The sequence below is a fragment of the Enterococcus sp. DIV1937 genome (assembly GCF_050535975.1).
GTDB classification, from domain to species: Bacteria; Bacillota; Bacilli; order Lactobacillales; family Enterococcaceae; genus Enterococcus; species Enterococcus faecalis.
Genome location: NZ_CP172909.1, coordinates 2,440,344 through 2,498,014, shown reverse-complemented (window position 1 = coordinate 2,498,014; position 57,671 = coordinate 2,440,344). Strand labels below are relative to the sequence as shown.

At 38.6% G+C, this 57,671-nt stretch carries 51 protein-coding genes (2 of these 51 cut by a window edge); 40 read left to right on the top strand and 11 right to left on the bottom strand.

Going from position 1 to position 57,671, the window contains the following annotated elements; genetic code table 11:
* The 3 genes from IGL13_RS12000 to IGL13_RS11990 form a co-directional block, all read left to right on the top strand.
* On the top strand, positions 1-306 hold the 3' portion of the coding sequence (locus IGL13_RS12000) for an LPXTG cell wall anchor domain-containing protein (protein ID WP_174082762.1). Its footprint begins 36 nt before the window's first position; 306 of the gene's 342 nt are visible here — the last part of the coding sequence; the start codon falls outside the window, past its left edge; its stop codon occupies positions 304-306.
* Positions 293-4,561: a WxL domain-containing protein gene (locus tag IGL13_RS11995; RefSeq protein WP_010710236.1), complete on the top strand. Its 4,269-nt coding sequence runs from the start codon at positions 293-295 to the stop codon at positions 4,559-4,561. Before IGL13_RS12000 ends, IGL13_RS11995 begins: the two co-directional genes overlap by 14 nt.
* Before the next feature lie 490 nt (positions 4,562-5,051).
* On the top strand, positions 5,052-8,936 hold the full coding sequence (locus IGL13_RS11990; protein WP_002378802.1) for a WxL domain-containing protein: 3,885 nt from the start codon (positions 5,052-5,054) through the stop codon (positions 8,934-8,936).
* Between the two features lie 54 nt (positions 8,937-8,990).
* On the opposite strand, the gene lepB is transcribed toward IGL13_RS11990, so the two are convergent.
* The 3 genes from lepB to rpsD all read right to left on the bottom strand — a co-directional run bounded on the left by lepB (position 8,991) and on the right by rpsD (position 10,909).
* Positions 8,991-9,527 (bottom strand): signal peptidase I, encoded by a 537-nt coding sequence (gene lepB / locus IGL13_RS11985; protein ID WP_002385230.1) that lies wholly within the window; start codon positions 9,525-9,527, stop codon positions 8,991-8,993.
* A 61-nt stretch (positions 9,528-9,588) separates the two neighbouring features.
* Positions 9,589-10,137, bottom strand: coding sequence for a biotin transporter BioY (locus tag IGL13_RS11980; RefSeq protein ID WP_002354975.1), 549 nt, complete (start codon positions 10,135-10,137; stop codon positions 9,589-9,591).
* Between the two features lie 160 nt (positions 10,138-10,297).
* Complete coding sequence (gene rpsD / locus IGL13_RS11975; RefSeq protein WP_002365342.1) at positions 10,298-10,909, bottom strand: 30S ribosomal protein S4; 612 nt, start codon at positions 10,907-10,909, stop codon at positions 10,298-10,300.
* Positions 10,910-11,232: 323 nt separating this feature from the next.
* Here rpsD and IGL13_RS11970 point away from each other — a divergent pair, with 323 nt between their 5' ends.
* The 3 genes from IGL13_RS11970 (at position 11,233) to IGL13_RS11960 (ending at position 13,547) form a co-directional block, all read left to right on the top strand.
* Positions 11,233-12,036: a formate/nitrite transporter family protein gene (locus IGL13_RS11970; RefSeq protein WP_002365340.1), complete on the top strand. Its 804-nt coding sequence runs from the start codon at positions 11,233-11,235 to the stop codon at positions 12,034-12,036.
* A 71-nt stretch (positions 12,037-12,107) separates the two neighbouring features.
* The gene (locus tag IGL13_RS11965) at positions 12,108-12,761 is read left to right on the top strand and encodes a DNA alkylation repair protein (RefSeq protein ID WP_002354978.1); all 654 of its coding nucleotides are present in this window, start codon (positions 12,108-12,110) and stop codon (positions 12,759-12,761) included.
* A 9-nt stretch (positions 12,762-12,770) separates the two neighbouring features.
* Positions 12,771-13,547, top strand: coding sequence for an HAD family hydrolase (locus IGL13_RS11960; RefSeq protein WP_002361040.1), 777 nt, complete (start codon positions 12,771-12,773; stop codon positions 13,545-13,547).
* A 170-nt stretch (positions 13,548-13,717) separates the two neighbouring features.
* Here the strand turns inward: IGL13_RS11960 and def are convergent, their stop codons facing one another.
* Entirely contained in the window at positions 13,718-14,281 is a 564-nt protein-coding gene (gene def / locus IGL13_RS11955) for a peptide deformylase (RefSeq protein WP_002354981.1), read from the bottom strand.
* A gap of 279 nt (positions 14,282-14,560) precedes the next feature.
* Between def and rpsO the strand changes: the two genes are divergently transcribed.
* The 8 genes from rpsO (at position 14,561) to IGL13_RS11915 (ending at position 22,006) form a co-directional block, all read left to right on the top strand.
* Positions 14,561-14,830 (top strand): 30S ribosomal protein S15, encoded by a 270-nt coding sequence (gene rpsO / locus IGL13_RS11950; protein ID WP_002354983.1) that lies wholly within the window; start codon positions 14,561-14,563, stop codon positions 14,828-14,830.
* A 186-nt stretch (positions 14,831-15,016) separates the two neighbouring features.
* On the top strand, positions 15,017-17,131 hold the full coding sequence (gene pnp / locus IGL13_RS11945; RefSeq protein WP_002378800.1) for a polyribonucleotide nucleotidyltransferase: 2,115 nt from the start codon (positions 15,017-15,019) through the stop codon (positions 17,129-17,131).
* A gap of 181 nt (positions 17,132-17,312) precedes the next feature.
* A complete protein-coding gene (gene mreC / locus IGL13_RS11940; RefSeq protein WP_002383273.1) occupies positions 17,313-18,173 on the top strand; it encodes a rod shape-determining protein MreC in 861 nt (286 codons plus the stop codon).
* On the top strand, positions 18,170-18,679 hold the full coding sequence (gene mreD / locus IGL13_RS11935) for a rod shape-determining protein MreD (protein ID WP_002359075.1): 510 nt from the start codon (positions 18,170-18,172) through the stop codon (positions 18,677-18,679). Before mreC ends, mreD begins: the two co-directional genes overlap by 4 nt.
* Positions 18,680-19,010: 331 nt before the next feature.
* Positions 19,011-20,429: a CHAP domain-containing protein gene (locus IGL13_RS11930; RefSeq protein WP_002386276.1), complete on the top strand. Its 1,419-nt coding sequence runs from the start codon at positions 19,011-19,013 to the stop codon at positions 20,427-20,429.
* 177 nt (positions 20,430-20,606) lie between these two features.
* Positions 20,607-21,176, top strand: a complete 570-nt coding sequence (locus tag IGL13_RS11925; protein ID WP_002354991.1) for a TetR/AcrR family transcriptional regulator — start codon at positions 20,607-20,609, stop codon at positions 21,174-21,176.
* A 40-nt stretch (positions 21,177-21,216) separates the two neighbouring features.
* Positions 21,217-21,687 (top strand): low molecular weight protein-tyrosine-phosphatase, encoded by a 471-nt coding sequence (locus IGL13_RS11920; protein WP_002378799.1) that lies wholly within the window; start codon positions 21,217-21,219, stop codon positions 21,685-21,687.
* 88 nt (positions 21,688-21,775) lie between these two features.
* Complete coding sequence (locus IGL13_RS11915; protein WP_002383277.1) at positions 21,776-22,006, top strand: hypothetical protein; 231 nt, start codon at positions 21,776-21,778, stop codon at positions 22,004-22,006.
* Positions 22,007-22,053: 47 nt separating this feature from the next.
* On the opposite strand, the gene IGL13_RS11910 is transcribed toward IGL13_RS11915, so the two are convergent.
* Positions 22,054-22,788, bottom strand: a complete 735-nt coding sequence (locus IGL13_RS11910; protein ID WP_002378798.1) for a class A sortase — start codon at positions 22,786-22,788, stop codon at positions 22,054-22,056.
* Positions 22,789-23,021: 233 nt separating this feature from the next.
* Between IGL13_RS11910 and IGL13_RS11905 the strand changes: the two genes are divergently transcribed.
* The 3 genes from IGL13_RS11905 (at position 23,022) to thiT (ending at position 25,276) form a co-directional block, all read left to right on the top strand.
* The gene (locus tag IGL13_RS11905) at positions 23,022-23,807 is read left to right on the top strand and encodes a hypothetical protein (protein ID WP_002354996.1); all 786 of its coding nucleotides are present in this window, start codon (positions 23,022-23,024) and stop codon (positions 23,805-23,807) included.
* Positions 23,808-23,884: 77 nt separating this feature from the next.
* Positions 23,885-24,538, top strand: a complete 654-nt coding sequence (locus IGL13_RS11900; protein WP_002385242.1) for a PepSY domain-containing protein — start codon at positions 23,885-23,887, stop codon at positions 24,536-24,538.
* Between the two features lie 162 nt (positions 24,539-24,700).
* Positions 24,701-25,276 (top strand): energy-coupled thiamine transporter ThiT, encoded by a 576-nt coding sequence (gene thiT, locus IGL13_RS11895; protein ID WP_002354998.1) that lies wholly within the window; start codon positions 24,701-24,703, stop codon positions 25,274-25,276.
* A 119-nt stretch (positions 25,277-25,395) separates the two neighbouring features.
* Here thiT and IGL13_RS11890 read toward each other — a convergent pair whose 3' ends face one another.
* Positions 25,396-25,758, bottom strand: coding sequence for a hypothetical protein (locus IGL13_RS11890; protein ID WP_002354999.1), 363 nt, complete (start codon positions 25,756-25,758; stop codon positions 25,396-25,398).
* Positions 25,759-25,974: 216 nt separating this feature from the next.
* Between IGL13_RS11890 and IGL13_RS11885 the strand changes: the two genes are divergently transcribed.
* Together IGL13_RS11885 and IGL13_RS11880 are read left to right on the top strand one after the other, a co-directional pair.
* The gene (locus IGL13_RS11885; RefSeq protein WP_002355000.1) at positions 25,975-26,751 is read left to right on the top strand and encodes a peptidase C39 family protein; all 777 of its coding nucleotides are present in this window, start codon (positions 25,975-25,977) and stop codon (positions 26,749-26,751) included.
* A gap of 76 nt (positions 26,752-26,827) precedes the next feature.
* Positions 26,828-27,379 (top strand): DNA-3-methyladenine glycosylase I, encoded by a 552-nt coding sequence (locus IGL13_RS11880; RefSeq protein ID WP_002370077.1) that lies wholly within the window; start codon positions 26,828-26,830, stop codon positions 27,377-27,379.
* Between the two features lie 68 nt (positions 27,380-27,447).
* Here the strand turns inward: IGL13_RS11880 and IGL13_RS11875 are convergent, their stop codons facing one another.
* Positions 27,448-28,200, bottom strand: a complete 753-nt coding sequence (locus IGL13_RS11875) for a MurR/RpiR family transcriptional regulator (protein ID WP_002365331.1) — start codon at positions 28,198-28,200, stop codon at positions 27,448-27,450.
* A gap of 144 nt (positions 28,201-28,344) precedes the next feature.
* On the opposite strand from IGL13_RS11875, the gene IGL13_RS11870 reads away from it, so the two are divergent.
* The 7 genes from IGL13_RS11870 to IGL13_RS11840 all read left to right on the top strand — a co-directional run bounded on the left by IGL13_RS11870 (position 28,345) and on the right by IGL13_RS11840 (position 34,231).
* Positions 28,345-29,160, top strand: coding sequence for a carbohydrate deacetylase (locus IGL13_RS11870; protein ID WP_002401436.1), 816 nt, complete (start codon positions 28,345-28,347; stop codon positions 29,158-29,160).
* Between the two features lie 86 nt (positions 29,161-29,246).
* On the top strand, positions 29,247-30,341 hold the full coding sequence (locus tag IGL13_RS11865) for an acyltransferase family protein (protein WP_002378795.1): 1,095 nt from the start codon (positions 29,247-29,249) through the stop codon (positions 30,339-30,341).
* Between the two features lie 146 nt (positions 30,342-30,487).
* Positions 30,488-30,925: a PTS sugar transporter subunit IIA gene (locus IGL13_RS11860; protein ID WP_002365328.1), complete on the top strand. Its 438-nt coding sequence runs from the start codon at positions 30,488-30,490 to the stop codon at positions 30,923-30,925.
* A 26-nt stretch (positions 30,926-30,951) separates the two neighbouring features.
* On the top strand, positions 30,952-31,428 hold the full coding sequence (gene agaV / locus IGL13_RS11855; protein WP_002355007.1) for a PTS N-acetylgalactosamine transporter subunit IIB: 477 nt from the start codon (positions 30,952-30,954) through the stop codon (positions 31,426-31,428).
* A 45-nt stretch (positions 31,429-31,473) separates the two neighbouring features.
* Positions 31,474-32,625, top strand: a complete 1,152-nt coding sequence (nagA, locus tag IGL13_RS11850) for an N-acetylglucosamine-6-phosphate deacetylase (RefSeq protein WP_002401435.1) — start codon at positions 31,474-31,476, stop codon at positions 32,623-32,625.
* A gap of 24 nt (positions 32,626-32,649) precedes the next feature.
* Positions 32,650-33,423, top strand: coding sequence for a PTS N-acetylgalactosamine transporter subunit IIC (gene agaW, locus IGL13_RS11845; protein ID WP_002378793.1), 774 nt, complete (start codon positions 32,650-32,652; stop codon positions 33,421-33,423).
* A complete protein-coding gene (locus IGL13_RS11840; protein WP_002396861.1) occupies positions 33,395-34,231 on the top strand; it encodes a PTS system mannose/fructose/sorbose family transporter subunit IID in 837 nt (278 codons plus the stop codon). The genes agaW and IGL13_RS11840 overlap by 29 nt, the downstream gene beginning before the upstream one ends.
* 66 nt (positions 34,232-34,297) lie before the next feature.
* Here IGL13_RS11840 and IGL13_RS11835 read toward each other — a convergent pair whose 3' ends face one another.
* Together IGL13_RS11835 and IGL13_RS11830 are read right to left on the bottom strand one after the other, a co-directional pair.
* A complete protein-coding gene (locus tag IGL13_RS11835; RefSeq protein WP_002355011.1) occupies positions 34,298-35,953 on the bottom strand; it encodes a peptide ABC transporter substrate-binding protein in 1,656 nt (551 codons plus the stop codon).
* Positions 35,954-36,271: 318 nt separating this feature from the next.
* Positions 36,272-36,613 carry a PepSY domain-containing protein gene (locus tag IGL13_RS11830; RefSeq protein ID WP_002355012.1) on the bottom strand — a complete coding sequence of 114 codons (342 nt, stop codon included), beginning with the start codon at positions 36,611-36,613 and terminating at the stop codon, positions 36,272-36,274.
* A gap of 306 nt (positions 36,614-36,919) precedes the next feature.
* Here IGL13_RS11830 and pepA point away from each other — a divergent pair, with 306 nt between their 5' ends.
* The 4 genes from pepA (at position 36,920) to ytpR (ending at position 39,756) form a co-directional block, all read left to right on the top strand.
* Positions 36,920-37,996, top strand: a complete 1,077-nt coding sequence (pepA, locus tag IGL13_RS11825) for a glutamyl aminopeptidase (protein ID WP_002355013.1) — start codon at positions 36,920-36,922, stop codon at positions 37,994-37,996.
* 11 nt (positions 37,997-38,007) lie between these two features.
* Positions 38,008-38,322 carry a thioredoxin family protein gene (locus IGL13_RS11820; protein WP_002355015.1) on the top strand — a complete coding sequence of 105 codons (315 nt, stop codon included), beginning with the start codon at positions 38,008-38,010 and terminating at the stop codon, positions 38,320-38,322.
* A gap of 147 nt (positions 38,323-38,469) precedes the next feature.
* Positions 38,470-38,925, top strand: a complete 456-nt coding sequence (locus tag IGL13_RS11815; RefSeq protein WP_002385249.1) for a universal stress protein — start codon at positions 38,470-38,472, stop codon at positions 38,923-38,925.
* A 210-nt stretch (positions 38,926-39,135) separates the two neighbouring features.
* Complete coding sequence (ytpR, locus tag IGL13_RS11810; RefSeq protein ID WP_002361057.1) at positions 39,136-39,756, top strand: YtpR family tRNA-binding protein; 621 nt, start codon at positions 39,136-39,138, stop codon at positions 39,754-39,756.
* A 46-nt stretch (positions 39,757-39,802) separates the two neighbouring features.
* Here the strand turns inward: ytpR and IGL13_RS11805 are convergent, their stop codons facing one another.
* Positions 39,803-41,101, bottom strand: coding sequence for a S1C family serine protease (locus tag IGL13_RS11805; RefSeq protein WP_002368406.1), 1,299 nt, complete (start codon positions 41,099-41,101; stop codon positions 39,803-39,805).
* 400 nt (positions 41,102-41,501) lie between these two features.
* Between IGL13_RS11805 and rlmH the strand changes: the two genes are divergently transcribed.
* Together rlmH and IGL13_RS11795 are read left to right on the top strand one after the other, a co-directional pair.
* Positions 41,502-41,981 carry a 23S rRNA (pseudouridine(1915)-N(3))-methyltransferase RlmH gene (gene rlmH / locus IGL13_RS11800; RefSeq protein WP_002355021.1) on the top strand — a complete coding sequence of 160 codons (480 nt, stop codon included), beginning with the start codon at positions 41,502-41,504 and terminating at the stop codon, positions 41,979-41,981.
* A gap of 582 nt (positions 41,982-42,563) precedes the next feature.
* Complete coding sequence (locus IGL13_RS11795) at positions 42,564-46,895, top strand: polysaccharide lyase family 8 super-sandwich domain-containing protein (protein ID WP_224561187.1); 4,332 nt, start codon at positions 42,564-42,566, stop codon at positions 46,893-46,895.
* A gap of 70 nt (positions 46,896-46,965) precedes the next feature.
* On the opposite strand, the gene IGL13_RS11790 is transcribed toward IGL13_RS11795, so the two are convergent.
* On the bottom strand, positions 46,966-48,369 hold the full coding sequence (locus tag IGL13_RS11790) for a dicarboxylate/amino acid:cation symporter (protein ID WP_002401615.1): 1,404 nt from the start codon (positions 48,367-48,369) through the stop codon (positions 46,966-46,968).
* Between the two features lie 332 nt (positions 48,370-48,701).
* On the opposite strand from IGL13_RS11790, the gene gst reads away from it, so the two are divergent.
* The 8 genes from gst to IGL13_RS11750 all read left to right on the top strand — a co-directional run.
* The gene (gene gst / locus IGL13_RS11785) at positions 48,702-49,211 is read left to right on the top strand and encodes a DinB family glutathione transferase (protein WP_002361063.1); all 510 of its coding nucleotides are present in this window, start codon (positions 48,702-48,704) and stop codon (positions 49,209-49,211) included.
* 137 nt (positions 49,212-49,348) lie between these two features.
* Positions 49,349-49,813 (top strand): RNA polymerase sigma factor, encoded by a 465-nt coding sequence (locus IGL13_RS11780; protein ID WP_002401614.1) that lies wholly within the window; start codon positions 49,349-49,351, stop codon positions 49,811-49,813.
* Positions 49,814-49,815: 2 nt separating this feature from the next.
* Complete coding sequence (locus IGL13_RS11775; protein WP_002365315.1) at positions 49,816-50,742, top strand: anti-sigma factor; 927 nt, start codon at positions 49,816-49,818, stop codon at positions 50,740-50,742.
* Positions 50,743-50,892: 150 nt separating this feature from the next.
* Positions 50,893-52,674 carry a hypothetical protein gene (locus tag IGL13_RS11770; protein WP_002401613.1) on the top strand — a complete coding sequence of 594 codons (1,782 nt, stop codon included), beginning with the start codon at positions 50,893-50,895 and terminating at the stop codon, positions 52,672-52,674.
* Between the two features lie 111 nt (positions 52,675-52,785).
* Positions 52,786-53,526 carry a tRNA pseudouridine(38-40) synthase TruA gene (gene truA, locus IGL13_RS11765; protein ID WP_002359105.1) on the top strand — a complete coding sequence of 247 codons (741 nt, stop codon included), beginning with the start codon at positions 52,786-52,788 and terminating at the stop codon, positions 53,524-53,526.
* A gap of 102 nt (positions 53,527-53,628) precedes the next feature.
* Positions 53,629-54,012: a potassium channel family protein gene (locus tag IGL13_RS11760; RefSeq protein WP_002355036.1), complete on the top strand. Its 384-nt coding sequence runs from the start codon at positions 53,629-53,631 to the stop codon at positions 54,010-54,012.
* Positions 54,013-54,140: 128 nt separating this feature from the next.
* Positions 54,141-55,403 (top strand): serine/threonine transporter SstT, encoded by a 1,263-nt coding sequence (gene sstT, locus IGL13_RS11755; RefSeq protein WP_002359106.1) that lies wholly within the window; start codon positions 54,141-54,143, stop codon positions 55,401-55,403.
* A gap of 149 nt (positions 55,404-55,552) precedes the next feature.
* Positions 55,553-57,671: the 5' portion of a cation-transporting P-type ATPase gene (locus IGL13_RS11750; RefSeq protein WP_194180215.1), read on the top strand. 434 nt of this gene lie beyond the right edge of the window; 2,119 of the gene's 2,553 nt are visible here — the first part of the coding sequence; it begins with the start codon at positions 55,553-55,555; its stop codon lies off the right edge, out of view.

The following is a 57,671-nucleotide window of genomic DNA, read 5'->3' as shown; positions in this document are numbered from 1 at the left end:
ATAAATGTTGAAGCATCTGAGGGTGGTTCTAGTTCGGTGGGGATTGAATTTTACCAAAATCCGAGAACAGCCGCTCCTAAAGATGCCCCACCGAAAACAGATGCGCCAGCTGCTGATCCCAAGGAACCAGCTGGTCCTCCGCAAGGAGATCAACGAAGTGGTGGTTCGACACAGACCACCACAACTGGCTCGCAGCTCCCTCGTACAGGGAGCAAGAGTCAGGCAAATCTTAGCATTCTTGGTCTTGTCTTGATTGGTCTTGTCGGAATGGTCCAGAGAAAGAAGGGACGACATGAAGCAAACTAAGTGGCAACGATTAGCAACCATTGGCTTGTGTAGTTCTTTAGTGATTAACGCTTTTTCTGGCGTGACCGCAGTTGCGGAAACCATCACGATTGAAAGTAGTCCGACAGTAGCAAGTAGCGCTAAGGAAGCAACATCAGCAAGTAGCGCAACGCCAGAAAGTACGGAAAGCAGTCAAGAAACGACTGAAACGAGTCGGGAAGAAGTGACACAGGAAACAGTGGAACAAGAAGATACAACGGAAATAGCTCAAGAAGAAAATCTGCTGGAACCATCTGGTATTCAAGCGAAAATTATGCCTAGAGCATTTGTCTGGGCAGCTACAGGAACCACGAATAGAACCACGGTTCGTCTTAACGATGTAGTTGATTATCGAATGAAACTGGAAAATATTACAACAGATGATACAAATTCAGATATTGTTGGTCCGATTCGAATTGAATCAAAATTGGCAGCTGGAATGACTAGACCAACGTCAGTTATTATCAAAGTTGGCCCCGAGGAACAAAATGTAGTTATAGGAGAAGGCTCTCATAATGCCAATAGTGGTGGCGAATATTTTGTTTGGACAGAGTCGACTAGGACGGTCACTGCATTTATCAATCGTCTACACGGGCGAACTTCTGGAAATACTGGGTATATCAAAACATTGTATTTTCAGACAAGAATTACTTCGGGTACACACAACGAAAAAAAATATATCGATTCCACGATTCGATTTAATGGATTTGGCGCAGTGAATAGACGAAATGAAATGACGTATGTGGATAGATTTTCTGGTAACTTAGGTTTGAAAGGGAATTTAAAATTTTACGATGAGGATGGAGTGGCTAGTAAGGAACAAATGAGTCTTTCCATAAACCCAGTATTATTTAAATCAACCAATTCGAGAGTAGAAGGGACGCTGTTAAGATATCCTTTAACTATGACAAATGCTGGTAGTGGGCTTTATAGGTTTGATACAGGACTAAAAAATATAGGTACTAGTAACGGGGGTTCGTGGTTTTTCTTTAGTAACGATATTGTGATTAATTTTGCTACAGCTACCACCAATAGAATTGATAAAATTGTGTTAGCACCACCTAAAGCAACACTTCCAGACAGCCGAACAGGTGTGATGACTTCCAGAGCGTACACATCAACAACTTATACGAGAAGTAACTATGATATTTCAACATATAACTTTACTAAAGCGACTGGTAAGACATGGCGTATAACGAATCGTAGTTCTAATAGCGGAGTAAGCACCAATATTATGTTTAGTGACAATCTTGTAGGAACAACAGGACAGTTCAATAAAGGGAATTCTGGTGCTACTATTAATTATTATATTTATTACAAAAAGCTTTATGAGAATTTTGTTAATAGTAACGGACAAAAAATTACACCACCATCAGGATTCACACAAGGAAAGCGAACGGTTATTAATAGTGAAGCGTACACTTTTAAACAAAGTGGCACCTTGCCAGATACCTATCAAGCAGACGGCAAAACCTATAAGTTCAAAGGCTGGTACAAAGGCAAAACCAAGCCAAACACCTTGACCGCGACTAAAGCACCAAGCTATGCGGTGACTTATGATGATAATGATGATTTGAATGTGGTGTATGAGGAGATTAAGGTTTTGGAATTTCCTAGTCGTACATATCAATTTGGGTTTGTTGATGAATCAGGTAAGCGAGTAGATGCCTCCACGATTGATTTGACATATGATAATTGGTACGGTATTGGTACTGAGCCACCCAACAATATCCCATCAGCATGGGCAACTACTAAAATAGAAACAGGGATTAAGGCAAATACAAAAAATAATCTTAAAGAAATCATATACCCAGTTCAATATCTTGAAACGAATAGTAATGATTCATTTCAATTTAGTGCAGTAAACTTAAGATATCAGCTTCCAAGAATTTATAAATCCATCAGTATACAAAATCAACAAGGTGGTTTTGATGCCGCATATCCTTATCCAAGTATACTAAACCCATCAGGTGCGGAAATAAATAATACTCCTCAATATTTTGAATTAAAGAATAATGGAGGACAGGAGTTTGTGTTCAATAGAACAACAGCCGCCGCTCCCGAAAATGTTCAGCTTCCATTTTATTTAAGATATGTATCGAGTTTTCTTACGGGGAAAGCAATGTACTATACGATTCAAGGTCCAATCTATTACTATCTAACCAACCGCCGTGTCACCGAAAACTTCGTGGACGCCAACGGCACTAAAATCACGCCACCAACAGGCTTCACGCAAGGGAAACAAACAGTAATTAACAGTGACCCATACACCTTTAAACAAAGTGGCACCTTGCCAGACACTTACACAACAGGTGGTAAGACCTACAAGTTCAAAGGCTGGTACAAAGGCAAAACCAAGCCAAATACCTTGACCACCACCAAAGCGCCAAGCTATGCGGTGACTTATGATGATAATGATGATTTGAATGTGGTGTATGAGGAGATTAAGGTTTTTGATTTTCCAGCGCTGACCTATCAATTCGGGTTCGTAGACGAGTCTGGCAAACGAGTAGATGCTTCAACGATTAAACTAACCTATGACAATTGGCATGGAGAAGGATTAGCAACCAATTCAGCTGATTCAAATAAACCTGATTACTGGAAAACAGTCAGTCTTGAAAAAGGTCAAGTTGCACCAACCAAAAACAATTTGAAGGAAATTGCTTATCCTGCGCAATCACTTGAAATACTGAGTGATCGAAGTACACAACATAGTGCGGCTAATTTAACCTTTACACTACCCAATTACTATGAAAAAATAAGTGTTTATAACAAGAGTGGTACTTTTGATATAGCTTACCCGTTTCCTAATATTCAAGGTAATAATTATTCAGAGCCATTTGTCGAAGGTGAGAATAAGCTACTTTCTAGAAACTTTGAGTTAAAGAATAACGGGAGTCAATCGTTTATCTTTAATCGAACAACCACGGCTGCTCCGATAGATATTCAGGTACCCAGTTATTTGCGAAAGGTTGTCCACAATCCTAATTTGGGATCGGGGGTAGCAACCTATCTTACAATTGATAAACCAGTCTATTACTATCTAACCAATCGTAAAGTCACCGAAAATTTCGTAGACACCAACGGCACTAAAATCACGCCACCAACAGGCTTTACGCAAGGGAACCAGATTCCCATGACGAGCAACACCTTCAAGTATACGAGCGCAAAAGTCTTACCAGCTAGTTATACAACAGGCGGTAAAACTTACATTTTCCAAGGCTGGTACAAAGGTAAAACCAAGCCTAATACTTTAACAACCAGCACTACGCCAACATACAATACAACTTTTGATGGCAATGACGACATGACGGCGATGTATAAGGAAGAAGTGCCCAAAGCAAGTGTCGCTTTAACTCGTACTACCGCTGAAACCGTGACTAGCGGCGGCAATGTCACCTGGCGTGCCACAATTACCAATACAAGCCAAGCGCCACTAACCACGGCGACCATCAAGAAATCAACCGCTTGGACAACTGGCTTAGCAGCACCAACCGCCATGATTGTCACGCCAGCTGGCGGAACCGCGAAAACAGTTCCCGTCACAGCGACTACGTGGACCAATGGTGTTAGCTTAGGCACTGACATTCCCGTAGGAAAATCTGCCACGGTTCAGTTCACTACGAAAGCGACAGGGACAGCGGGGCAAGTCTTGCGCGCTGGGATTACCACCAGTGGGAATTACAGTGGTGTCTCTGCTTCGGCCACCGTACGTGTGAAAGACAATGATCAAGCAATTGTGACACCAACGGCTGAAGGCTTCATCAGTGTTCCAACCTTCAATTTTGGTCAGGTTGGGGTAGCGGGAAGCACGCAACAGCACAGCTTGAAAAAAGCCGCTGATTACTATGGCAACGGCACACGCAATCCCTATCTGCGGATCAAGAAAACCCAACCGAATTGGAGCTTAACAGCGCAACTGTCGCAACCAAAATCAGCGACAGACAGCTTGCCGACAACGACCCGCTTATTATTAGGGGCGGCTCCTGTTTCGAGTTTCTCAAATTACAACCAACCTACCGAGTTGAAAAATGCGGTCGGTACTACGAGTACCATTAGTTTGAATGCCAACAACACGGCCACTAGGATTATTGCCAATCAACAATTCACTGGGAGTAATATCTATCAGTTGGACTTCACCTTCAACAATGTCAAACTTGAAGTGCCAGCCAACCAAGGGGTCAAGGGGCAACAATACCAAGCCGCAGTTACGTGGAACCTAGTTACAGGTCCTTAAAATAGTTAAGTTATCATGAGGAAAGCTCAAAATGTTAGTGTTTGATACTAACATTTTGAGCTTTTGTTTATGGAAATTAAGGAATTTGGCTGAAAATCAGTAGCAAAATGGCAGATTCTCTTAATTTTCGAGTGTTTTTCCAGTGAAAAAGTGCTCTTCCGCCTTGGTATAATAGGAATCATCAGAAAAGTAGCTTAGCTGTAGCAAAATTTGAAATTTCAAGTCCGCCTTTTTTTGATAGAATGGAGAAAATTAAAAGCTGTACATATACCAATGAACAATAAATCAATACATAAAAAGGAGAATAGCATGAATCAAAAATGGCAAAAGTTACTTCCAACAAGGAACTCACCTAAGAGGTGGTTCAGCACAAGCTATCACGACTGACCCTTGCGCCCTGTACGAAGGGACAAGGGGCAAGCAAATTTTAGCATTCCCAGCTTAGCCTTAATCGGCTTGGCGGGAATGGTACATAGAAAGAAGGGACGACATGAAGAGAATTAACTGGCAACGCTTAGCAACCATTGGCTTGTGTAGTTCTTTAGTGATTAACGCCTTTTCTGGCGTAACAGCCATTGCGGAAACAGTCACGAGTGAAAGTAGCCCGACAGTGGCAAATAGTATTAAGGAAGCAACACCAGCAAGTAGCGCAAGGCAAGAAAGTACGGAAAGCAGTCAAAAAACGACTGAAACGAGTCAGGAAGAAGTAACACAGGAAACAGCGAAACAAGCAGAGACAAAAGCGCCACTGGAAACACCAGAGATAAAAACAAACACAACAGAACAACCTGCAGAAAATAGTAGTGAAAATGACCGACAAAAGAGTATTTCGCCACGTTGGGTGCCGAATAATCAAGTGATTTATCCGAGAATAACCTTGGCTTTCACTAATGAATCAGGGCAAGCTTTTGCTGATGAAAACTTAACGTTATCAGGGACGTATACTAAATTTGGATATGAAGACGCAACTAGTTTATGGCGACCATATGCGGTTAATTATCCAATTACTTCTTCTAATGCAGGTGGTGGTCAATATCGAGTAGCTGTCAATGCAACGGTTCCTTTACCATACGATTTTTTTACAGATTTACCAGCAAATTATAGGATGAATATATACGCGGTTGAACAATTAAAGATTGATAACACGCTAAAGTATGTCGACAGTATTGTTGCTGTGCCCAATTCTACACTGAGGATGACCAGATATAGTGCACAACAAACAACTGAGTTACCGCAGTTTGGGAATCATATGACTCCTTTTGTATTACGCACAAGAGATAGCATATTTTCTAAAAGCAGTGAAAATGTTTTCTCTCTAAACACGGATGGTAATGAATTTTTAAGAATCCTGAGTGTCGCCCCCATTGGCACTCCAGTAGAACCAGTATTATACGGATTTGATGGCACTGCAACGTACCGAGAAACACTTAATTACGTAGTCACCCGTAAACAAGTCACCGAAAAGTTCGTAGATGCTAACGGCGTAGCCATTACACCGCCAACAGGTTTTACCCAAAACAAGAAAACACCAATGACCAGCAATGACTTCACCTTCAAACAAAGCGGTACTTTGCCAGACACCTATCAAGCAGACGGCAAAACCTACAAATTCAAAGGCTGGTACAAAGGCAAAACCAAGCCAAGTACTTTGACCACCAACAAAGCGCCAAGCTATGCGGTGACCTATGATGGGAATGACGATTTGACGGTGGTGTATGAGGCGATTCAAGAAGGAAAAGGAATGTCATCTGTTCAGGTGATGAATAAGGCGATTCAGAATCCAGTGACTTTGCCTGATCGCATGTATCGTGTCCTATTTATCAATGAAACAGGGGGGCTGACATTTGCTGATCGTTATGGCTTTACTGGAGAATTAGTTGAGGTTGCGGATGGCAAAGTGACGCCAATTGGCCCAGTCCCGACTAACAATAATAGCGCAGTAAAAGAAATCACTATACCAGGTCGGGTTTTCGATACAGAAAGACCTACGCCGTTGCAATATGGAGTTCGCAATGCAACCTTTACGTTGCCCAAAATGTATAAAACCGTAACGTATCAACCTGGCCCAAATTATACAGGTACAGCCTACTCTATTCCAGAAACGTATCGTCTTAGTTTAAGAAGTGGTGTCAAAAGTGACATCGATACAACTGGATGGCGAATTGGTCTTGACCCGACAACAGATCCACAAAAGTTTACGATGAGCGGTATATACTGGTCATCAATGCCTACAAATGTTAGACTTGCAACACTATTAAGTGCGACTATTACTGGTAAAGGAGTAGAACCGAGTGTCTATACACTAGATGAAAATGCACGTATGTATCTTTACCTAGAAAATCGTCGTGTTACGGAAAACTTCGTAGATACCAATGGTACTAAAATCACCGCACCGTCAGGTTTCGCCCAAGGGAAAAAAACAGTAATTACTAGTGATTCGTACACCTTTAAGCAAAGCGGAGATTTGCCAGATACCTATAAAGTCGGCACGAAAACCTATCAGTTCAAAGGCTGGTACAAAGGTAAAAACAAACCAGACACCTTGACGACGACCAAAGCTCCCAGTTATCCAGTCACTTATAATGATGATGATGATTTGACGGTAGTCTATGAAGAAGTCGTGATGAAAACGTATAATTTACCAGCCAAAGATGTTTACTTTGGTTATGTTGATGAGGCAGGTAACCTATTGAATACAGCAGGCTTTTCTGTAGAAGCCGAATTAGGTGAAAGTGACGAAACTGAATCAACAGTATTAGGGAAAATCCAAGGAACTGATGAAGTGATGAGTAAATTAAAAAAATTATCGATTCCTGGCAAGTCATATGATTTCCCGATAGATAAGCTTAAGACATACGGTGCAAGGTCTGTTAATCATACAATTCCTAAACAATATAAGACAATGTCGATTACACCGCTAGCTACTTATACGGGAGATAAAACAAAGTATCCTATGACCAAAGAGATCCGGAAAAATATAGAAGCGCCATATACGGTTGTTTCTCAAGCTGACGGAGTAGAAGCCTTCAAATTAACTAACGCTGGAACTTTTTTTAGAACCAGACGAGCTTTTTGGACATGGGACCCGAATAACACGTTGTATGCTATGGGAATTTATTCAGGGACAGTCGGAAAAAACTATAACTTAGCTTCTCCAGAGGGAACAATCTACTATTATTTAGAAAACCGTCGTGTCACTGAAAACTTTGTGGATCCAAGCGGCGCTAAAATTACACCGCCAACAGGCTTCACGCAAGGAAAACAAACGGTGATTGACAGTGATAATTTCACTTACGCTAGTACGAAAGCCTTACCAGACACTTATACAACAGGAGATAAATCCTATAAGTTCAAAGGCTGGTACAAAGGTAAAACCAAACCAGGCACCTTGACAACGACTAAAACACCAAGTTACGCCGTGACTTACGACGATAAAGATGACATGACAGCGGTCTATGAGGAAGTCCAACCAACAGCAGAAATGACGGTTAGTCGGTTACTAGAAGTGATCCCAAATGAAGCTTCTATGATGTGGATAGTTAAACTAAAAAATACCAGTGAAGTTCCATTGACCAACGTTAAACTAGCTCCAACTACCAAATGGGCGGCAGGTATTTCACCACCAACACAATTAGCTGTTCGCATTGGTAATACACCAAATAAAATTATTCCAGTGACGGCAGAACAATGGCAAGCAGGAGTTAACTTAGATATAGAGATTCCTGTGAACGGCGAAGCCTTAGTGACAGTGAACACAGCGAAAATTACGGGAGAACCAAGACAACTTTTAACCGCAGAAATGACAGCTAGTGGAAACTTTTCTGCAGTGACAGCTAGTAACTTTGTACGTATTCAAGGAGAAGATCAAACGATTACGCCAACACCAGTAGAAGAAGGTTTCATTAGTACACCAACGTTTGATTTTGGGAAAATTAAGATTAACAGTAGCACTAAGCAGTACGGACTGAAAAAAGCAGCTGATTACTATGGCAACGGCACACGTAATCCATATCTACGAATAAAGACAAGCCAACCTAATTGGCAGTTAACAGCACAATTGTCACAGTTAACAGCGTCAGCTGATAGTTTACCAACTAGTACGCGTTTATTATTAGGAAGTGCGGATGTTATAGCAATCGAAAACTATAATCAAGTCACAGAGTTAACAAATAAAGTTGGGGTTACGAAAGCCTTAACTTTGACGAGTGACGGTACATCTACACCAGTAATTCTTAATAACCAATTTACAGGTAATGATGTCTATCAATTAGATTTTGGTTTTGCCAATGTGAAATTAGAAGTCCCTGCCAACCAAGGGAAAATAAATGAGAAATATCAAGGAACGGTGACGTGGAACTTAGTCACTGGACCTTAAAAAAATAGTAAACCGCCCCCAAAAAGTTAGACTTTTTGAGGGCGGTTTACTATTTTATGGAAAGCCAATTTTATCTAATGGATAATAACGAAAAGTCAAAACACCTTCCACGCTCGCTTGTTTAACAAAGCCAAAGTAACGACTGTCATCTGAGCGCGGGCGATTATCCCCCAAGACAAAATACATGCCTTCTGGAACGGTCAGGGATTGGGTGGCTTCTAAGGTCTCTAGCGTAAAATCTTGGGTATAATTTTCATTTTTAGAGACATTTCGTTTAGCACTTGCTAAGTAATCTTCACTGAGTGATACACCATTAATATAAAGGGTATCATCGCGATACTCGACTGTTTCGCCAGGTAAACCAATTAAACGTTTGGCTACTCGTTGGCCGTTGCGAGGACTAGGGAAAGCGATAATATCAAAGCGCTGAGGCTTTTTAATCGAGGTCACCCATAAACGGTCGTTGTTATGAAGTGTTGGTTCCATTGAAGAGCCGTTCACCGCAGCAGGGGAGAAAACATAGTGTCGAATTAGCAAGACAGCGACGACTAACAAAACCAACTGAACCAATCGTTTTAATAATGAGGACATGGACTTCACTCCTTTGTCCTTTTAGTGTACTACAGACAAGGAAAAGAAAAAAGTTTTCCCCTTAAGAAAGGTGTGCTAAAAAACGTTTCATAAAGCGTTGGCGAATTAAAATACCAACATAAGCAGCTGCGACAGCCTTGATGATACCAGGAATAATAAACGGAGCAAACCCGCCAGCGAAAGCGTTTGGCCACGGCAGATTTGCGGAATATTTCAACCAAATCATGCCGAAAACTAAGGTAACTAAGGCACCGGCAATATTTGCGATAATGGCCCAAGTATAGTTAAAGGTTGTTTTTTCTAAAATATAACCAGTTAATAAGCCGTTAAAGATAAAGCCGATTAAATAGCCGCCAGTTGGTCCAAAGAGTACACCGAACCCGCTAGACATCCCAGCGTAAACGGGTAAACCAATTAATCCTAATAAGAAGTAAATTAAAATAGCGTAGGTCCCCGTTCGCTTACCCAAAACGGTAGCGGTTAAGCCGATGGCAAATGTTTGTCCAGTTAAGGGGACAATCCCCAATGGAATTGTAAATTGTGAAAGTACAGCAATAATCACAGCGAATTCTGCTGCTAAAATTAAAGAGCGTAACGATGCTTTATTCATAAGAAGCCTCACTTTCTATTGTTAACCAATTATTTTTATTTGGTTAACAATAGTTTAGCGGAAGTAAACAATTTTGTAAAGAGGGCAAAGAAAAAAACCTTGCCCAAGAAAGGCAAGGTTTTGAAAGAAGGTAAGAACCGTAGTTCGACCTTTTGAAATCTTAAAGTTTTTGGTTGTAGTATTCAACGACAAGTGCTTCGTCGATTTCTGGGTAAAGTTCATCACGTTCTGGTAAACGAGTGAAGCTACCTTCTAATTTTTCAGTGTCAAAGCTTACGAATGCTGGACGTCCAACAGTTGCTTCAACCGCTTCTTTAATTGTTGAGATGTTTTGAGATTTTTCACGAACACCGATCACTTGACCAACTTCAACGTGGTATGATGGAATATCAACACGTTTGCCGTCTACAGTGATGTGACCATGGTTAACTAATTGACGTGCTTGACGACGAGTAGTTGCAAGACCTAAACGGTAAACAACGTTATCTAAGCGTTGTTCTAGTAAAACCATGAAGTTAACACCGTGTTTACCTTCTTTGATTTTGCTTGCTTTAATGAACAACGTACGGAATTGACGTTCGTTCATGCCATACATATGACGTAATTTTTGTTTTTCAGTTAATTGCATTCCGTATTCAGAAACTTTACCACGGCTGTTAGGTCCGTGTTGTCCTGGTTTGTAAGGGCGACGAGCTAGTTCTTTACCAGTACCTGATAAAGAGATACCTAGACGACGAGATACTTTCCATGATGGTCCAGTATAACGAGACATTAAAAATTCCTCCAATAAATAAATGTTTTTTTGGAGTAAAATAATTAGATGAAAAATTCATATTCGTTCAGTTCATTCTTCAACCTTCGCCTTTGCAGCCGCGGTTACGCAGTTGAACCAAGTTTGGCAATGAACTGTTGACGAGTTATTATTCTTCTGCTGCAATTATTTTACACAAAATCTAGTATACTTAATAGGATAGGAAACGTCAAGGTTTTAAAGTGAAATATGAAAAAAAGGTAGACAAAAACACTTTTCCTCATTAGAATAAGGGGAGATGTTTTGAAAATATAAGTTGAAAACGGAATGAAAGGGAGTTTACAATGAAGTCTGGTTCACCATTGTTTGAACAAATTGATAAATCCATCGACAAGAAAGTGAATTTATTCTCAAACAGCTTTTCCCGCTACGCTGTTCGTGCAATGCTTGCTTGTCTATTTTTAACGTTGGGAACAGCCGTTGCTTTTGCAATCGCAATTAAAGGAGAAGGAATTTCTCATGGTTTAGGGAAAATGCTTTACGCCTTCATGTTCAGTTGGTCACTTGTGATGATTTTATATATGAATGCCGAACTTGGTACCTCGAATATGTTGTACATGACTGTTGGGGTCTATCGTAAAAAAGTCAACTTTTCCTTAGCTGCAAAAATTTTATTTACCTGTATCTTATTCAATTTAATTGGTGGTGTCTTATTTGGTTTCTTGGTATCACTTACGGTGCCGTTCCAAGATTTACCAAAAGATAGTTTCTTCTTTACATCGATTGCTGGAAAATTAGAAAAAACCACCCTACAGATTTTAGTTGAAGCTATGTTCGCCAATATTGTAGTTAATACAGCCGTATTAGTGAGTATGCGAATGAAAGATGATGCCGGCAAAGTCGCGGCCATTATTTTCATTATCTTTATCTTTGCGTTCCTTGGTTTTGAACACGTGATTGCCAACTTCCCAGCCTTCAGTTTAGCTTACTTTGCTTCGAACGGCGCAATTGAAGCTTTCACAGCTGGTAATGTTGTTCATAATCTGTTCTGGGCCTTTATCGGTAACTTTATCGGTGGTGGCTTAATTATGGGTCTCGGCTATGCCTGGTTAGATAAAGACAACAAAAACTTAACGTATTTTGATTAATTGACCAACCAACTATACTAAAACATGGTACACTGTTTTAGTATAGTTTTTTTATTATAAGGAGCGAAGGAATGGACACACTTCAATTTCAGAAGAACCCAGAAACAGCAGCAAAAATGTCTGCTTATATGAAACATCAATTTGTTTTTGCAGGCATCCCCGCCCCAGAACGTCAAGCGTTAAGTAAACAACTTTTAAAAGAAAGTCATACGTGGCCAAAGGAAAAATTATGCCAAGAGATTGAGGCTTATTATCAAAAAACAGAACGAGAATATCAGTATGTCGCTATTGATTTAGCCCTTCAAAATGTTCGGAGATTTTCATTAGAAGAGGTCGTAGCGTTTAAAGCCTATGTTCCACAAAAAGCGTGGTGGGACAGTGTGGATGCTTGGCGAAAATTTTTTGGGTCGTGGGTGGCGTTGCATCTGACTGAATTGCCAACGATTTTTGCCCTTTTTTATGGCGCTGAAAATTTCTGGAATCGGCGTGTTGCGCTGAATTTACAGTTGATGTTGAAAGAAAAGACCAATCAGGACCTGTTGAAAAAGGCGATTATTTATGATAGAACTACAGAGGAGTTCTTCATTCAAAAAGCGATTGGCTGGTCATTACGCCAATATAGTAAAACGAATCCGCAATGGGTCGAGGAATTGATGAAAGAATTAGTGTTGAGTCCTTTAGCACAACGAGAAGGCAGTAAATATTTAGCGAAAGCGAGCGAATAAGGAGAAATGATGGAAAGAAAACTTTTTGCATTTGATATTGATGGGACGTTGTTAAATTCGGAGAAGAAAGCATTGGATAGCACGAGAGAAGCGCTAGCAAAATTGCGGGAGCAAGGACACTTAGTTACGCTGGCAACTGGCAGAAGTCGTTATATGGCGCAAGAGGTGATTTGGGATTTAGATTTTACTAATTACGTATTATGTAATGGCGCCGCGGCTTTTGTGGATCATGAGCAATATTATCAAAATTTATTGCACGCTGAAGCGTTGGAACGTTTGGCACAAGACAGTGATCAACGCGGCTTAGGATTTGCTTGTGTGGGCTTAGATGATATTAAGAAGAGCAACCAGCACCGTGCTGAAAAAATGGAAATTGCGATGAACTCTTTTCATTTTCATTCACCTGCTTATGATGAACACTTTTATCGTCAAAATGATATTTACCAAGCGCTGGCTTTTTATGACGCAGAAGATCAGTGTACGTTTGAAGAAGAATACCCAGAATTTCGCTTTATTCGCTGGCATCAACATAGCGTAGATGTTGTGCCTAAAGATGGCTCAAAATCAGCTACGTTAACGTATTTAGCTAAACGTGTGGGCATTGATGCAAAAAATATCATTGCCTTTGGGGACGGCGAAAATGACCGAGAAATGTTAAGCCATGCAGGGATTGGCGTCGCAATGGGCAATGCGAGTCCTTCCATTCAAAAAGTGGCTACGATGGTCACAGATACAAATGATAATGATGGCATTTGGAAAGCCTTAAAAGAAATGAAGGCCATTTGAGGTCGGGACAGAAGTGTTTAACTCCGAGAAATAAGAAGGAATTTCCGAAAATTGTTCTTTAATTTTTGGAGAATTTCGGCTTATTTCCGAAGGAGTTGCTTCTGTTCCCGCCGTTTATTAGTTTTTGAGCGTGGAGCAAAAATCCAAAGTGATTTTTGTCCCACGCTCCTTTATTCGATGACTAAAACGCCCTCTTTTAAAGCAAATGGATTTTCTTTGTTAATATGATCGTAGAACATGATGCCATTAATATGATCAATTTCATGTTGAACCACAATCGCTTCGTAGTTTTTTAAACGAACTTTGTGTTTTTCGCCAGCCATGTCAAAATAACTGACGGTAATTTTGTTATGGCGAACGACATACCCAGGCACATCCCGATCGACAGATAAACAGCCTTCCCCTTCACCTAAACATACATCTTGCACAGAATGGCTCAAAATTTTAGGGTTGTACATCACCGTACTTAATGAAGGCGTTTCGTTTTCTGGGTCGTTACTAGGAACATGGACAGCAATAATTCGTTTAGAAATATCTAATTGTGGTGCAGCTAAACCAACGCCACCACGTAATTGTAATTCTTCGGCTTTGACTGGATCTTGACTATTTTTTAAGAAAGTCAACATGTCTTCGCCTAATTGTCGGTCTTCCTCAGTGATAGGGACAGGCACTTCTTCTGCCACAGCACGAAGTGTGGGATTCCCTTCACGAATAATATCTTTCATTGTAATCATTCAATGGTTCCTCCTTTGAAACATAAAAAAATTCTTCTTTTATTTATTCATGCGCTGAAATAATCAGTTGTTTACCACCATTTAGTGTATCACAAAATCACCAAAAAAGGGGCTAGATTGTTTAAAAAAACTATCGAATAATAGAGATTAAGCTTGCATTTTAGCGGTGTTTCCTGTAAAGTAAGCTTGTGTGGAAACACACCATCTATCACTTGGTTTAGCGAGTCACCAACGCTTCACTCAGTGATCAGACGAATAATAGAGAAAGAGGTGGAACAAATGGCAATTTCACAAGAAAGAAAAAACGAAATCATTAAAGAATACGCACGTCATGAAGGAGATACTGGTTCTCCAGAAGTACAAATTGCTGTCTTAACTGAAGACATTAACCAATTGAACGAACATGCGCGTACACACAAAAAAGATCACCATTCTTACCGTGGTTTAATGAAAAAAATCGGTCACCGTCGTAACTTGTTAGCTTACTTACGTAAAACTGACATCCAACGTTACCGCGAATTGATCCAACGTTTAGGATTACGTCGTTAATCATTACGTATAAAGCGAGGTTCAATCAGAATCTCGCTTTTTATCTTATTGTCACTATTGAAGGTCCTCTTTGGAAAGTTTTTAGGAACTACTAACCAAATGAAAGAGCAGCAACGACTTGTTACTTTTTCATTTGTTTAGTAGCCGTCTGACTTTTCCAAAGAGCAAGAGTAAAGGAGAAGAATTATGACAGAAAAACAAGTCTTTAAAACAACTTGGGGCGGCCGCCCACTAGAAGTAGAAATCGGCCAATTAGCCAAACAAGCCAATGGAGCTGTCTTAGTACGTTACGGCGATACGGTCGTTTTAAGTGCTGCTGTTGCCTCTAAAGAAGCAAAAGATGTAGACTTTTTCCCATTAACTGTAAACTATGAAGAAAAAATGTATGCGGTAGGAAAAATTCCTGGCGGCTTCATTAAACGTGAAGGTCGTCCAAGTGAACGTGCGACATTAACCGCTCGTTTAATCGACCGTCCTATTCGTCCAATGTTCTCAGAAGGCTTCCGTAACGAAGTCCAAATCACGAACATCGTTATGAGTGTGGAGCAAGACTGTACACCAGAAATGGCTGCAATGTTTGGGTCTTCCTTAGCGTTAGCAATTTCAGATATTCCGTTTGATGGACCAATTGCTGGTGTTGACGTTGGTCGTATTAATGGCGAATATGTTTTAAATCCAACGGTAGAACAAGCGGAACAAACAGATATTGAATTAACTGTTGCTGGAACAAAAGAAGCCATCAATATGGTTGAAAGTGGTGCCAAAGAAGTATCAGAAGAAGATATGTTAGGTGCCTTACTTTTCGGTTTTGATGCCATTAAAGAACTAGTGGCGTTCCAAGAAGAAATCGTTGCCGCTGTAGGTAAACCAAAGATGGACGTGGACTTATTACAAGTGGACGCTGATCTTAAAAAAGAAATTTTTGATGCGTACTACAATACAATGAAAACAGCCGTAATGACGGAAGAAAAATTAGCACGTGAAGTTGAAATTGACAAAGTAAAAGATACAGTCAAAGAAGTTTACGCTGAAAAATTTTCGGAACACGAAGAAGAAGCACAATTACTAAAAGAAGTGAAACAAATTGCGGAAGATCTTGAAAAAGATGTCGTACGTGAGTTAATCACGATCGATAAGATTCGCCCGGATGGCCGTAAATTAGACGAAATTCGTCATTTATCATCAGAAGTAAGTATTTTACCACGTGTGCATGGTTCTGGCTTATTTACTCGGGGTCAAACACAAGCTTTATCCGTTTGTACATTAGCGCCTTTAGGGGAACATCAAATTATCGATGGGTTGGGTGTCCAAGATAGCAAACGTTTCATCCATCATTATAACTTCCCGCAATTCTCTGTTGGTTCAACAGGACGCGCGGGCTCACCAGGTCGTCGTGAAATCGGTCACGGTGCGTTAGGTGAACGTGCCTTAGCACAAATTATTCCATCAGAAGAAGACTTCCCTTACACAATCCGCTTAGTAGCAGAAGTGTTAGAATCAAATGGTTCTTCTTCACAAGCAAGTATTTGCGCGGGAACATTAGCATTAATGGATGCGGGTGTGCCAATTAAAGCGCCAGTTGCAGGTATTGCAATGGGTCTTGTTAGTGATGGCGAAAACTATACAATCTTAACAGATATTCAAGGTTTAGAAGACCACCTTGGCGATATGGACTTTAAAGTAGCAGGAACGAAAGACGGAATCACTGCTTTACAAATGGACATCAAAATCCAAGGAATTACAGAACAAATTTTAACGGAAGCATTAGACCAAGCGAAGAAAGCACGGATGGAAATTCTAGAAGAATTAACAACAACGATTGCTGCTCCTCGTGAAGAATTAAGTCAATATGCACCGAAAATTGAAATGATTCAAATTAAACCAGCGAAAATTAAAGATGTCATTGGTAAAGGTGGCGAAACAATCAACAGCATTATTGATGAAACCGGCGTTAAGATTGATATCGATCAAGACGGTAACGTAAGTATTGCTTCATCAGATGCTGAAATGATTAAAAAAGCCATCAAGATTATTGAAGAATTAACCAAAGAAGTTGAAGTCGGTCAAGTTTACTTAGCAAAAGTTGTCCGCATTGAAAAATTTGGTGCGTTTGTTAACCTAATTAAAGGCAAAGATGGCTTGATCCATATTTCTCAATTAGCAAACGAACGTGTGAACAACGTTGAAGATGTCGTGAAATTAGGCGACGAAGTCCTTGTCAAAGTAACTGAAATTGACAAACAAGGCCGTGTCAACGTGTCAAGAAAAGCGTTATTAAACGAAGAAAACAAAGAAAAATAATTTCTTTTTAAACCAACGAAAACCAAGGAAGCTTCCTTTCTTTTCGTTGGTTTTTTCGTTGAAAACAAGCCCTAAAAAAGAAATGATAAAAAAAGCTAAAGACGATCGCCAACTCTTTTGTTTATAGTCAATTAGTGGTAAAATTAATACTATCAGTCTGAAGAATATCTGGGGTGTCTTTGTGAAAAAATTTAATCCAAATAAAAATATAATCATTACCTTAATTTTAGTCATTATTTTAGTAACCATTATTAGTTTAACTGCTGCGCAACGTTCTGAAAAAGGCAAAACCAATGTCGTTCAAGGTGGCGTCAATAATAGCGTTAGTATGGTGGATCGTGTGATTTCTTTTCCAGCTCGTGTGGTGGAAAACGGCTTGTCTTCAATGGGCAATTTAATTAACACGTTTAAAGAAAACGAACGTCTAAAAGAAAAAATTGATAGCTATAATGAATTAGCTGTCCAAAACAATAACTATAAACGTGAAATTGATAGTTTAAAACAAGAATTGAATCTGAACGAAACGTTGGCCAACTATGAAAAAGTAACTGCGAATGTCATTACGCGTTCGCCGGATACTTGGCAAGACTTATTAATTATCGATAAAGGAACCAATGACGGCATTGAAGCGGGCATGGCGGTCATGGCGCAAAAAGGGTTAGTGGGGCGTGTTATTGAAGTCAATGCAACGACTGCAAAAGTGGAACTACTAACGTCTAAAAATGTTAACTCGAACCATTTCCCTGTGCGAGTAACTTCCGCAAATGGCGAATCGTTTGGTTTACTTAAAAATTACGACAATAAGACGAATGCATTAATTGTGTCACAATTAACTGGCGATGCCACTCTGAAAGAAGGCGATGTCGTTCAGACTTCTGGCTTAGGTGGTAATTCCCCAGCCGATTTAGCGGTAGGGACAGTTATTAAAGTGAAACCAGATAGTTTTGGTTTAGATCGTGAAGTGTATGTGAAACCTTATGCGGATGTCTATGGTATCTCCGTTGTGACGGTCGTGAAAAGATCGGCAGGGGAAAGCGAATGATTCGGAAAGAGTATTTAAAATACGTCACACCTATTCTCTTGTTTTTCTTAATGTTAATTGATGCTCATTTAACAAAGTCTTTTGAAACGTGGACAAGTAATGTTTACTTCGCCAGTTCTCATCTGCTATTACTTGCGTTTATGTTTGCCGTTCCTAATTTTTCTAAACGTTATTTATTAATTACTTCGTTAATTTTAGGCTTTATTTGCGATAGCTACTACATTGGCATTATCGGGATTTATACAGTTGCACTGACGATTTCGGTTATGTTGATGTATACATTTAAAGAAGTAATTCAAACAAATTTACTAACTGGTTTTTTTGGGATCGTCATTTTTACCACGTTGTATGAACTGATTGCGGTACTGATTCAAGTGGCCTTTCATTTAGCGGATGTCAGCCCAATTTTATTTATTACACGTGTGTTGGGCCCTACATTACTATTGAACATGGTGTGGTATGTTATTTTATCTTATCCACTGAAAAAACTGTTTTCCGTAAAATAAAAATTGAAAATTTTGTTCGTTTGCGAAAAATGCTCATTTGTTAGCATTTTTCGCTTTTTTTATTTTATTTAAATAACAAAACGATGAGAAGCTTACCCTGGAGCCTTGAAGAAAGTTGTGAAAAAAGGGAAGCTTTTTTTTGTCATTTACAAGAAGAAAATTGAAATATTACTGTAACATCCATATTATCTCAGTGACATACAGCTATGCTACAATTGCTCTATCGTTGAAAAAGAGAAATTTATTCAAATTTTAATAAATAATAAAAAAGCTTAACAAAAAAGGATTTTCGGAGGACAACAGATTGAAGAAAAGTGTATTATCGGCTCTAATGGTATGTTCCATTACCTTAACAAGCGTAGCGTTACCATCCGCAGCATTTGCAGATGAATACGATACAAAGATTCAACAACAAGATCAAAAAATTAATGCGTTAACTAGCCAAATGTCAGATGCAGAAGCAAAAGTTGCCGCGATTGAAAATGATATGGTTGAAACGGCCAAACAAATCGATACATTAACAGCTAAAAAGAACAAGCTATCATCAGAAGTATCTAAATTATATAGTGAAATTTCTGATTTGAATGTCCGTATTCAAAAACGTGAAGTACAAATGACAAAACAAGCACGCGATGTCCAAGTGAATGGTCAAAGTGATTCAATTATTGATGCTGTCTTAGATGCAGATTCAGTAGCAGATGCAATTGGTCGCGTTCAAGCGGTCTCAACAATGATGAGCGCCAACAATGAATTACTAGAACAACAAAAAGAAGACAAAGCGACTGTTGAAAAGAAAACAAAGAATGTTGAAAAACAAATTGCTGAATTAGAAGCAGCAACAAAAGAATTAAATGACAAAACAGAATCATTAAAAACATTGAAGATTCAACAAGAAGTGGCTAAAAATGATTTAGAAGCGCAACGTTCTGAAGAACAAGGGAAAAAAGACGGCTTCATTAAACAGAAAAAAGAAGCGGAAAAACGTTTAGCAGAAGAACAAGCACGCCAACGTGCAGCTGCTAAAAAAGCAGAAGAACAAGCGGCAGCGCAAGCACAAGCCGCAGCACAAAAAGCGGCAGCAGAGCAAGCGCAAGCAACAAAAGCAGCCAATGAGGCAGCAGCATCAGCCGCTGAAGAAAAAGCCGCAACACCAGTAGTAGAATCATCAACAACTACTGAAAGTACCACAACGCAAGAAACAACAACTTCAAGTACTGAAACAGAAAGTGTTGTAACAACACCTGCAGCAGCACCTGAAAAAGAAAAAGAAGTTCCTGTAACTAACCCAACGACTCCTGAAAAAGGTAATGAAGCAAAACCAGGGAATGGTGGCGTGACTTCAGGAAAACAAGCCGCAATTAATGCAGCTTTAGCAGATGTTGGTAATTCTTATGCAACAGGTTGGAATCAACCAGGTGAATGTTTAGTATCTGTTCGTCGCTGGTTAGCGGCAGGCGGTATTAACTTCGGTTATGGTGGTCCAAACAGTGGCTATGTTGCTTCTGGCGCAACACAAGTTAGCTGGAGTAACGTGCAACCAGGCGATGTTGTTCAATATGAAAGTGCCTATAGTCCAGATAGCTGGATTGGTGGCGTGCATACTGTCTTAGTTACAGGTGTAAGTGGTGGAAGTGTCCAAATCGTTGAAGCGAACAACCCAGGAGGTTCTGGTTATGTTTCTTCTAACTCTAACTGGTCACCAGCACCACCAGCAGGATTCCGCGCTGTTGTATGGCGTTTTCCAGGCTAAATAGTCATCTATTAATAATTGATAACAAGGAGTGGTAACTAACAAAAATCGTTAGTTGCCGCTTTTTTTATTCATTTAATTTTAAATATATGCATAAAATGTATCTGAAAATATTGTAATCTGGCCGTTTTTTTGCAATTATAGAGGTATATACATATTAGGAGCGGAGGAATCAGCATGAGCGGAACGCACGATACAAAACAAGCAATCGCTTCAGCTTTAATAGAATTATGTGAACAAAAGGATTTTCGTAAAATAAGTGTCCAAGATATTACCAAAAAAGTGGGCTTGAATCGTCAAACATTTTATTATCACTTTACAGATAAATATGATTTATTACGTTGGATTTATCGTCACGATGCATTGATTTACTTAGAAACAGATATTTGTTTGGAAAACTGGGAGGAACAAGCCCTGAAGTTATTAAAAGCGATTAAAGAGAAGAGCCATTTCTACTATACAACGGTGACCTCAGATTCAGAAGTTCTTCTTAATGTTTTTTCCGCTTCGACCAATCGCTTATTTATATCATTATTTGAACAAGTCGATGTTGAGAATCATTTAACAGATAAAGACAAACAATTTTATGCGAATTTCTTTTCCTATGGATGTAGTGGCGTCTTAACGAAATGGATTCTTGAGGAATATCCTCAGACTCCTTTGGAAATGGCGACGCAATTATTCCGTTTAGCGAAAGATACAGAATTTATGGCTTATCATTTGTATGAACAAGAAGCCAATGAGTAATGTGTGAAGGATAAAAAGTTTTATGAAGGAGTGAAACGTTGTGGTAACTGTGTTATTTGTTTGTTTAGGCAATATTTGTCGCTCGCCAATGGCAGAAGCGATTTTTCGTCAGAAAGTCCAACAAGCCGGTTTAGAATCGACTATTCAAGTATTTTCAGCAGCTACTAGTCACTGGGAAGTTGGCAGTCAGCCACATAAGGGAACCAGAAAAATTTTGGAGCAACAAGGAATTTCCTATCAAGGAATGCGGGCAACACAAATCCAGCCAAGTGATTTTAAAAAATATGATTATATCATTGGGATGGATGCGAATAATGTGGCAGATTTAAAAGCATTAGCTCCTCAAGAAGAGCAACGGAGGATTCATTTATTTATGGAAGTTGTGGCTGGTAAAGAAACCATGGACGTACCTGATCCTTATTATACTGGTGATTTTGAGGAAACTTACCGCTTAGTGGAAGCAGGTACCTCAGAATGGTTGAAAAAAATAAAAGCACAGCTGAAAGATTAGGACTATAGTCCGATAGTACTTTCTGTTTCCCCTTGGTACAATAGTGTTAACAAATTGTTCAGGGAAAAAGAGACAGGAGGGAAGTAAGATGAACAGTAGTTATTTATCCTATGTTTTTGAATTGAGTTTGTATTATTTATTGTTGATAATGAGTCTGCCGCTAGTGTATGCTGTCACGTATCATTTATCTTTTAGTAGTATGTATACAAGTGAATGGTTAATGATCTCTGTTTTCTTATCTCCGTTAGTTTTATTATTTGCAGGTATTCGTTATGGTTTTGCTCGTTTGAAACAGCAAGAACGCCAAGCGATGAAATAAAGCAAAAAATCCTTGAAAAGTGTCAAAACTTTTCAAGGATTTTTTTATTAAGCCACCCAATCAGCTAAAGTTTTTTGCTCCAATTGGAAAGCCTTCAACATATCGTCGTTGGCGTCTTTAATAGGCGTCGTTGCTGCTAATGTTCCTTGAACAGCAATTCGCGTCGTTGCTTGTAAATCGCCACAGGTAATTAAGGTAATCATATTTTGACCAGGAACGTCATCAATTAACTCAACACGGGTTGGTTCGATTTTTTCTACAGAAGTTATTTTGTATGTATAAACAGTAGATAAATCAGTGATATAAATGAGTTCGTCTTTTTTGGTTCTTTCTAAAGGTGAAAATAAGGAAACGCCATCTTCCGTTCGATGACTAGCCAAGGCATAATTGTTTTTCCCCATGACTTGATTTTCTTTCATGGTCCCGGCACCAGTTAATAAAGCGACATTGGACAATCCTTTAAAAATGGGCAAATTAATTTCGACACTTGGTATCGCAATGGCACCAATCACAGGTAAGTTTTTGTTTTCAAATTGGGCTTTCATCACCGCTTCTGTGCTCAAGGACTCAACTGAATCAAAGTCAAACGTTGTTTCACGAGCCATATTTTTCTTCACATCAGCTGGTTTCAACTTGCTAACGGCGTACGAGCGGCTATTTTGTTGAACCACCCAACTGCGTATCTGATTGTTAAAAATTAAGGCCAAGCCAATGATAAATAGTAAAACTAATAAGCTGTTGATTAACCAATTTTTTCCTCTTTTTTTCTCTTTTGGGCGCATATTCTCCCTCCTTTTAATGTATCAAGTTTACCACAATTTATTTGAAAAACCTATTTATTTTCTTTGGGGAATAGGTAAGCTGGCCGGACCTTGATTTAATAAAAAACAACTGAATCGATTGATTTTTCAAAAAAATCCTCATTTTGTAATGGAATTTTAAAGTAAAAGAAACAAGCTTTTCTTTTGAAAATATTGTAAAATGGTAAGGAGGCTAGTAGAGGGGAGATGGGAATTTGCTTGATTTAATTTATGTACATATAGATGTAACCAGCAACGCGGTTTTATCTAAAGGAATTACCCATTCCGATTTTGTTCGTTCAATTGTGCATCATCCACAGAACTTACTATTATTAGATCCTTCTGCCGAAGCTGGCGAATACGATATGCATTCAGGCTTGAAAATTATTCGCGGAGAAGAAAGCGTCAATCGCTATTTTCAATCGCTACAACGTCGTTGGATGACTGAAGAAATTAAATGGATTGACTTTTCCGATGTGACGATGCTAAAAGAGCTAACGCCATTAGAAATTTCGGAACTTCTTTATTTTGGACACATGAAGAATAGTTTGCATTCGCCTTTCTTTTATAAGCTACAAAATGATTTTGTCTTTTTTGAATTTGCAGATCAGATGACGCGTGTCTATTATCGTTATATTGATGAATTTTATCGAATCTTTGCTGATAAAATTACACGTGTTGTTTTAGAGAAAGTGAACCAGAAAAAGGCCTTCTTTAAACGAAATACGCCTGTCGAAAAATTAAGTCCTGAATTACTTAAAAATATGAAAGGTATCTTGCAAGAAGGTGTTATTTTTTGCTTCCAACAAACGGAAGTGGATAAAGAAGAATATCGGATTCCTATTTACTTGGTGGAAGATTCACTTAGCAAGATGAAAAATACCTCTTACCAAAAAGAAGAAATTTTGGCAACGCTTGTCTATAATAGTGAAAAACGCATTTGGCACATTGAACAAGAGAATGATTTCGGTGAAATTTTTATGTTGGCCCATGAAGGCTGAGAGAGCTCTAACTTTATCAACTAAAGTAGGGCTTTTTTTTGTAGCTATGATTTGGATGAGAAATCAAGTATAATAAAATGATAAAAAGGAAAGAAGGTTGTTTAATGAAAAAAATACTCTATGGCTCTATGACTGGCTTGGCACTCTTTTTGGTAGCTGGCTGTACATCCAAAACACCCACAGCTGTTTCATCAACAAATGAACAAAAAGAAACAGTAATATCAACTACTGAAACAAGTTCATCCGTACAACAAGAAGCAACGACGACATCAGAGAAGACAAGTGCGGTAGCTGTCTCTTTAGAAAAAGTAACGACAGCATTTGAGAAAAAATATCCAGAAGCTAAAATAACAAGTCTGCAGTTAGATACAGATTTTGGACGTTATTTTTATGAAATAGAAGGCGTGGATCAGCAAAAAGAATATCAAGTTGAAGTGAACGCAGAAACAGGCGAATTCACAAAAGAAAAAGTCGAAACCTTGGATGCCGATGAACAAAATGGCGTTAAAATGCAAGAAGAGGCACTTGATTTAACAAATATCATTTCCAGAGAACAAGCCACAACCTTGGCTGAAAAAGAAGCGAAAGTCGGCCAGGCAACAGATTGGAAGTTAGAGAAAGAATTAGGAATCACCTATTGGGAAGTGAAAGTGAAAGAGGGCCAACAAAAAATAGAGGTAAAAATCGATGCTCATTCTGGTAAAATTTTGACAACTGAGCGGGACGATTAATGGATAAAAAGTAGCTGGCATGCGTTTGAGTAGGAGTTGATTCCCTTAAATGCTGATCAGCTATTTTTTTGCTTGTTCGACAAACGTGTTTTTCTAAAGTCCCTATGGTAAAATAACGATGTATTAGTGGTTGAGAGCGTCAGAACATAGGAGGAAATTTGTTTGGCTAGAAAAATGGATTTACGTATTTGGGTAGAAGGAACAGTCGTCGCAGCAATGGCAATGGCCCTCTCTTTTTTACCGATTGAATTTGCCAATAGTGGCTTGGACCTATCGTTGGGAATGGTCCCATTAGTTCTTTATTCGTTTCGTCGTGGGTTGCTTCCTGGAGTTGCAGCAGGCTTTGTTTGGGGCATGTTAAATATTATTCTCGGTACAGCCATGAAAAATTTCTTGTCCGTTCCACAGATTATTTTTGAATATCCCTTTGCTTTTGCGTTTGGAGGAATGGGTGGCGTATTCGCTAGAAAAATTCAACTGTATTTTCAAGCGAATCGTTTAAAATCAGCCATTCGTACGATTATTTTAGGAAGTGTTGTCGCAGTCTTCGCCCGCTGGTTTTGGCATTTTTGGGCGGGTGTATTGGTTTGGGGCATGTATGCACCAGAAGGAATGAGCCCATATCTCTATTCCTTTGTTCTAAACGGTACAAGTACCGTCGTCAATTGTTTGTATGTAAGTCTAGTTCTAGGCTTATTGGCAAAAGTAGCACCGCAATTATTTGTTCCTAAGAAATAAGTTGAGTCCTAAGTCAGAAGTTTCATGGGATTTTGACTAAAGTCATAAATAAAAGAAACCACCAACCTGCAATCGCCAGGGTTGGTGGTTTCCATTTATTTTATAAAGACTTCAATATTCTAGTGAATTTGACGTTGGTGACGATTGGCTAACGTGCTGACTTTCATGACAGAAGCAACAGGAATCATGCGCAACTGTTGTTCATCCGTTTGTAAACGAACAACGATATTGTCCGAAATATTTTTTGAGACAATCCAGCCGATCACCGTTTCGAATTTATGCGCTGTAGGGACTTCTTTCAATTGTAAGACCACTAAGGATTTTTGGGCGGCAGCGACTTGGAGCTCTTGTAAAAGCGCACTGCGTTCCTTTTCTTTATTCTTTTGATCTTGAGAATCTTCTAAAAATGCCGAAAAGAAATGTTGGGAAGAGAGCGTAATCAGTTTAGAAATGCTCTTGATGGTAGCTTTATGTTGATCCATTCTTCTGCCTCCTTTACGAATAAAATAGAATAAAACTCAAATGACTAATTACCTGTATTTTACCTAATTTTGTGATAAAATTCAAGAAAATATGTTCGCCTTCAATAATTATGAGAATTTACCAACGTTTCTGTTTTTCGAAAAAGAAAGTAGTATAATGTGTGAGCATATAAGAAATACATAAGATTATCGGATGTAGTCAATAGATAGAAAAGGATGAATAGTATGTCAAAAAAACCATCAGGTTACCAAAAAAAAGTTCTCACGGTGTTGTTGGTATCGTTTGGCTTTGGCGGGTTGTTAGCGCAGTTTTCGCCGATGAAATCAGGTGGGTTTTCAAGTTGGTTTGATGATTCATATGTCAAAGCTAGTGCTGAATCAAGTAAAACAAAAGAACCAGCACCAGTTAAAATTGAGAAAAAAGTCAAACCTTTAAGCTATGGACAACAGGTCAATCAAGAAATTGAAAAGAAGCAATATAATGGACATCTGGATTTGCCGTTAGAATTGCAGACAGATGCTAAATGGAAAGACACCGCATACGGATTTGGCAATGTGGATAAGCCGAATACAATCGAAATTAATGGCTGTGCGATTGTGTCGCTTGCAATGGTTGGTTCATACATGGATCACCAAGAAGTTACCCCTCTGGATGTGTTAGCTTGGGCAAAAAATGACTTCTTTATGGAAGGACAAGGGACGGCGTGGTCTATTTTTAGTGCATATGCTGAAATGAAAGGCTATAACTGTCAAGAAATTGGGGATATTGAAACAGTGGCAGCTTTCTTGAAGGAAGGTCATCCAGTCATTATTTCTGTAAAACCGGGCTATTTCACTACAACTGGTCACATTATGGTGATGAGTGGTGTGGATGAAAAAGGCGATTTCTGGATTAATGATCCAAACGATTCAGAAGAAAAGGGCCATTCAAAACGGACATTTACAGCCGAAGAAGTGATGAATGAAGCGTTAAACTTCTGGGCATTTTATTAGGAATAAGAAAAGGTGTGGAACAACAGGCAGTACCCTTTGTTCGCATCTTTTTTAGCAAATAAAAGGAGGCAGGACAATGGAGCGATGTACTTGGGCAACGAATACAACTGAAGAGATGCAAGCCTATCATGATGATGAATGGGGACGTCCAGTTCATGAAGAGCAACAGTTATTTGAGTTATTGACCTTGGAAAGTATGCAAGCGGGCTTAAGCTGGGCGATTATTTTGAATAAACGAGAAACGCTCAGAGCAGCTTATGATGCGTTTGATTATCGGAAAATTGCGCAATATGATGAGAAAAAAATTTTAGCTTTACTAGCAAATCCTGGTGTGATTCGTCATCGTTTAAAAATTCAAGCGACCATTACGAATGCGCAAGTTTTTCAAGAAGTTCAGGCAGAATTTGGCTCCTTTGATCGCTATCTCTGGAACTTTGTTGATCAGCAACCAATCGTTAATCACTGGCAGCACCCAGAAGAGGTTCCAGCCTCCACGGAATTATCGCAACAGATTAGTCGAGCGTTAAAAAAACGAGGATTTAAATTTTTAGGTGCCACGACAGTCTATTCCTTTTTACAGGCGGCGGGATTGGTGAATGATCATTTAGAAACGTGTCAGTATAAATAAGTATAGAAGAATTAAAAAGGAAGGAACTAGCAAAACGAATGGCTAGTTCCTTCCTTTTTTTGCAGTGATTATGGACACTCATTTAACATCGTTGAAACAGTTTTCGCCAACTTTTCTATTAAGAATAGTGCAGGTAGTTGGGACGTTACGTCTGCAATGGAACTTTTCTCGGTTGTTATATAGTAGGGGATCGTGACTGTTGAAAGTTGAGCAATCGTGCTTTTTTCACTATTTGTAATAGCAATTACATCAATCCCCATTTCGATAAAATAATCAATATTTTGCCGAACTTTTTGTGTTTCACCCGAAACTGATAAGGCGATAACACCCACTTTTTTAGCCGTTTCTTCGGATAATTTGCTAACGGGATGGGAAAAAAGGTGGGATACAGAAGCAGATAAATTGTAGATACTGGAAAAATAAATTTCACCAAATTCAGCTAGGACTTTGGACGTTCCTTCGCCAATAAAAAGAACAAATTCTTTTTTTGCCAGCAATTCCGCAGCTTGAACAATCCGTCCTTCTAATAATTCTTCTGATGAGCGTTGCAAAAAATGAATCAGCATTGTTTCATCTAAAGATTTTGGTTGGGCTGTTTTTTTTCGTTCGCTTAGATAATTCTTCAATTTAAATTTAAAATCTGTATAGCCTTCACACTCGAATTTTTGACAAAAACGCCAGATTGCCGTTTTACTGAAATGAATTTCATCTGCTAATTCTCGAATTGTCATATAAGGAACTTTTTCAATATTGTGGCTAATATACTTGTAAATCTCTAATTCTGTTGGATTTAATTGTGGATCGTAGGTTAAAAACAGCATGCTGATCCCTCCTGTCGTTTGTGAACGTAATGTCCTTTTTTAGGGACATGGTCTTATTTGTAGATTATAGCACTCAATCAGAAAACTAGCTATAAAAAAAGGCGTCACTTAGCTACAATCAATTAGAGAAACAACTAAAAATTCATGAAACAGAAGAGAGAGTGGGGAAAAATGAGCAATAAAAAATTAATTATCAACGCTGATGATTTTGGTTACACGCCAGCGGTAACGCAAGGAATCATTGAAGCACACAAACGTGGCGTGGTTACTTCAACAACCGCATTACCAACTTCTCCTTATTTTTTAGAGGCCATGGAGAGTGCTCGAATCAGTGCACCGACTTTAGCTATCGGTGTCCATTTAACATTGACATTGAACCAAGCAAAACCTATTTTACCTCGAGAAATGGTTCCTTCCTTAGTAGATGAAGCTGGTTATTTTTGGCATCAATCGATTTTTGAAGAAAAAGTCAATTTAGAAGAGGTTTATAACGAATGGGATGCTCAAATTATTTCATTTATGAAAAGTGGTAGATGCCCTGATCATATTGATTCTCATCATAACGTTCATGGAAAAAATGAAAAGTTATTAGGTGTGGCTTTGGCACTTGCTCGCAAATATCAATTACCTTTACGTAACGCTTCAAGAAGTATTGAAACAAAAGACTATTTAGAGTTATATCAGGATGTTCGCACGCCAGATGAAATGTTGTACCAATTTTATGACAAGGCGATTTCAACTGAAACCATCTTGCAATTGCTTGATATGGTTGTTTGTAGTGAAGGAGAGGTCTTTGAAATCAATTGTCATCCTGCGTTTATCGATACTATTTTACAAAAGCAATCAGGGTATTGTATGCCTCGAATTCGTGAAGTGGAAATATTAACGTCCCAAGAAGTCAAAGAAGCGATTGAAGAACGCGGCATCTTGTTAGCCAATTATGAATCGCTAGCAATGTAAATCAAAGAAGCGTGAATAGCGTGTGAGTAAGTTCTTAATCCGAGCGCTTACTTACACGCTAAATTATTGAAAGAAAGAGGACGTACATGAGTAAAGAACAACCAATAAATCTGAATATCAGCGATTTTTTAAAAGTTTTCGCTGTAGCATCAGTTATTTTACAAACGGTTTTATCATATGTGTTGACACATTCTCCGCAAACGGAAGCAATGAATTCAATCGGTAGTTTTTACCGAATGTCTAAATATTCGGCACCCATGTTTATTTTTGCAATTATTTACAACATGGTGTTAAAGAGTCAAGCTGAATCGTATCTTGAATTTTTAAAGGAAAAATTTTATGAATTGGTGCTTCCTTACGTGGTCTGGTCCAGTCTCTATCTATACGCTTTTCCTAGTTTACAACAACGAATGCCCTATGAAACGCCCCTAGGATTTCTAGGAAAAGTTCTCAGTGGTGATGGCGCGGCACATCTATGGTATGCCGTAATGATGTTGCAATTCCAATTATTTATGCCGTATTTTATTTGGTTGGCAACCAGAATTACAAAAAACAAAAAAGTGATTTTACCAATTGTCTTTTTTACAATCGGTGCGCATATCCTTTGGTGCTTCTGGTACCAGAAAATGATTTTTCCATATGCAGAAACTTCTCTTTGGTACTTAATAGATCGTTCAGGGCTTAGTTATCTCATTTATGGTATTTTCGGGGTCATCGCAGCGAAGTATCAGGGGGGAATTTTTACTTTCTTGAAAAAGACGAGAGCGGCGCTATTTTTGTTATTTCTTTTTATTTTTTTTCAGGCAGTCCAAGGGAATTTATTTGATGGAACACAGATGACACCGAACGATCTACCTTATTTGGATCTTCTTCAAAGTGCCTATAGTTTACTGATTATCGGGTTGGTTTTTTATTTGGGAACGCAAGGAATAGCCAAAAAGATTCGTCTTTTACCAATGGTTAAATGGATAGCCACTTATGCGTATCGCAGTTATTTAGCGAATGTTTTTATTTTTCAAGTGGTCTTGAAACTGGTCCACCCGTTTTTAACCAATCAACCAGTCAGCTTGGTTATTCTTGTGTTGTATATGGGTACATTTGTTGGCTCATTTGGGTTAACGGTTGTAATCGAGCATTTTTTCAAAAGCATCTTTAAGTTGGGACGCCTTGTATCTGTATAGGGACATGTTCTTAAATAGAAATCATCGTCCAAAATCATGGGAAAGCATACTCAATTGTTACAAGAATTGTTACACTCTTTGAGGAATAAGTTCTGCTTATCCAATTAAATAGTAAGCTCAGTAAATAGTTAGGGGAGAAAGAATAAATGATAGGTCTTATTTTAACGGGACATGGGGTATTTTCAACTGGAATGCATCAATCAGTTAGTATGATTGCAGGAGAGCAAGCAAATGTTCAGGCGGTCCCTTTTTTCAATGATACAGGGCTTGATGTATTAGAGTCAAACATTCGTAAAGCCGTTGACTCTATGCTGGAGACGTGTCCAGCAGTGGTCATTTTAACTGATCTTTTAGGGGGTACACCGTTTAGAATTTCAATGACTGTCGCAAGTAATTATCAAAATGTTGAAGTGTTAGCAGGAACAAATTTACCGATGGTTCTTGAAGGGCTTGCATTACGCACAATCAGCACGAACGTAGAAGATTTTGTTTCAATGGTCACAGATTCAGCCAGAGATGGGATTGTTCATAAAAAACTAGAACAACCACAAGCAAATACTCAAGAAGAAGCAGACGGAATCTAACCAATTAGAAAAGAGGAGGAAACACTATGCCGAATATTTTATTAACAAGAATTGATAATCGCTTGATTCATGGTCAAGTCGCAACACAATGGAACGGTTCTTTAGGCGCCAACTTAATTTTAGTCGCAAATGATGCAATTTCTGAGGATACAATGCGCCAACAATTGTTAAACATGGCGGCTCCTGCAGAAGTACAGACCCGTTTTTTCTCCATTAAGAAAACGATTGAGGTCATTCATAAAGCCTCAGAAAGACAAAAGATTTTTCTGTTAGTTGATAATCCTGTTGATGCATTGCGCTTGGTAGAGGGTGGTGTGCCAATTGAAAAATTAAACATTGGTAATATGCATATGGAAGAAGGCAAAAAACAAGTAGCTACCGCTGTTGCCGTTAATAAAACAGATGTAGACGCCTTTAAAAAGCTACAAGAATTAGGTGTTAAACTTTCGATTCAACGTGTACCGTCAACGCCAGAAGAAAGTTTAGATGCATTATTTTCATAAAAAAGTAATGTTGGACAATAATTTTGAAGAGAAGAAGTGGGAAGAATGATTATTCAAAGTAAAAACGTATGGATTAACGAACAATTTCAACCAGCTCAAGTTGAAGTATCAGAACAACGAATTGTTGCAATTCTACCGTACAATGAAAAAGCTGTCGACAAAGAATACGGAGAAAAGCGCATTCTTCCAGGATTTATTGATATTCATGATCATGGTTGGCATGGTGGGGATGCCAATCATGCCAATCATGAATTTATCAAAGAGTGGCAAGCTTACCTTCCAGAAGAAGGGATTACAGCTTTTTTACCAACAACGTCAACAACATTTCCAAAAGACTTGGAACATTCATTTGAAGTGATTGGTTCATTTATTGAGGAAGACCAAGGAACCAACGGAGCACAAATCTTAGGGATTCATGCGGAAGGACCAATGATTTCTGAAGAATTTCGTGGCTCTCATAATCCAGAGTTATTAGTAAAACCATCCGTTGAGACATTTAAAAAATGGCAAGAGTTGGCAAAAGGGCACATAAAATTAATGACGTTGGCACCAGAAAATGATGTAGAGAATGCCTTGACTACATATTGTCATGAACATGATGTAGTCATTTCAATTGGCCATACGGCTGCAACCTATGAACAAGCAATGGCAGCTGTCGAAGCAGGTGCAAAAAGTTTTACCCATACGTTTAATGGAATGGAAGATATCAGTCACCGGAAACCAACCGCAGTAGTTGCTGCTTTGGATAGTGAGGAAACGTTTGCTGAAATTATTGCTGATGGGGTACATGTTGATTATTCATTAGTACGTGTGTTATCCAAACTAAAAGGCAAGGACTATTTAATTGCTGTGACAGATTCTATCTGGGCCAAAGGGTGTCAACCAGGCGTTTATCCAAAACCAGAAAAAGGGATCGAAATGGTTATTGATGAACAAAATGTGGTCCGTTTAGCCAATGGCAAGTTAGCTGGAAGTACGAACCATTTAAATAATATGGTTCGCAACCTTGTTGAAAAAGCATTACTTCCAGAAGTGATTGCTATTAATTCAGTCACGAAAAATCCAGCTCGTTTGTTGAATGTGAACGAATCTATGGGAGAAATCAAACTAGGGCTTTTAGGTAATTTTACAATTATTGATGAGAAATACGAAGTGCTAGAAACCTTAGTAAATGGTGAAACAGTTTATAAAAAGTAGACGAAGTCTAATAGGAGGAAAAAAATGTTAGTACAGGCAATTTTGGTAGGAATTTGGGCTGGGATAGCAGGGGTTGATAAGCTTGTCTTACAGACACATATTCATCGTCCGATTGTTACAGGGCTGATTGTTGGTTTAATATTGGGAGATGTTAACACAGGGTTAATCACTGGAGCAACGCTAGAGTTAGTTTGGATTGGTGCAGTAGCAATCGGCGGTGCGCAACCACCCAACGTAGTAATTGGGGGAGTTATTGGAACAGCGTTAGCAATTATCACAAAATCTGACCCACAAGTGACCGTAGGTTTGGCTGTTCCTTTCGCAGTTGCAGCGCAAGCGTTAATTACCTTGTTATATACAGCGATGTCACCAATTATGCATAAATTTGATGCTTATGCAAAAAAAGCAGATACAAGAGGCATCGAAAGAATGTCTAGTTTTTTACCAATCGTTTTATTCATTTGTTATTTTTTTGTAGTATTTTTATGTATTTTCTTTGGTGCTGATAAAGCATCTAGTTTCATTTCTATTCTACCCGAATGGAGTATTCATGGCTTGAGCGTTGCAGGTGGTATGATGCCAGCAGTAGGTTTCGCCATGTTATTAAAAACGATGTGGGAAACATCCTACGCGCCGTTCTTTATTTTTGGGTTTGTTATGGCTGCCTATTTAGGATTAGATACATTAGCGGTTGCAGGTTTAGCTGTCGCAATTGCTTTATATGAATTTTACGCACAAAGAAATAATACAGTCACTGCATCAAATAATAATGGAGGGTTTGAAGAAGATGGCATCTGAAGAAACATATAATGATACGATATCCGAAAAAGTAATAACAAAAAAAGAGTTAAAAAAAATAATGTTCCGTTCGTATCTGCTACAATCTTCATTTAATTATGAAAGAATGCAAGCAGGCGGCTGGACCTACTCATTAATTCCAGGATTGAAAAAGATTCATCGTGATAAAGAAGACTTAGCTCTTTCTTTGGAAAATCATTTACAATTTATGAACACGAATCCACAATTAGTGACGTTCATGCATGGTGTGATTATTGCAATGGAAGAGTCAAAAGAATCACCAAAATCCATTCAAGCGATTAAAACAGCGTTGATGGGCCCGTTAGGCGGAATTGGGGATGCGCTATTTTATTTAACCGTTTTGCCGATTGCAGCAGCGATTGGTTCACAACTATCATTAGAAGGCAATATCTTAGGACCAATTGTTTTCTTGTTGTTATTTAATATTCCGTATATGGCTGCCAAAATTGGGTTAATTAATCTAGGTTATAAAATGGGTGTCAAAGCAATTTCAGTTTTAAGCGAAAGTACTAAAAAATTATCTCGTTCAGCAACAATTGTAGGAATTTCCGTGGTGGGCGCGTTGATTCCGAAGAGTGTACAATTAACGACAACTTTTGTTTTTCGCTTGAAAGACACTAAGTTAGACCTTCAAACACAATTGTTTGATACAATCATGCCCAATTTATTACCTTTAGTGTTTACGCTGTTTTGTTTTATTATGTTGAAAAAAGGACGCACGCCGATTGCTTTAATTATTTTTACTGTGATTTTTGGGTTGTTAGGTTCTTTAATCGGGATTATATAAAAAAGATTTGGAACAATAGCCAAAATCGCTATTGTTCCAAATCTTTTTCTAAATTTAATCGAGTGATTATTCTTTATACGCCCACTTGAAGTCGTATTTAGCACCTGTTGGATGATAAATAATTTCTTTCACGTTTGGTGCACGTAAGTGTGATTCTGCTTTTTGGTAAATTGGCACAACACCCATATCAGCAATTACTGTTTTTTCAGCGTTGATTAGATCTTCCCAGCGTTTTTCAGGATCGTTAACATCTGTGGTTTTGGACGCAGCAATGAATTTATCGTATTCAGGATTGCTGTAACGTCCACGGTTATTAGAAGTTGAGCTTTCTAATAAATCTAAGAAGTTAATTGGGTCTGAATAGTCGGCACTCCAACCACGAACAGCGATTTGGAAATCCCCTTTTAAGGTACGATCTAAGCGAACAGCCATAGGGACAGGCGTCACAGTTACTTTTAAGCCTTCCAAAGTATCAGATAGTGATCCTTGAAGATATTCGCCCATTTTTTTAGCGCCTTCAGAGTCGTCTACCATTAAATCAACCGTTAAGTTGGAAACACCAAGTTCTTGTTTCGCTTTGTTCCAGTATTCCACAGCTTTTTTCTTGTCGTATTTGACTAATTTGTCGCTGCCGGCTTCTTTAACAAAGTCTTCACCCGTTTTTGGTGATTTCGCGACATCCACAGGAACGAAGCCTTGTGAAGGAAGAGAGCCATTAGCTAAAATATTTTTAGCTAATGAATCGCGATCGATGGCATAAGACATAGCACGACGTAAGTTTGCATTAGTCAATGGTGATTTTTCATCTGCTTGATTCATTTCTAAATAGAAAGAAGAAGCGGCTTTTAATTGGACCAAGTCAGGCGAGTTTTGCATTTGTTGGGCCAGTTCGCCAGATAAATACGTATCATCCACTTCACCAGTTTCATAAAGATTTAAGGCAGTTGGGGCTTCTTTCACCACGTTGATAGCGACTTTATCTAACTTGACAGTCTCTTTGTCCCAATATTCTTCATTTTTAGTTAGAGACCATTTAGTATCTGTTCCGGGACCATCAAACTCAGTTAGCGTAAACGGACCATTGTAGACTGCTTTATCGCTACTCTTTGTATAATCTTTACCAAAACGTTCAACGATATCTTGACGTTGCGGCAAGAAAGAAGGGAAAGCCAATAAATCGTCAAAATATGGTGTTGCTGTTTCTAGAGTGATTTCTAATTCATGATCATTGATTGCTTTAATGCCCAATTCTTCTTTAGGTAGTTCCCCTTTAGAAATTTTTTCAGCATTTTTTACTGGTTCAAACATGTAGGCATATTCTGAAGCAGTGGCAGGGTCCACTGTTCGTTGCCAACCGTAAACGTAATCTGCAGCAGTAACTGGTTTGCCATCAGACCATTTTGATTCTTCACGTAATTTAACTTTGTAAACTAAACCGTCTTCTGAAACAGTCGCTTTTTCGGCTGCACCAGCAGGCGCGGGTTTGTTGTCTTTATCTAAACGATAGATTCCTTCGTAGACATTATTTAAAGTGGTAAAACTCACTTCATCTGTCGCAAGGGACGGATCGGCACTAGGCATTTCTTGGGATTCAACCATTGTGTATACTTGGTTGTCGCTGCCGCCGTTGCTTGCTCCTTTATCGTCACTGCCACCGCCGCAGGCCGCTAAAGCTAAGCTTGATAATACAAGTAATGAAGTAAATAAAACAGATTTCTTCATTTGACACGCTCCTTTTCATTTTTAGCAATACTCTCAGTATAATGTAAAAATGAAAAGGAGAAATTAAAAAATCGTTAGAAATGATTATTCTTTTATCAATTTTTAAAAAATGTCTAATCTTTTTTATGGAAAAAGTGGACAAACGTTGATAAGTAAAGATTTAAGCTGATTTCCATGCAGAAAACATTCAATTTTTGAGTATTTATTCATCATTGATTTGATTTTTTTGACATAAAATAAACATCCCTTTTACAAAAAACAAATGAGAAGAAAAAAAGATTGTTACAAAAGCAAATAAGTGCTTTTGTAACAATCTTTTTAATCTTTTAATCGTTGGATGTCAATGACAGTTCCTGTGTAGGCATCTGCAGTGAATTCGTATTGAACAATGCCGTCGTCTTCAATGCGGCAAATTCCTCCAGTATACGTTTTGGAGTGGATGGCGAATTTCCGCAAGGGCTTTTTCTCAAACTCAATCCACGAACCTTCAATCGGTCCTTCTTTTAAAAAAGCAGCTTTTACATTTTCTAAGACGAGATCAGCGGAGATTGTTTTTTTCTTATGGTAGAACAAGGTTGAGGCAATGCCGCCTACTAAACCAAGACCAACACCTAGCGCTAAGCCGCCTTTAAAGTATGTCAACTCATTTTCTTCGTTCATTTGTATGACCTCCCTTGGTCGGTTTCTGCTTACTATTACTTTTGTCAGTATCACTCTTATTTTACCATAGAGAAGGGGCCGCTGAGAAATAAAAAAAGTTTTTCAATCATTCTTTTAGGGCATTCTCATTGTCACGTTTAAAAAGAGAAAGCGATGTGCATTTTCTAGTATTTGCGTTATAATAAGAGTGAAATCATATGAAAGGAGTACCTATTTTTATCGACAGGATAAAGTGACTTTTTAGAGAAAAAGTGACGCTTGGTTGGCGTAATTTCCAACAAATCAAAAGCAATAGGACATACATCTATGGAAGAAAAAACATTTCAACGAATCAAGGAATTAACTGAATTACAAGGAACCAGCGGATTTGAAGACGACATTCGCGCGTACATGAAAGAACATATCACCCCATTAGTGGACGATGTCCAATATGATGGTTTAGGTGGTATTTTTGGGATTAAACGTTCAAAAGTGGAAGCAGCGCCACGCGTAATGGTAGCAGCTCACATGGACGAAGTTGGCTTCATGTTAACTCAAATTAACGATAATGGTTTATTCCAAGTGGTTCCTTTAGGTGGCTGGAATCCCTATGTTGTTTCAGCACAACGTTTTACGTTAAAAACAAGTAAAGGGAACTATCCATGTATTTCTTCATCTATTCCGCCACACTTGTTGCGTGGTACGAGTGGTCAAAAACAATTGGAAGTCTCTGATGTGTTATTTGATGCAGGATTCTCTTCAAAAGAAGAAGCTGAAAGCTTTGGTGTTCGTCCAGGGGATTCCATTGTTCCACAAACAGAAACGATTAAAACAGCCAATGGCAAAAATATTATCAGTAAATCATGGGATAACCGCTATGGTTGTACGTTGGTATTAGATGCATTGGAAACGTTACAAAATGAAGAATTAGGCCACACATTAATTGCTGGAGCAAACGTACAAGAAGAAGTCGGTTTACGTGGTTCTAAACCATCTGTTCATAAATTTAATCCAGATATCTTCTTTGCGGTGGATTGTTCAGCGGCAGATGATATTCACACGAAAAAAGGGACGTATGGTCATTTAGGTGAAGGAACGTTATTACGGATTTTCGATCCAGGTTTGATCACATTGCCTCGCTTACGTGAATATTTATTAGATACAGCTGCGACACACAATATTCCGTATCAATATTTTGTTTCTAAAGGCGGAACGGATGCTGGGGCAGCGCACACAACTAATAACGGTGTACCAAGTACAGTCATCGGCGTTTGTGGTCGTTACATCCATACGCATCAAACAATGTTTAGTATTGCGGATTATGAAGCAGCGCGGGAAATGTTGTTACAAGCATTACGTGGCTTGGATAAATCAACAGTTAATACAATTGTTTACGGAAAGTAGAGGATGTTTAAATGATTTATCCCAATTCATTAGAAGAACTAGCAACTTATGTTGAAAAAGGTAAAAATGTTTTCTTCTTTACGGCTGATTGGTGCGGAGACTGTCGTTTCATTAAACCAGTCATGCCTGAAATTGAAGAAGCATTTCCAGCGTTTCAATTTATCGAAGTCGACCGTGATCAGTTTATTGACGTGGCTGCCGAGTGGAATATTTTTGGTATTCCGAGTTTTGTCGTAATTGAAAACGGTCAAGAGTTAGGACGCTTAGTAAACAAAGACCGAAAAACAAAAGAAGAAATCAGTGCATTTTTAACTAGCTTAGGCTAATTTTCATGAACCAGAGGAACCATTAAATTAAGAGAGAATCAGCTGGACAAAAGGGCGTTCTGCGCAAGGGTCCTAAATTCATTTTTGACTCTAGATTCTTAGTCAAAGAAGCCTTTTAGATCAGCCTCCATCGGGAAGGTGACGAAAATGGAAGAACAAATGTATAAAAATATTCTTGTCGGCGTAGACGGTAGTGATCAAGCCAATTTAGCTTATGAACGTGCAATTGAGGTTGCTCGTCGAAACGGAAGCCGAGTCATTGTTGCAAATATTTTAGAAAATCAAGTGTATACAATGATGGGGTATTCGACGTTAAATGATCAATTAATTGATCAAGAAACAGCCGCTGCGGAAGAATTAATGGCCGATTGTAAAAAGTATGCTGAAAGCGTTGATTTTCATAATGTTGAAACAGTTACCATGTTTGGTTCACCCAAAGAAGTCATGAGTCATGAATTACCTGAAAAATACAATGTTGATTTAATTATGGTGGGACAATCAGGATTAAACGCAGTCGAACGTGTGGTCATGGGAAGCGTCAGTAGCTACATTATTCGTCAAGCCCCTTGCGATGTCTTAATTGTTCACTCTGAAGAAAAATAAGCAAAAAAAGTTATTGATTGAATAGAGAGTTGACCCTACGTTTCTTTTGTTTTTTCAAAGGATCAGCGGCTTGTCACTCAAAATTGAGGACTTGGAGAATAAGTCGTAGCGACATATTTTCCAAGTCTTTTAGTTTTTCGACAAAAAAGTATGCACAAGGGGTCAATTTTTGATAAGATAAGACAGGAAAACGACAGAGGAGGAACAGAAATGATTTTTGCATATAACAAAGAACACGTTGGCGATGTCTTACTTGTCATCGTTGCGGACGATCAAGGTGCGGAAAACCAAGTAAAACGTGTCGGCGATGTGGCACGTGTAAGTTTAGTTGAGGCGCCAGAAACAGTGGTAGCTTGGAATATTTTCAATGCTTCAGCGCTTCTAGGTGACATTAATGGCACCGGCCAAGTGACTTTAACAGACGAACAAATCGAAAAAGTCAATACAGCGATTAAAGATGCGGGATTTTCAGAAACCCTTGAAAAAGACGACACCCCTAAAATTGTGGTTGGCTTTGTCAAATCATGTAAAAAACACCCAGATTCAGATCATTTATCTATCACACAAACAGAAGTAGACAACGGCGAAATCTTACAAATTGTTTGTGGCGCACCGAACATCAAAGCAGGACAAAAAGTAGTTGTGGCCAAACCAGGCGCAATGATGCCTGATGGTTTAATGATTTGGCCAGGGGTTTTACGTGGTGAAGAAAGTTTTGGAATGATTTGTTCAGCAAAAGAATTACGTTTACCAAATGCACCAGCTAAAAAAGGAATCTTAGAATTGCCTTTTGATGCAGAAGTTGGTTCTGCATTTGCGGTAGGAGAATAAAAGAAAGAAACGACCTGTTGTTTGAACAACAGGTCGTTTCTTTCTTTTATTGATTGCTGCGATTATTTTGTTGTGTTAAAGCTGATTTATCAATGGTTAAATCGATAGTTGCTTTCATTTCTTTAGAACCACGATAATAAGTCACTTCCATTTTGTCGCCAACTTTTTTCTTGTAAAGCGCGCTTTGTAAATCTGTAGTAGAGCTTACGTCTTGGCCGTCAACTTTCGTGATAACATCGTATTTTTCCAATCCAGCCTTTTCAGCAGGGGTCGCTGCTTCAACACCACGAACCACTACGCCAGTTTTTACAGAAGCTGGAATTTTTAAAATTTGTTCTTGTTGTTGTGAAGAGATACCTGTTAAATCAGACATCGTAATCCCGAGAGCTGGCCGCGTCACTTTACCATCTTTTTCTAATTGGTTGATAATGTTGACTACGTCATTACTTGGAATGGCAAAGCCCATCCCTTCAACGCTCACTTGACTAGTTGATTGCACAATTTTTACTGAGTTAATTCCAATGACTTGTCCTTCAATATTGATTAGTGGACCACCAGAGTTTCCTGGATTGATGGCAGCATCGGTTTGAATGGCATTAATATTGATGGTTTCACCAGACTCGTTTTTATTGGTAATATTTCTATTCACAGAAGAGATGATTCCTTGTGTGACAGAGTTAGCATAATCAGAGCCTAGAGGGGAACCAATCGCAATAGCAGGCTCACCGACTGTGATTTTACTAGAATTCCCAAACTCAGCGACTTGATCAACTTTGTCGGAAGAAATTTTAATCACGGCTAAATCCGTGTAAGCATCGGTTCCGACTAATTCGCCTTTCACTTTGGTACCATCAGATAAAACAACTTCCAATCCTTGCGCTTTATCTACGACGTGGTTATTTGTCACGACATAAGCCGTTTTACCATCTTTCTTATAAATAACCCCACTACCTTCACTGGCTGCTTCTAAATCGTTACCATTGTTGCCGGAAGAGTCTTGAGTACCTTCATTCCCACCGAACAATCCCCCAAAAGGATCATCTGCCGAAGAATTGTTGCTAGCACTTTGCATATTAATGACAGAAACCACAGAATTTTGAACTTTTTTCACGGCTTTTGTGACATCGCTAGACACATTGTAACTCACATTGCTGACTTTTGTGTCGCCGTGATTAGTGGACGTCGTCGTCGCCGCATTATTTCCGCCGTTGGGTGTGGGAATAATCCCAGAATAAGCGCCTCCTAGAATAAGGGCGCCACCAAGTAAGCCGCCAGCTAAACCAATCCCAAATTTTTGCAATAAACTTTTTTTATCTGAATTAGGTGTAACATCTTTTCGTTGCATAAAATAACCTCCCAATAAGTGCATCTGAATTTTCTATATTAAGTATATCTGTTTCCTACTCCTTTAGTCTATCGAATAGCTTTGAATTTTTTATGAACAACTTAGGGAAAAATTACAGAAAAAATACGAATGAAAAAGTTATACACAGAAAAATGTGAACAAATCGGGAATAACTCTGTGTACAGTTTTTAAGAAAGTTATCCACAGAATGTGGATAATGTGGACAAATCAGTGGCGAATATGTGTTTGTATTGAAAAAGCTGTTAAATAAAGTAATTTTTTAGTTTGTTCTGTGGATAACTCTGTGTATATGTGTATAAGTATGTGGAAACGTTGTGGAAAGTAGCCAAACTTCGTGCTAAAATAAGAAAGAAGAGAAAACGAGAAAGTAGTGGAATAGGTGAAAATTAAACTAGTAACAGTCGGAAAACTGAAAGAAAAATACTTGATTCAAGGCATTAATGAATATCTGAAACGTTTAAATAGCTATGCCAAGATGGAAATCATTGAAGTACCAGATGAAAAAGCCCCGGAAAAACTCAGTGACGCTGAAATGCTTCAAGTCAAAGAAAAAGAAGGCCAACGTATTTTGGGGAAAATTAATGACAACGAATACGTCTTTGTTTTAGCCATTAATGGCAAACAATTATCTAGTGAAGAATTTTCAAAAGAAATTGAACAATTAGGGATTAGTGGCAAAAGTAACCTAACGTTTGTCATTGGTGGTTCTTTAGGTCTCAGTGATTCAGTCCTTCAGCGAAGTAACCAACAAATTTCTTTTGGCCGCTTGACTTATCCACATCAGTTAATGCGTTTGGTATTAGTGGAACAAATTTATCGCGGTTTTCGGATTATGAAAGGGGAACCGTATCATAAATAGGAAGTAGGCTGGTTGCTCAGTAATTTCTATGAATCAAGTCATTGCTTGAAAAATATATGAAGTAAAATATCTTTAGTCTGTTTGTCTGATAGAAAATAAAAAAATTCAATCAAACTGGTTTGAGAGCAACGTTACCGTTCAAACAATAAATAAAAATGAGAGGAATGGCAAAAAACAATGCTCATTCCTCTCGTTTTTTCAAAAAAATTGTCCAATTGTTGTGCCTCAGAAACAGGTTCAGCACCCATAATTATTATTTTAAAATGAGAAAAAATTAAGGGATTATCATAAAAATCAATATTTTTAACGTGAAAAGTTGAATAAGCTCTTTAATGAAGAAAACGCTATTGACAGTAACCAAAAATTACCTTAAAGTGAAAGCGTAAACATGTATAATATTTCATGTGACTAGGGAAAACTAGGCATGAAAAGTCTGTCTGAAGTAATTACTTTAGGTTGTCTTTTCATGCCTAATTTTTATATAGAATACTTAGTAGAGGAGGAAGTTGATTAAATTATCAGAAAAAAGTGTTTGGAAAAGTCGGATTGGTTGCTTAAAAATAGAAAGATATGGGGAAAAATATGATAAAAAAAATAATAGTCGTTGTTGCTTTCATGCTTACAGGCTTCTCGCTAACTGCGATGAGTGCATCTGCAGAAGAAATAACTGATTTATTTTTACAAAAAGAAGTGACATATTCTGGTGTGGAAGGAGGAAAAATTGGAGAGAATTGGAAATACCCTCAATTTGTTGGCGAAAAAGCTGTCGATGGCGATGAAACAACACGCTGGTCCGCTGATAAGCAAGATGAACAATGGTTAATTGTTGATTTGGGTGAAGTAAAAAACATTGGCGAACTCGTTTTACAGTTGCATGCAGAAAGTCCTGTGTATGAAATCTTAGTTTCAACAGATGGTGAAAGCTATCAATCTATCTTTAAAGAAGAGAATGGGAAAGGTGGCCAACCTACTAAAAAATATATTGATGGCAATAATGTACAAGCACGTTTTGTAAAATATCAGCAGATGAAAATGTGGCAACACACAAATAAGCAATTTTACAGTTCAAGTATTATTTCGTTTGAAGCATATGAAAAAAAACGACTGCCAGAAGCGATTAAACTTTTAACAGAGAACCTGACTATTAGTGAAAAAAGAAAGCAACAGCTAGCCTTTGAAGTGTCACCAGCTGGAGTAGATATCACAGAGGATCAGATTGAGTGGTCAAGTAGTGATCCTACTATTGTGACGGTTGACCAAACGGGTAATTTAACAGCAGTTAAGAGTGGTGAAGCGAAAGTAACAGTCAAAATTAAAGGAACAGAAATTAGTGATACAATTCCTGTGACTGTTGTAGCAGAAAATAAACAATATGCGGAAATGCGAGCAAAATGGAAAATGCGATTGTTAGGTACAACGCAGTATGATAACGATGCAGATGTGCAACAGTATCGTGCCCAGATTGCTACGGAGAGTTTAGCATTGTGGCAAACGCTTAATCAAGCAGCAGATCGTGGGTATCTGTGGGAACGAAAACCATCGGATACAGTGTCTGCTGATTACACGACTCAATTTACCAATATTAAAAAATTAGCGTTAGGCTACTATGAACCATCAAGTGAGCTTTTTGAAAAACCGGAAGTTTATGATGCGATTGTTAAAGGCATTGAATTTATGATTGATACAAAAAAATACAATGGAACGTATTACACAGGTAACTGGTGGGATTGGCAAATTGGTTCCGCGCAGCCGCTAACAGATACATTGATTTTATTACATGATGACCTATTGAATACAGATTCAGAAAAATTAAATAAATTTACTGCTCCGCTGATGCTGTATGCAAAAGATCCCAACATACAATGGCCAATTTATCGTGCAACAGGGGCTAACTTAACAGATATTTCAATCACCGTTTTAGGTACTGGACTTTTGTTAGAAGATAATCAACGCCTAGTACAAGTACAAGAAGCTGTTCCGTCCGTTTTAAAAAGTGTTTCCTCTGGTGATGGCTTATATCCTGATGGTTCCTTGATTCAACATGGTTATTTTCCGTACAACGGCAGTTACGGGAATGAGTTGCTAAAAGGGTTTGGACGAATTCAGACTATTTTACAAGGTTCCGACTGGGAGATGAATGACCCTAACATTAGTAATTTATTTAATGTTGTTGATAAAGGTTACTTACAATTGATGGTAAATGGAAAAATGCCATCGATGGTTTCTGGTAGAAGTATTTCCAGAGCGCCAGAAACGAATCCTTTTACTACAGAGTTTGAATCGGGTAAAGAAACAATAGCTAATTTAACCTTAATTGCAAAATTTGCACCAGAAAATTTAAGAAATGACATTTATACATCTATCCAAACGTGGCTTCAACAAAGTGGGTCATACTATCATTTCTTTAAAAAACCAAGAGATTTTGAAGCGTTAATTGACTTGAAAAATGTGGTGAATAGTGCGTCACCTGCCCAAGCGACACCAATGCAATCTTTAAATGTATATGGTTCGATGGATCGAGTCCTACAGAAAAATAACGAATATGCGGTGGGTATCAGTATGTATTCACAACGTGTCGGAAACTATGAATTTGGGAATACGGAAAATAAAAAAGGCTGGCATACAGCAGACGGCATGCTTTATTTATACAATCAAGACTTTGCTCAGTTTGATGAAGGATACTGGGCAACGATCGATCCATATCGATTACCAGGAACGACAGTTGACACAAGAGAATTGGTAAATGGTGCTTATACAGGGAAACGCAGTCCCCAGTCATGGGTAGGTGGCTCAAATAATGGACAGGTTGCCTCTATAGGAATGTTTTTAGATAAAAGTAATGAAGGAATGAACTTAGTTGCTAAAAAATCTTGGTTCTTATTAGATGGTCAAATCATTAATTTGGGAAGTGGCATTACTGGTACGACAGATGCTTCGATTGAAACAATCCTCGATAATCGGATGATTCATCCACAGGAAGTGAAGCTTAACCAAGGTTCAGACAAAGATAATTCTTGGATTAGTTTAAGCGCAGCGAATCCATTGAATAACATTGGCTATGTTTTTCCTAATTCAATGAATACGCTTGATGTTCAAATAGAAGAACGCTCTGGTCGCTACGGAGATATTAACGAATACTTTGTTAATGATAAAACCTATACAAATACATTTGCTAAAATTAGTAAAAATTATGGTAAGACTGTTGAAAATGGTACTTACGAATATTTAACAGTGGTTGGGAAAACGAATGAAGAAATCGCAGCTCTTTCTAAAAACAAAGGCTATACTGTTCTAGAAAATACAGCAAACTTACAAGCCATTGAAGCAGGTAATTATGTCATGATGAATACATGGAATAATGACCAAGAAATTGCAGGACTGTATGCGTATGATTCAATGTCGGTTATTTCAGAAAAAATTGATAACGGTGTTTATCGCTTAACTCTTGCGAATCCTTTACAAAATAATGCATCCGTTTCTATTGAATTTGATAAGGGCATTCTTGAAGTAGTCGCAGCGGACCCAGAAATTTCTGTTGACCAAAATATTATCACTTTAAATAGTGCGGGGTTAAATGGCAGCTCGCGTTCAATCACAGTTAAAACAACTCCTGAAGTAACGAAAGAAGCGTTAGAAAAATTAATTCAGGAACAAAAAGAACACCAAGAAAAAGATTACACCGCAAGCAGCTGGAAAGTCTACAGCGAAGCATTGAAACAAGCACAAACTGTGGTAGATCAAGCAACAGCAACGCAAGCAGAAGTAGACCAAGCAGAAGCAAAACTACGCTCGGCAGTGAAGCAATTGGTAAAAGTACCAACCAAAGAAGTAGATAAAACCAACTTGTTGAAAATCATCAAAGAAAACGAGAAACACCAAGAAAAAGACTACACCGCAAGTAGCTGGAAAGCCTACAGCGAAGCACTGAAACAAGCGCAAACTGTGGCAGATCAAACAACAGCGACACAAGCAGAAGTAGACCAAGCAGAAACAGAGTTACGTTCGGCAGTGAAGCAATTGGTAAAAGTGCCAACTAAAGAAGTAGATAAAACCAACTTGTTGAAAATCATCAAAGAAAACGAGAAACACCAAGAAAAAGACTACACCGCAAGCAGCTGGAAAGTCTACAGCGAAGCATTGAAACAAGCACAAACTGTGGCAGATCAAACAACAGCGACACAAGCAGAAGTAGACCAAGCAGAAGCAAAACTACGTTCGGCGGTGAAGCAATTGGTAAAAGTGCCAACTAAAGAAGTAGATAAAACCAACTTGTTGAAAATCATCAAAGAAAACGAGAAACACCAAGAAAAAGACTACACCGCAAGTAGCTGGAAAGCCTACAGCGAAGCATTGAAGCAAGCACAAACTGTGGCAGATCAAACAACAGCAACGCAAGCAGAAGTAGACCAAGCAGAAGCAGAACTACGTTCGGCAGTGAAGCAATTGGCAAAAGTGCCAACTAAAGAAGTAGATAAAACCAACTTGTTGAAAATCATCAAAGAAAACGAGAAAAACCAAGAAAAAGACTACACCGCAAGTAGCTGGAAAGCCTACAGCGAAGCACTGAAACAAGCGCAAACTGTGGCAGATCAAACAACAGCGACACAAGCAGAAGTAGACCAAGCAGAAGCAGAGCTACGCTTGGCAGTGAAGCAATTAACATTGAAAAATAGTGGGGAAAATAAAAAGGAGCAAAAAAATGGGGGGAATAATGGACACTTAAATACTAGTACAGGAGTTGATCAAACTGGTACGAAACAAGTTAAGCCATCAAGCCAAGGTGGTTTCAGAAAAGCTAGCCAATTTTTACCGAGCACAGGAGAAAAGAAATCGATCGCGCTTGTGATTATTGGTCTTCTAGTTATCGCCAGTGGGTGTCTTTTAGTTTTTCGTAAAAGTAAATCGAAGAAGTAAAAAATTACGGATTCACTAAAAACATAATAAAAAAGCAGACTTCCATACAAGAAGTCTGCTTTTTCATTAATCACTCCGCTTCCGCATTTTGCAAGTCAGCGACATCAGTCAGATAAGTGACTTCATCCAACAAATCTTCCGAATGTGCGACATAAATCGCAGTGGCGCTATCACCAACCACGTTTAGGCTAGTAACGAGCATTTCGATTGGACGATTAATGGCTAAAATCAATGAATACGTCGCAATCGCAATCTCATTGTTATAGTTTAAACCAGTTAAAATAGTGAAAAGGATAATTCCGCCAGCGCCAGGTGCCGCCGGTGTACCAATAGATGACATTAAAGCTAAAATGGCAATCAAGGCAATATTAGCTGGTGTCACTTCATAACCAGCTACGCCCGCCACAAAAATAGCCGCAATTACTTGCATAATCGCTGTGCCGTTCATATTAATAGTCATTCCTAACGGCAAGACAAAGGCGGCAACATCGCTGTCGACACCTAACTCTTCAACCGTTGTTTTTGTATTTAACGGTAAAGTGGCTGCCGAAGAAGAAGTAGAAAATCCAAAGACCACAACTTTCATAATCTTTTTAATAAAAGGAATAGGATTTAATTTTGTCGCAAATAAGATAAATAATGGGTAACCGATCATCAAAAAGGCTAAGAGCGTCGCTGTCGTTGTTACGACGTAGACTAACGCTGGTTTTAAATAATCAATCCCGTAAGAAGCAAACGTCCGAACTAACAACATAAAGACGGCGATAGGAGCAAATTTAGTAATTACAAAGGTTAAAAATAACGTGACCATCGCATTGACTTCTTCAATTAATTTTTTGAAAACACGAATTTTATCCCCTAATGCATTAATACATAAACCAGTAATCACTGCCAACACAACAACAGCTAAAATCGCACCATTGTCGCTAAACGCAGAACCGATATTTTTCGTGACAGCATTGACTATCACCATTAATGGGTTGCCGCTTGTACTTACTTCGACAGGAGCTAGCGTTTCAGATAACGACACATTAAAAGCGCCAGTTAAATATACGCTATAGCCCACAATTCCTGCCGTTAATAGAGCAATCAGTGACATCGATAAAAAGCCAAAAATTGTTTTATAAGAAATTCGTCCTAATTTTTGCGTATCGGTAATATGACAAATGGCTAAAGTAATTGAAGTAAAGACCATCGGCACAATCACTAATTGTAGGCCGTTGATAAATAGTTGACCAATAATATAGAAAAGCCCAATCGCAGATTGTCCTTTTTCAGGATCTGAAATATCTTGGAAAAGAATCTGATTGATTGTCTGCCACACAGCGCCTTGATTGCTGCGAATAAGGTGCTCTCTTAAAAATAAAAAGCCGAGCCCAACGATTAAACCTCCCACCAATGAAATCACCATTTTTTTGGTAAATGAGATACCTTTCACTTCACGTTTTTTCTTTTCCACTTTGTTGCCTCCCAAATAAATTGATTAAGCACCGCGCAAAAAAAGCCTTGCACACAAAAAAAGGGCAAGACATCTCGTATCATTCACTATACAAAAATACAGAATTTTACAGAACTTTGCCTTGTTAGCCTCTCGGACTATCTTAAAGGTACTTTTCCACATACTAAGGGAAACTACGAGAATTGTCAATTCTTTTTTACTTAGGGGGGTGTTATTTTTGAAGAAAGAAAGTGATCTTTACCCTTTCCGCAGATACCGCAGCCAAAAAAGAACTACAACGGATTCTTTTGCAGTATAATAGAAAATAGAAACGAAAGAACAGGCACCAACACAAAGGAGGTATTTTTATGAAAGTCACTCAACTTTCTAGTGAAACCCTTGACCGAGCGCACGAACGTTTTGAAGAAACCCTTGCGCAAATGACCGTTGCCGAAGCAAACACGATGCCCGCACCATTAATTAAGTCTGTTACTTGGCTAATGTGGCACACAGCCAGAGAATTAGACCTACAAATTTCCGCACTTAATCATAGTGAACCGTTATGGCTTAGCCAACACTGGACAGAAAAATTTGCCTTGGATTTGCCAGATGAGACAGAAGACTGGCATCACACACCAGAAGAAGCGGCGAAAGTCGTGGTGGCAGAAAAGCAATTGCTTAGTGACTATTTGGCTGCTAGTGTGGCACTTACCAAAAGCTATTTAGACCAAATCAAAGAAGAACAATTGTCAGACGTGATTGATAAAAATTGGACCCCGCCGGTGACTAGACAAGTCCGTTTAGTTTCAGCGATTGATGATGCAGTGATGCATTCTGGGCAAGCCGTTTATACACGAAGATTAGTCATTGGAAAATGATAAATAAGCAAAAACAAAAATGCTTCTGCTTAAGCAGGAGCATTTTTTATTGAGAGAAAAATACATAAAAATAATGAACGAAGGACTGTCCACTTTTTCCCTAGTTGAAACGTTGTATAAGTGAAAGGAGAAATCAGATGAAAAAGGAGGCAAATTTTGACGAAGTACTATTTTCTTTGGGGCAAGAAGTCATCCAAGTCTTGATTCACCGAGGAGCAAGTCTTGAAGATGCACAAGATGCAGTGTCGCAAACGTATACAACGATTTTTTCAATATTACCTGAAATTACATCAGAAAATCTACGCCCGTGGTTTTTCCGAGTAACATTTAATTACTACATTACGATGTATCGAAAAAAGAAACGAGAACGCACTTTTGTGGCAAACAGCCATCCTGTGCAATCAATAGAAAAAATGGAAGGGCAAGAGTTATTATTATTGATCGATTCCTTAAAAGATGAGGAACAAGAACTAGTACTTTTGAAATATTATTATCAATTATCGTATGCCGAGATTGCGTTGATTTTAGAATTATCTGTTGAAAATGTTCGCAAAAAATTGTATCGCACACGTCAAAAATTAAAAAAAGAACTGGAGGAATAGAAGTGGATTTAAAAAAAAGTATTCGTAAAGCGAAAAGAAAACAATTTATCGTGATTGGTGCCATAACCGTTGTTAGTTTTGCCGTATTGTTTGTCGGTTTTTTTGTGGGAATGGATAAACTTTCGACGAAAAACTATCATACCCTACTAGAAGTAATTAATGATCAAGAAATGATTGCTTCACCAAACACTCAATTAGATTCCCAAGTAATTGCTAATAGTTCGCCTTTTGGGGGCGAAGTTGTAACTAATCGTTCAAAAAATATTGATGGTTACACGGTGGAGTGGAGTAATTTACGTAGCAGATATAGCTTTTTCAGAAATTCGATTGACTGGAATGAAGTCTATCCTGGTAGCTATTATTCTTCTAAGAATTTTTATGAATACAACCGACAAACCAAGCAGAAAGTAGCATCTTTTTATAACCCAGCGATTACCAATTACTATGGTGGTATCAAAAACGAATTAAGTGAATTAGATAAAATGGAAAACCAAGTAGCGGAAGTGGCGATTTCTTTTGATAAACCTTATCCATATGAAGAAGTCCGCAAAATGTTACCGAGCAATGTCAACTTAGTTTGGCTCTATGTTTACTCCGAAACGGTTAATGAAAAAGAGGGTCCTTCTGGTACGCTGCCTTATGGTTTTCAATTAAGCATGGACGATCAAAACGAAATATTTGATCCTGAAAACGACAAGCAACACTTTTTTGAAACCTTAGAAAAATCCCCCATGTTTGCTGACAACCAAGAAGGCCAAAAGTTTATCCAACAAAATAAAAATAAAAAAGTCGAAAAATTACCTATTTGGGGAGTCATGCTCACCGGACAAACCAAAAATTTCAAAGCCTTACAAAATGAACCTTTTGTTCGTGGGGCTTCAATTGGCGTGACCGCACCTATCGTTCCTTATATTCAGCCAGAGAAATAAACGTTCTTCAAAACTCTAAGCCTTCCGACTGATTTTGCTTCAACGATATTGTCAGTAAAAATAGAAAACGTTATAATAGAATGGATCACAGGAAGTGCTTCTACAATGCGTGGGAGCACTTTTTTACTTATCTATGAGGAGGGCAAGTGAATGTTTTTTAATTTTATTGGGTTAACGTTATTTTTTGGTATCGGGATCTTAGTTGCGAATGGCGCCAAAATTGTAGCGAATAAAGGGAAAAAGAGTAAGGGGACTATTCTATTAATGGCGATTGAATTGCTCTTGTTAGGTATCTTTTTATTTGTGACTTTGCCAAGTAAAAATCTTTCAACCGTGTTATGGATTAATCTGATTGGCGCAGTGATTGCTAGTGGGGTGTTATTAAGTACACGCTTAGCTAGTAAAGTCGAAGTTCCTGGTATCCAAAAGGGCCGCAAAGAAGTAGGGAAGAATACCAACAAAACGGTTAACAAAGACTGGTCTGGCAAAATTTTGGGTGTTGCCGTTTTGGCAATGATTTTGTTGACTATTGTCAGTAGTATTACCAGAATTTCTTCTATTGATGAAATTTATCAAACGATTCCTTTAAAAACGGAAGAAAAAGCTGAAGTTTTAACTTCGGCGAAAGAAACACCCATTGCGATTGCACCACAAACGGCGAAACGAAAAATGTTACAGAAATTTTCTGTCATTCCCAATTCCAATATGTTTACTTTGGATGGTATAACGGCACAAGTTGTCAATGGCGAGTATGTTTATGTAGCAACAGTCGAATTTAATGGCTTCTTTAAATGGCTAAAACTGGGGGAAGTACCTGGCTATTTCATCATTAGTGCGACAGATATCAACGCACAGCCAGAATTTGTAGAAAAACCAATTGTTTATACTCCTTCAGCTTACTTTGGCAAAGATGCTGCACGAAAAATTTATTCCGCTTATCCAGGTTATGCAGCAACTGGCACAATCAATTTAGAGCTGGACGACCAAGGGAATCCTTACTATATTCAAACGCTTTACAAAGAGTATGGGGTTTCTGGTCGCATGCACTATAATGAATTTAAAACGGCGGTATTAAATGCTACAACAGGAGAAGTTAACGTTTATGACAGTCAAAAAGCCCCAAGTTTCGTTGATGCGCCGATTACTAGTTCAGCGGCGAATAGCTTAAATGAATTCTTTGGTCGTTACAGTCAAGGCTGGTGGAACCAGACAATGTTTGGTGCCAAAAAAGATGTTAAAATTCCAACTGAAAATGGTATTTATGCATCAGGACAAATTACGCCGATGATGAACAAGGAAGGGAACCAGTTGCTTTATTTTACGGACTTTACAAGTAGTGAAAAAGACCAAGATTCCGCTTTAGGTTATTCCTTAATCAATGCCCGAACAGGCCAAGTTACGTATTATCGTGATACTAAAGTCGGCATTATGGATAGTGATGGCGCCATTTCTATCGCTTCAAAAATTTATCCAGAAAAGAAATGGAAAGCTAGTATGCCAGTCCTTTATAACATTGATGGCGTGCCAACGTGGATTGTTTCGTTAATGGACAGTAAAGGGATTTTCAAAAAATATGTCTATATAAACGCCGTAGATAATGATATTGTGATTGATGCAGACACGGCACAAGGCGCATTAGACGCTTATCGAATTGAGTTAGTAACCAAAGGAAGCAACAATGAAAATACAGACAAAGCCAACTTGAAAACGATGCAAGGTAAAGTAGCTCGTGTCTCAGTAGTAGCTGGGGAAGCGCAAACGGTAGTTTCATTTTTACTAGAAGATGAAAAAACCATTTTTAGCGTAACGACTAATAACAGTCCGCTGGCGCTATTCTTAAAAGAGGGCGACCAAGTGACATTTAAAGCCGTAGTGACTGAAAATGCTAAAGCAGCGAATGTTGAAGAATTGAAAATTGCAGGATTAAACTAAATAAAACACCTCTTTTCTATAGAAAAGAGGTGTTTTATTCTTGGAAAAGAAGAAAAATCCACTTGTTTCTGCTATGATAATAGAGAAAAAGAATACGAAGGAGCTTCGCCCATGCGCAACATAAAATTAACCATTGAATACGATGGTAAAAGGTACTCAGGTTGGCAACGACTAGGTAATTCAGAGAAAACGATTCAAGGGAAAATTGAAAGTATTTTAACACAAATGACGGGTGAACCGATTGAAATTATTGGCTCAGGCAGAACGGATGCCGGCACACATGCACGTGGTCAAGTAGCGAATTTTAAAACGACTAGTTCACTAACAACAACCGAAATGTTATCCTTTTTAAATCGATATTTACCTGGCGATATTGTTGTTAAAGAAGTTACAGAAATGCCTGAACGTTTTCATGCACGGTATAATGCCACAGGCAAACAATACAGCTACTATGTTTGGAATAGCCCAATTCCTAATGCCTTTGAACGGTATCATAGTTTTCACTTTCCCAAAGCGTTGGATCAAGAAAAAATGGAACAAGCTTGCCAAAAATTAATAGGGACCCATGATTTTATTGGCTTTTCAGCATTGAAAAAAAACAAAAAATCGACTACTCGAACGATTGAAAAGATTACGATTGAAAGAAACGGCGAAATGTTACAGTTCACTTTTGTGGGCAATGGGTTCTTGCATAAAATGGTCCGCATCCTCGTTGGGACACTTTTAGAAATTGGTGCAGGCACCAAAGAATTAGCGATAATTGATGAATTGTTCGCAACAAAAGTCCGAGAAGGCGCAGGTGAAACGGCTCCTGCACAAGGGTTGTTTTTAGATGAAGTGTATTATAAATAACAAAAAAATAAATTTTCTTTAACCACACCAATTAAAAAGTTGAACTTCATCTAAAAAGTGCTAACGTTAAGAAGAGATTAACAATAGAAAGAGGTCATTTTTTTGCTATCTTTACTTATTTCTGTCAAAAAACTATTTTCATCTTTTTTAGGTATCTTAAAAAAAGAAGACACTCGTGCCTTGTTCTTTTTACTGGCAACCACGTTGTTGAGTGGGACTATTTTTTATTCAACAGTGGAAAAATTGTCGCCATTAGATTCTTTATATTTAAGTTTCATGACGTTAACCACGATTGGTTATGGAGATGTGCATCCAGTTACTGACTTGGGAAAAATTTTCACCATGGTTTATGCTACAGTAGGCTTGGGGATTATGGCTATGTTTATTTCGGTCGTAGCAAAATCCTACTTGTATTCTAAACAAAGTCATCACCACCATCACCATAAAAACAAAGAACATTCAGCGGAAAAGTCTTCAGAAAAATAGACGAAATTGATGAGTTGACCAAGTGTTTCTCGAAAAATGAAAGTTTTTTGAGAAACACTCTTTTTTTATCTTAATAATTATGGTAGTATGTCCCAAACTGTATTTTATTTTAAAGGAGCGTGAAGTGAATGGTCAAAGCGATTCGGAAATTATCGTTAATTCAAAAAATCATGATAGGGATTGTGATTGGAACCACCTTGGGTTTCTTGGTGCCAGAATGGACCTTCATCAGCGTTCTTGGTGAATTGTTTGTGGGCGCCTTAAAAGCAATTGCGCCGATTTTAGTTTTTGTCTTAATTATTGCGTCGCTAGCCCAACAAAAGGCTGGGGCGAAAACATATGTTGGATCAATTTTAGTTGTGTATCTGTTAGCGACATTTTTGGCAGCTGTTGTTGCCGTGACGGCAAGCTATCTGTTTCCCGTTAAGATTGTCTTGGAGGCGGCGCAGGAAGCGCAAGCAGCCCCAACGCAACTTAGTGATGTTTTAAGTAATGTGTTAACAAGCGTTGTCCAAAATCCGATTCAAGCGATGATTGAAGGCAATTATTTATCTGTTTTATTTTGGTCCTCATTAATCGGTATTGGGTTACGTCAAAGTTCGGTCGCTACCAAGGATGTGATTGCCAATCTTTCAACAGGGATTACCACGGTCGTTCAAATGATTATCGGCATTGCGCCAATTGGAATTCTAGGTTTGGTGTTTCATTCGGTGGCAACAACAGGCATTGCAGGGTTAGCCAAGTACGGTCAGTTACTATTATTGTTAATTGGTACGATGGCCGTGGTTGCTTTAGTCGTTTATCCAGCGATTGTTTTTTGGAATATTCGGCAAAATCCGTATCCGTTAGTCTTTTTTGTATTAAAGGAAAGTGCGATTCCCGCATTCTTTACACGCAGTTCTGCGGCCAATATTCCCATTAATATGGAATTGGCGAAAGCAATGGATTTAAATGAAGAATCTTATGCGGTCTCTATTCCGCTGGGCGCAACGATTAATATGGGCGGCGCAGCCATTACGATTACCATTATGACATTGGCGGCAGTCCACACATTAGGCATGTCCGTGCCAATCTATTTAGCATTATTGTTGAGTATCATCGCCGCTGTTTCTGCTTGTGGGGCTTCAGGAATTGCTGGTGGTTCCTTGTTGTTAATTCCGCTTGCATGTAGTTTGTTTGGCATTTCCAATGACATTGCCATGCAAGTCGTCGGCGTTGGCTTTATCGTCGGCGTAGTCCAAGATTCCATTGAAACAGCGTTGAACTCTTCTAGTGACTTGTTGTTTACCACCTCAGTTGAGTTAGCAGACCGACGTAAAAATGGTGAAAGTATTGATGTCAAAGCGTTAATTGGCAAAAGTCAATTGGTGGTCGAACAAGAAAATATTTAAAAGAAAGGAACAACCCGCTAAAATGCGGGTTGTTCCTTTCTTTAATAATCTCGGCCCCATTTTTTTCAGGGGCCACTGAAATTATCGACCATTTTGTGAAGAAAATCCTCTCTATAATAAAGGTATCAAGTAAATAGGAGGTACACGAAATGAAATGGTATCAACTTTCCTCAACAAAAGTAATCGAGCAGACTAAGACGAAGCAAACGGGTCTTTCTAGCGAAGAACGTCAGCAACGTTTACAAACGAATGGTCCAAATAAAATTGAAGAAAAACAACAACTGAAAACGTGGCAAAAGCTAGCCAAACATTTTACAGATTTACTAATGGTGGTCTTACTCGCTGCCGCAATTCTAAAATTTGCCACAGGCGAAGTGGTCGAAGGAAGTATCATTTTTCTAGTGGTACTTGTCAATGGCTTTGTCGGTTATTGGCAAGAGCGTAAAGCAGAAGAATCATTAGACGGCCTGAAACAGATGATGGGCCAAGAGGCAGTCGTTCTAATTGATGGACAAAAAACAACCGTTTCTTCTGAAACATTGGTTCTGGGAGATGTAGTCACGTTACAAGCTGGCGATGTAGTCCCAGCAGATTTGCGCTTATATGATGTTCATAATCTGATGATTGAAGAATCAATTTTGACAGGCGAATCAGAAGCCGTGGAGAAAATTACCGGTTCCTTGAATGAAGAATTGCCAACAGGCGATCAAAAGAATTTGGCTTTTTCAGGAACACTTGTCCAAGCGGGCTCAGCCTTAGGCGTTGTAGTAGAAACAGGAGATTCCACTGAAGTTGGAAAAATTAATCACGCGTTGCAGTCAGTAGATCAAAAAACAACGCCGCTCGTGCGGAAAATGCACCAATTAAACAAGCAAATTTTCCAAGGGATTATGGTCTTGATCGTGTTTCTGATTTTCTTTACCACTTTTCGTCATGGCATGGAATGGAGCCTCTTATTTTCTGCGATGATTGCATTAATTGTAGCAATGATTCCAGAAGGCTTACCTGCTGTGTTAACGATGATTTTATCGATGGGTGTTCATGAGATGGCTAGAGAAAATGCGATTATTAAAGGCATGCCTTCCGTTGAAACATTAGGTTCAATGACAGTTATCTGTTCAGACAAAACAGGAACGCTAACTAAAAATGAAATGACGGTAATGGATGTAGTGACTGAAGAAATGACCATTGTCAAAGAGATTATGGCCAACTGTCAAGAATTGAAATTACAAGACCAACAAAAAATCGCCGACTTACAAGGGAATCCTACCGAGTTAGCTTTATTACAATATGTTGATCAGGATCAACTGTCTTTACGCCCTGTAGAAAAGAAAATTCCGTTTAGTTCAAGTTACAAATACATGGCCACTCGCCATCCGCAAGCAGAAGGTTCAATTATTTATGTCAAAGGTGCGCCAGAAGTATTATTACAACTTTCTACGTTATCTGATAATCAAAAAGGTGCTTGGCAAGCACAAGCTGCGCAATTAGCGCAAAAAGGACAACGGGTATTAGGTTTCGCTTATAAGACAGTTACGTCACAACAGGAACTGACACATGAAACATTGTCAGGATTGACGTTTGCTGGACTGGCAGGCATCATCGATCCGCCAAAAGAAAGTGCCATTCAAGCCGTCAAAGAATCTCAAGAAGCAGGTATTTCCGTCAAAATGATTACCGGAGACCATAAAGATACAGCGCAAGCCATTGGCGAGCAGGTTGGTTTAAAGCATACGAAAAAAGTCCTTGAAGGATTAGAAATTGATGTTATGTCAGATGAAGAATTAGCTCAGCACGTTCAAAAAGTCGATGTATTTGCACGAACGACGCCAGAACATAAATTACGAATTGTCACGGCGTTACAAAACAATGGCGAAATTGTCGGAATGACCGGCGATGGTGTAAACGATGCGCCAGCACTAAAGAAAGCCGATGTCGGAATTGCCATGGGAATTAAAGGAAGTGAAGTAACCAAACAAGCCGCAGATATGGTTTTGGCAGATGATAATTTCCATACGATTGCTAAAGCCGTGAAAGAAGGACGCCGCATTTTTGATAACTTGAAAAAGACGATTACTTTCTTCTTGCCAACTTCTTTGGCACAAGGTTTAATTGTTGTCTGGGCGCTTTTAATGAATCATCCTCTACCGTTGACACCTGTCCAGATATTATGGGTAAACATGGTAACTACGATTACTTTGTCTTATGCATTAGGTTTTGAAAAAGCGAGTGCTGATACCATGAAACGACCACCAAGAGATGTCAACG

What these genes read in the sequence shown, in the direction of transcription:
- IGL13_RS11995 (WP_010710236.1), top strand. Translation starts at nt 293, where the DNA reads ATGAAGCAAACTAAGTGGCAACGATTAGCAACCATTGGCTTGTGTAGT.
- IGL13_RS11990 (WP_002378802.1), top strand. Translation starts at nt 5,052, where the DNA reads ATGAAGAGAATTAACTGGCAACGCTTAGCAACCATTGGCTTGTGTAGT.
- lepB (WP_002385230.1), bottom strand. Translation starts at nt 9,527, where the DNA reads ATGTCCTCATTATTAAAACGATTGGTTCAGTTGGTTTTGTTAGTCGTC.
- IGL13_RS11980 (WP_002354975.1), bottom strand. Translation starts at nt 10,137, where the DNA reads ATGAATAAAGCATCGTTACGCTCTTTAATTTTAGCAGCAGAATTCGCT.
- rpsD (WP_002365342.1), bottom strand. Translation starts at nt 10,909, where the DNA reads ATGTCTCGTTATACTGGACCATCATGGAAAGTATCTCGTCGTCTAGGT.
- IGL13_RS11970 (WP_002365340.1), top strand. Translation starts at nt 11,233, where the DNA reads ATGAAGTCTGGTTCACCATTGTTTGAACAAATTGATAAATCCATCGAC.
- IGL13_RS11965 (WP_002354978.1), top strand. Translation starts at nt 12,108, where the DNA reads ATGGACACACTTCAATTTCAGAAGAACCCAGAAACAGCAGCAAAAATG.
- IGL13_RS11960 (WP_002361040.1), top strand. Translation starts at nt 12,771, where the DNA reads ATGGAAAGAAAACTTTTTGCATTTGATATTGATGGGACGTTGTTAAAT.
- def (WP_002354981.1), bottom strand. Translation starts at nt 14,281, where the DNA reads ATGATTACAATGAAAGATATTATTCGTGAAGGGAATCCCACACTTCGT.
- rpsO (WP_002354983.1), top strand. Translation starts at nt 14,561, where the DNA reads ATGGCAATTTCACAAGAAAGAAAAAACGAAATCATTAAAGAATACGCA.
- pnp (WP_002378800.1), top strand. Translation starts at nt 15,017, where the DNA reads ATGACAGAAAAACAAGTCTTTAAAACAACTTGGGGCGGCCGCCCACTA.
- mreD (WP_002359075.1), top strand. Translation starts at nt 18,170, where the DNA reads ATGATTCGGAAAGAGTATTTAAAATACGTCACACCTATTCTCTTGTTT.
- IGL13_RS11930 (WP_002386276.1), top strand. Translation starts at nt 19,011, where the DNA reads ATGGTATGTTCCATTACCTTAACAAGCGTAGCGTTACCATCCGCAGCA.
- IGL13_RS11925 (WP_002354991.1), top strand. Translation starts at nt 20,607, where the DNA reads ATGAGCGGAACGCACGATACAAAACAAGCAATCGCTTCAGCTTTAATA.
- IGL13_RS11915 (WP_002383277.1), top strand. Translation starts at nt 21,776, where the DNA reads ATGAACAGTAGTTATTTATCCTATGTTTTTGAATTGAGTTTGTATTAT.
- IGL13_RS11910 (WP_002378798.1), bottom strand. Translation starts at nt 22,788, where the DNA reads ATGCGCCCAAAAGAGAAAAAAAGAGGAAAAAATTGGTTAATCAACAGC.
- IGL13_RS11900 (WP_002385242.1), top strand. Translation starts at nt 23,885, where the DNA reads ATGATAAAAAGGAAAGAAGGTTGTTTAATGAAAAAAATACTCTATGGC.
- IGL13_RS11890 (WP_002354999.1), bottom strand. Translation starts at nt 25,758, where the DNA reads ATGGATCAACATAAAGCTACCATCAAGAGCATTTCTAAACTGATTACG.
- IGL13_RS11885 (WP_002355000.1), top strand. Translation starts at nt 25,975, where the DNA reads ATGAATAGTATGTCAAAAAAACCATCAGGTTACCAAAAAAAAGTTCTC.
- IGL13_RS11880 (WP_002370077.1), top strand. Translation starts at nt 26,828, where the DNA reads ATGGAGCGATGTACTTGGGCAACGAATACAACTGAAGAGATGCAAGCC.
- IGL13_RS11875 (WP_002365331.1), bottom strand. Translation starts at nt 28,200, where the DNA reads ATGCTGTTTTTAACCTACGATCCACAATTAAATCCAACAGAATTAGAG.
- IGL13_RS11870 (WP_002401436.1), top strand. Translation starts at nt 28,345, where the DNA reads ATGAAACAGAAGAGAGAGTGGGGAAAAATGAGCAATAAAAAATTAATT.
- IGL13_RS11865 (WP_002378795.1), top strand. Translation starts at nt 29,247, where the DNA reads ATGAGTAAAGAACAACCAATAAATCTGAATATCAGCGATTTTTTAAAA.
- IGL13_RS11860 (WP_002365328.1), top strand. Translation starts at nt 30,488, where the DNA reads ATGATAGGTCTTATTTTAACGGGACATGGGGTATTTTCAACTGGAATG.
- agaV (WP_002355007.1), top strand. Translation starts at nt 30,952, where the DNA reads ATGCCGAATATTTTATTAACAAGAATTGATAATCGCTTGATTCATGGT.
- nagA (WP_002401435.1), top strand. Translation starts at nt 31,474, where the DNA reads ATGATTATTCAAAGTAAAAACGTATGGATTAACGAACAATTTCAACCA.
- agaW (WP_002378793.1), top strand. Translation starts at nt 32,650, where the DNA reads ATGTTAGTACAGGCAATTTTGGTAGGAATTTGGGCTGGGATAGCAGGG.
- IGL13_RS11840 (WP_002396861.1), top strand. Translation starts at nt 33,395, where the DNA reads ATGGAGGGTTTGAAGAAGATGGCATCTGAAGAAACATATAATGATACG.
- IGL13_RS11835 (WP_002355011.1), bottom strand. Translation starts at nt 35,953, where the DNA reads ATGAAGAAATCTGTTTTATTTACTTCATTACTTGTATTATCAAGCTTA.
- IGL13_RS11830 (WP_002355012.1), bottom strand. Translation starts at nt 36,613, where the DNA reads ATGAACGAAGAAAATGAGTTGACATACTTTAAAGGCGGCTTAGCGCTA.
- pepA (WP_002355013.1), top strand. Translation starts at nt 36,920, where the DNA reads ATGGAAGAAAAAACATTTCAACGAATCAAGGAATTAACTGAATTACAA.
- IGL13_RS11820 (WP_002355015.1), top strand. Translation starts at nt 38,008, where the DNA reads ATGATTTATCCCAATTCATTAGAAGAACTAGCAACTTATGTTGAAAAA.
- IGL13_RS11815 (WP_002385249.1), top strand. Translation starts at nt 38,470, where the DNA reads ATGGAAGAACAAATGTATAAAAATATTCTTGTCGGCGTAGACGGTAGT.
- ytpR (WP_002361057.1), top strand. Translation starts at nt 39,136, where the DNA reads ATGATTTTTGCATATAACAAAGAACACGTTGGCGATGTCTTACTTGTC.
- IGL13_RS11805 (WP_002368406.1), bottom strand. Translation starts at nt 41,101, where the DNA reads ATGCAACGAAAAGATGTTACACCTAATTCAGATAAAAAAAGTTTATTG.
- IGL13_RS11795 (WP_224561187.1), top strand. Translation starts at nt 42,564, where the DNA reads ATGATAAAAAAAATAATAGTCGTTGTTGCTTTCATGCTTACAGGCTTC.
- gst (WP_002361063.1), top strand. Translation starts at nt 48,702, where the DNA reads ATGAAAGTCACTCAACTTTCTAGTGAAACCCTTGACCGAGCGCACGAA.
- IGL13_RS11780 (WP_002401614.1), top strand. Translation starts at nt 49,349, where the DNA reads ATGAAAAAGGAGGCAAATTTTGACGAAGTACTATTTTCTTTGGGGCAA.
- IGL13_RS11770 (WP_002401613.1), top strand. Translation starts at nt 50,893, where the DNA reads ATGTTTTTTAATTTTATTGGGTTAACGTTATTTTTTGGTATCGGGATC.
- truA (WP_002359105.1), top strand. Translation starts at nt 52,786, where the DNA reads ATGCGCAACATAAAATTAACCATTGAATACGATGGTAAAAGGTACTCA.
- sstT (WP_002359106.1), top strand. Translation starts at nt 54,141, where the DNA reads ATGGTCAAAGCGATTCGGAAATTATCGTTAATTCAAAAAATCATGATA.